The 57525-nt window shown below is 68.2% G+C and carries 51 protein-coding genes; 33 read left to right on the forward strand and 18 right to left on the reverse strand.

Annotated features, from left to right (window positions below; genetic code table 11):
- Positions 1-126: 126 nt before the first annotated feature.
- On the reverse strand, positions 127-885 hold the full coding sequence (locus tag AAFO60_RS17525) for a phosphotransferase family protein (RefSeq protein WP_347957520.1): 759 nt from the start codon (positions 883-885) through the stop codon (positions 127-129).
- Between the two features lie 106 nt (positions 886-991).
- Positions 992-2446, reverse strand: coding sequence for an aldehyde dehydrogenase (locus tag AAFO60_RS17530; protein ID WP_347957521.1), 1455 nt, complete (start codon positions 2444-2446; stop codon positions 992-994).
- Positions 2447-2708: 262 nt separating this feature from the next.
- Between AAFO60_RS17530 and AAFO60_RS17535 the strand changes: the two genes are divergently transcribed.
- The 3 genes from AAFO60_RS17535 (at position 2709) to AAFO60_RS17545 (ending at position 6227) form a co-directional block, all read left to right on the forward strand.
- The gene (locus AAFO60_RS17535) at positions 2709-4388 is read left to right on the forward strand and encodes an AMP-binding protein (RefSeq protein ID WP_347957522.1); all 1680 of its coding nucleotides are present in this window, start codon (positions 2709-2711) and stop codon (positions 4386-4388) included.
- Positions 4388-5164, forward strand: a complete 777-nt coding sequence (locus AAFO60_RS17540; protein WP_347957523.1) for a PaaI family thioesterase — start codon at positions 4388-4390, stop codon at positions 5162-5164. The genes AAFO60_RS17535 and AAFO60_RS17540 overlap by 1 nt, the downstream gene beginning before the upstream one ends.
- Positions 5165-5249: 85 nt before the next feature.
- Complete coding sequence (locus AAFO60_RS17545; RefSeq protein ID WP_347957592.1) at positions 5250-6227, forward strand: zinc-binding dehydrogenase; 978 nt, start codon at positions 5250-5252, stop codon at positions 6225-6227.
- Between the two features lie 89 nt (positions 6228-6316).
- Here the strand turns inward: AAFO60_RS17545 and AAFO60_RS17550 are convergent, their stop codons facing one another.
- Together AAFO60_RS17550 and AAFO60_RS17555 are read right to left on the reverse strand one after the other, a co-directional pair.
- Entirely contained in the window at positions 6317-6733 is a 417-nt protein-coding gene (locus AAFO60_RS17550) for a MaoC family dehydratase (protein WP_347957524.1), read from the reverse strand.
- A complete protein-coding gene (locus AAFO60_RS17555) occupies positions 6730-7194 on the reverse strand; it encodes an FAS1-like dehydratase domain-containing protein (protein ID WP_347957525.1) in 465 nt (154 codons plus the stop codon). The genes AAFO60_RS17550 and AAFO60_RS17555 overlap by 4 nt, the downstream gene beginning before the upstream one ends.
- Positions 7195-7260: 66 nt before the next feature.
- On the opposite strand from AAFO60_RS17555, the gene AAFO60_RS17560 reads away from it, so the two are divergent.
- The 10 genes from AAFO60_RS17560 (at position 7261) to AAFO60_RS17605 (ending at position 18282) form a co-directional block, all read left to right on the forward strand.
- Positions 7261-8448, forward strand: coding sequence for an acyl-CoA dehydrogenase family protein (locus tag AAFO60_RS17560; protein WP_347957526.1), 1188 nt, complete (start codon positions 7261-7263; stop codon positions 8446-8448).
- A 54-nt stretch (positions 8449-8502) separates the two neighbouring features.
- Positions 8503-8958, forward strand: a complete 456-nt coding sequence (locus AAFO60_RS17565) for a MaoC family dehydratase (RefSeq protein ID WP_347957527.1) — start codon at positions 8503-8505, stop codon at positions 8956-8958.
- Positions 8955-9824: an HpcH/HpaI aldolase/citrate lyase family protein gene (locus AAFO60_RS17570; protein WP_347957528.1), complete on the forward strand. Its 870-nt coding sequence runs from the start codon at positions 8955-8957 to the stop codon at positions 9822-9824. The genes AAFO60_RS17565 and AAFO60_RS17570 overlap by 4 nt, the downstream gene beginning before the upstream one ends.
- A gap of 87 nt (positions 9825-9911) precedes the next feature.
- Positions 9912-11879: an AMP-binding protein gene (locus AAFO60_RS17575; RefSeq protein WP_347957529.1), complete on the forward strand. Its 1968-nt coding sequence runs from the start codon at positions 9912-9914 to the stop codon at positions 11877-11879.
- A 32-nt stretch (positions 11880-11911) separates the two neighbouring features.
- Positions 11912-12976 carry an acyl-CoA dehydrogenase family protein gene (locus AAFO60_RS17580; protein ID WP_347957530.1) on the forward strand — a complete coding sequence of 355 codons (1065 nt, stop codon included), beginning with the start codon at positions 11912-11914 and terminating at the stop codon, positions 12974-12976.
- 62 nt (positions 12977-13038) lie between these two features.
- Positions 13039-14205 carry an acyl-CoA dehydrogenase family protein gene (locus tag AAFO60_RS17585; protein WP_347957531.1) on the forward strand — a complete coding sequence of 389 codons (1167 nt, stop codon included), beginning with the start codon at positions 13039-13041 and terminating at the stop codon, positions 14203-14205.
- Positions 14205-14996, forward strand: coding sequence for an SDR family NAD(P)-dependent oxidoreductase (locus AAFO60_RS17590; protein WP_347957532.1), 792 nt, complete (start codon positions 14205-14207; stop codon positions 14994-14996). The genes AAFO60_RS17585 and AAFO60_RS17590 overlap by 1 nt, the downstream gene beginning before the upstream one ends.
- A gap of 1 nt (position 14997) precedes the next feature.
- On the forward strand, positions 14998-16194 hold the full coding sequence (locus AAFO60_RS17595) for a thiolase family protein (RefSeq protein WP_347957533.1): 1197 nt from the start codon (positions 14998-15000) through the stop codon (positions 16192-16194).
- Positions 16194-17423 carry an acetyl-CoA hydrolase/transferase family protein gene (locus AAFO60_RS17600; protein ID WP_347957534.1) on the forward strand — a complete coding sequence of 410 codons (1230 nt, stop codon included), beginning with the start codon at positions 16194-16196 and terminating at the stop codon, positions 17421-17423. The genes AAFO60_RS17595 and AAFO60_RS17600 overlap by 1 nt, the downstream gene beginning before the upstream one ends.
- A 100-nt stretch (positions 17424-17523) precedes the next feature.
- A complete protein-coding gene (locus AAFO60_RS17605) occupies positions 17524-18282 on the forward strand; it encodes an SDR family NAD(P)-dependent oxidoreductase (protein WP_347957535.1) in 759 nt (252 codons plus the stop codon).
- A gap of 123 nt (positions 18283-18405) precedes the next feature.
- On the opposite strand, the gene AAFO60_RS17610 is transcribed toward AAFO60_RS17605, so the two are convergent.
- Entirely contained in the window at positions 18406-19119 is a 714-nt protein-coding gene (locus tag AAFO60_RS17610; protein ID WP_347957536.1) for a FadR/GntR family transcriptional regulator, read from the reverse strand.
- A gap of 266 nt (positions 19120-19385) precedes the next feature.
- On the opposite strand from AAFO60_RS17610, the gene AAFO60_RS17615 reads away from it, so the two are divergent.
- Positions 19386-20183, forward strand: a complete 798-nt coding sequence (locus tag AAFO60_RS17615; RefSeq protein WP_347957537.1) for an enoyl-CoA hydratase/isomerase family protein — start codon at positions 19386-19388, stop codon at positions 20181-20183.
- A gap of 81 nt (positions 20184-20264) precedes the next feature.
- Here AAFO60_RS17615 and AAFO60_RS17620 read toward each other — a convergent pair whose 3' ends face one another.
- The 4 genes from AAFO60_RS17620 to AAFO60_RS17635 form a co-directional block, all read right to left on the reverse strand.
- The gene (locus AAFO60_RS17620) at positions 20265-21059 is read right to left on the reverse strand and encodes an SDR family NAD(P)-dependent oxidoreductase (protein ID WP_347957538.1); all 795 of its coding nucleotides are present in this window, start codon (positions 21057-21059) and stop codon (positions 20265-20267) included.
- Positions 21056-22036: an acyl-CoA dehydratase activase gene (locus AAFO60_RS17625; protein WP_347957593.1), complete on the reverse strand. Its 981-nt coding sequence runs from the start codon at positions 22034-22036 to the stop codon at positions 21056-21058. The genes AAFO60_RS17620 and AAFO60_RS17625 overlap by 4 nt, the downstream gene beginning before the upstream one ends.
- Before the next feature lie 50 nt (positions 22037-22086).
- A complete protein-coding gene (locus AAFO60_RS17630) occupies positions 22087-23427 on the reverse strand; it encodes a 2-hydroxyacyl-CoA dehydratase subunit D (RefSeq protein ID WP_347957539.1) in 1341 nt (446 codons plus the stop codon).
- A 70-nt stretch (positions 23428-23497) separates the two neighbouring features.
- Positions 23498-24670, reverse strand: a complete 1173-nt coding sequence (locus AAFO60_RS17635) for a 2-hydroxyacyl-CoA dehydratase subunit D (RefSeq protein WP_347957540.1) — start codon at positions 24668-24670, stop codon at positions 23498-23500.
- 179 nt (positions 24671-24849) lie between these two features.
- On the opposite strand from AAFO60_RS17635, the gene AAFO60_RS17640 reads away from it, so the two are divergent.
- The 3 genes from AAFO60_RS17640 to AAFO60_RS17650 all read left to right on the forward strand — a co-directional run bounded on the left by AAFO60_RS17640 (position 24850) and on the right by AAFO60_RS17650 (position 27731).
- Complete coding sequence (locus AAFO60_RS17640; RefSeq protein WP_347957541.1) at positions 24850-26025, forward strand: CaiB/BaiF CoA transferase family protein; 1176 nt, start codon at positions 24850-24852, stop codon at positions 26023-26025.
- Positions 26026-26031: 6 nt separating this feature from the next.
- A complete protein-coding gene (locus AAFO60_RS17645; RefSeq protein ID WP_424306874.1) occupies positions 26032-26874 on the forward strand; it encodes a PaaX family transcriptional regulator C-terminal domain-containing protein in 843 nt (280 codons plus the stop codon).
- A 146-nt stretch (positions 26875-27020) separates the two neighbouring features.
- Positions 27021-27731 (forward strand): tyrosine-protein phosphatase, encoded by a 711-nt coding sequence (locus AAFO60_RS17650; RefSeq protein ID WP_347957543.1) that lies wholly within the window; start codon positions 27021-27023, stop codon positions 27729-27731.
- 70 nt (positions 27732-27801) lie between these two features.
- Here the strand turns inward: AAFO60_RS17650 and AAFO60_RS17655 are convergent, their stop codons facing one another.
- Genes AAFO60_RS17655 through AAFO60_RS17665 form a run of 3 tightly spaced genes read right to left on the reverse strand, consistent with a single transcriptional unit; the run spans position 27802 to position 30737 of the window.
- On the reverse strand, positions 27802-28821 hold the full coding sequence (locus AAFO60_RS17655; RefSeq protein WP_347957544.1) for a PDR/VanB family oxidoreductase: 1020 nt from the start codon (positions 28819-28821) through the stop codon (positions 27802-27804).
- 12 nt (positions 28822-28833) lie between these two features.
- On the reverse strand, positions 28834-29082 hold the full coding sequence (locus tag AAFO60_RS17660) for a ferredoxin (RefSeq protein ID WP_347957545.1): 249 nt from the start codon (positions 29080-29082) through the stop codon (positions 28834-28836).
- Positions 29079-30737 carry a PEP/pyruvate-binding domain-containing protein gene (locus tag AAFO60_RS17665; RefSeq protein WP_347957546.1) on the reverse strand — a complete coding sequence of 553 codons (1659 nt, stop codon included), beginning with the start codon at positions 30735-30737 and terminating at the stop codon, positions 29079-29081. Before AAFO60_RS17665 ends, AAFO60_RS17660 begins: the two co-directional genes overlap by 4 nt.
- Before the next feature lie 100 nt (positions 30738-30837).
- On the opposite strand from AAFO60_RS17665, the gene AAFO60_RS17670 reads away from it, so the two are divergent.
- The 10 genes from AAFO60_RS17670 (at position 30838) to AAFO60_RS17715 (ending at position 44317) form a co-directional block, all read left to right on the forward strand.
- Positions 30838-32049: a cytochrome P450 gene (locus tag AAFO60_RS17670; RefSeq protein WP_347957547.1), complete on the forward strand. Its 1212-nt coding sequence runs from the start codon at positions 30838-30840 to the stop codon at positions 32047-32049.
- A 5-nt stretch (positions 32050-32054) separates the two neighbouring features.
- Positions 32055-33545 carry an aldehyde dehydrogenase family protein gene (locus tag AAFO60_RS17675; protein ID WP_347957548.1) on the forward strand — a complete coding sequence of 497 codons (1491 nt, stop codon included), beginning with the start codon at positions 32055-32057 and terminating at the stop codon, positions 33543-33545.
- Positions 33546-34622, forward strand: coding sequence for a Zn-dependent alcohol dehydrogenase (locus tag AAFO60_RS17680; RefSeq protein ID WP_347957549.1), 1077 nt, complete (start codon positions 33546-33548; stop codon positions 34620-34622).
- Between the two features lie 63 nt (positions 34623-34685).
- On the forward strand, positions 34686-36806 hold the full coding sequence (locus AAFO60_RS17685) for an acetate--CoA ligase family protein (protein WP_347957550.1): 2121 nt from the start codon (positions 34686-34688) through the stop codon (positions 36804-36806).
- A 79-nt stretch (positions 36807-36885) separates the two neighbouring features.
- Entirely contained in the window at positions 36886-37971 is a 1086-nt protein-coding gene (locus AAFO60_RS17690) for a phosphotransferase family protein (RefSeq protein ID WP_347957551.1), read from the forward strand.
- 11 nt (positions 37972-37982) lie between these two features.
- Positions 37983-40364, forward strand: a complete 2382-nt coding sequence (locus AAFO60_RS17695) for a PEP-utilizing enzyme (RefSeq protein ID WP_347957552.1) — start codon at positions 37983-37985, stop codon at positions 40362-40364.
- The gene (locus tag AAFO60_RS17700) at positions 40354-41433 is read left to right on the forward strand and encodes a phosphotransferase family protein (RefSeq protein ID WP_347957553.1); all 1080 of its coding nucleotides are present in this window, start codon (positions 40354-40356) and stop codon (positions 41431-41433) included. The genes AAFO60_RS17695 and AAFO60_RS17700 overlap by 11 nt, the downstream gene beginning before the upstream one ends.
- Positions 41434-41445: 12 nt before the next feature.
- The gene (locus AAFO60_RS17705; protein ID WP_347957554.1) at positions 41446-42555 is read left to right on the forward strand and encodes a hypothetical protein; all 1110 of its coding nucleotides are present in this window, start codon (positions 41446-41448) and stop codon (positions 42553-42555) included.
- A gap of 8 nt (positions 42556-42563) precedes the next feature.
- Positions 42564-43433 carry an SDR family oxidoreductase gene (locus AAFO60_RS17710; RefSeq protein ID WP_347957555.1) on the forward strand — a complete coding sequence of 290 codons (870 nt, stop codon included), beginning with the start codon at positions 42564-42566 and terminating at the stop codon, positions 43431-43433.
- A 140-nt stretch (positions 43434-43573) separates the two neighbouring features.
- The gene (locus AAFO60_RS17715) at positions 43574-44317 is read left to right on the forward strand and encodes a FadR/GntR family transcriptional regulator (RefSeq protein ID WP_347957556.1); all 744 of its coding nucleotides are present in this window, start codon (positions 43574-43576) and stop codon (positions 44315-44317) included.
- A gap of 20 nt (positions 44318-44337) precedes the next feature.
- Here AAFO60_RS17715 and AAFO60_RS17720 read toward each other — a convergent pair whose 3' ends face one another.
- The 6 genes from AAFO60_RS17720 to AAFO60_RS17745 form a co-directional block, all read right to left on the reverse strand.
- Positions 44338-45084, reverse strand: coding sequence for a TetR/AcrR family transcriptional regulator (locus tag AAFO60_RS17720; protein ID WP_347957557.1), 747 nt, complete (start codon positions 45082-45084; stop codon positions 44338-44340).
- A 317-nt stretch (positions 45085-45401) separates the two neighbouring features.
- A complete protein-coding gene (locus tag AAFO60_RS17725) occupies positions 45402-46478 on the reverse strand; it encodes an alcohol dehydrogenase catalytic domain-containing protein (RefSeq protein WP_347957558.1) in 1077 nt (358 codons plus the stop codon).
- 50 nt (positions 46479-46528) lie between these two features.
- Positions 46529-47962, reverse strand: a complete 1434-nt coding sequence (locus AAFO60_RS17730) for an aldehyde dehydrogenase (RefSeq protein ID WP_347957559.1) — start codon at positions 47960-47962, stop codon at positions 46529-46531.
- 26 nt (positions 47963-47988) lie between these two features.
- Positions 47989-49212 (reverse strand): NAD(P)/FAD-dependent oxidoreductase, encoded by a 1224-nt coding sequence (locus AAFO60_RS17735; protein ID WP_347957560.1) that lies wholly within the window; start codon positions 49210-49212, stop codon positions 47989-47991.
- Positions 49209-50810 (reverse strand): pyruvate, phosphate dikinase, encoded by a 1602-nt coding sequence (locus AAFO60_RS17740; protein WP_347957561.1) that lies wholly within the window; start codon positions 50808-50810, stop codon positions 49209-49211. The genes AAFO60_RS17735 and AAFO60_RS17740 overlap by 4 nt, the downstream gene beginning before the upstream one ends.
- A gap of 156 nt (positions 50811-50966) precedes the next feature.
- A complete protein-coding gene (locus AAFO60_RS17745; protein ID WP_347957562.1) occupies positions 50967-51950 on the reverse strand; it encodes a helix-turn-helix transcriptional regulator in 984 nt (327 codons plus the stop codon).
- A 170-nt stretch (positions 51951-52120) separates the two neighbouring features.
- On the opposite strand from AAFO60_RS17745, the gene AAFO60_RS17750 reads away from it, so the two are divergent.
- From AAFO60_RS17750 to AAFO60_RS17775, 6 genes are all read left to right on the forward strand, one after another.
- The gene (locus AAFO60_RS17750) at positions 52121-52537 is read left to right on the forward strand and encodes a PEP-utilizing enzyme (protein WP_347957563.1); all 417 of its coding nucleotides are present in this window, start codon (positions 52121-52123) and stop codon (positions 52535-52537) included.
- Between the two features lie 13 nt (positions 52538-52550).
- Positions 52551-53894, forward strand: a complete 1344-nt coding sequence (locus AAFO60_RS17755; protein WP_347957564.1) for a hypothetical protein — start codon at positions 52551-52553, stop codon at positions 53892-53894.
- 7 nt (positions 53895-53901) lie between these two features.
- The gene (locus tag AAFO60_RS17760) at positions 53902-55101 is read left to right on the forward strand and encodes a cytochrome P450 (RefSeq protein ID WP_347957565.1); all 1200 of its coding nucleotides are present in this window, start codon (positions 53902-53904) and stop codon (positions 55099-55101) included.
- A 2-nt stretch (positions 55102-55103) separates the two neighbouring features.
- The gene (locus tag AAFO60_RS17765; RefSeq protein WP_347957566.1) at positions 55104-55295 is read left to right on the forward strand and encodes a ferredoxin; all 192 of its coding nucleotides are present in this window, start codon (positions 55104-55106) and stop codon (positions 55293-55295) included.
- A 6-nt stretch (positions 55296-55301) separates the two neighbouring features.
- Positions 55302-56132, forward strand: a complete 831-nt coding sequence (locus tag AAFO60_RS17770; RefSeq protein WP_347957567.1) for a tyrosine-protein phosphatase — start codon at positions 55302-55304, stop codon at positions 56130-56132.
- A 160-nt stretch (positions 56133-56292) separates the two neighbouring features.
- Positions 56293-57333: an LLM class flavin-dependent oxidoreductase gene (locus AAFO60_RS17775; protein ID WP_347957568.1), complete on the forward strand. Its 1041-nt coding sequence runs from the start codon at positions 56293-56295 to the stop codon at positions 57331-57333.
- The last annotated feature ends 192 nt before the right edge of the window (positions 57334-57525 follow it).

Genomic DNA, 57525 nt, shown 5'->3' on the forward strand with positions numbered 1-57525 from the left:
GAGGTGCGGTCATCGTGATGACTCCGTTCGAGGATTCTGTGGAAGGTTGACTCGAAGGATCACACGGTGACCGCTCTCGTACCGAGCAGCTGGTCACCGCGGTTACACCACTCTAAGGGGCACTACCTAGTCGCCGTGGACCATCGTCGGCGATTCGCACACCGGAAGATTCTGCCGCAGCCAGCGTTCGGTGACCGCAGCGATCGGACTGGCCTCGATGTGGTCGTCGCGCCAGACCCGAGCCATCCAATTGACCTGCCAGAGTGCGGTCTGGACGGTGCCCGGAGTCGGTCGGGCGAAACTGGGCAGGTCCTCGGAGCACCAGTCGACGGCGTGCGTCCGGGCGAGCAGATCAATGAACTGCGGGCCGAGCTCGGCGCGCAGTTCCCGTGGGAACGACGTGCCGAGTCCGGTGACATTGGGACCGTCGCTCTTCGTGGTCGGCTTGGTGACGCCGGGGACGAACTTCATGATGGCGGCGGGCTGCCCGAAGTGCTGTCCTTCGTCGTCGAGCCACTCGGCGTGGGGTGCGGGCAGGTGCCTGCTGTAGGCGTTCAAGACCTGGAATTCGCGTTCGGTCTCGGCTGCGGTCTGGGCGGGATCCATGCGGAGTACGTACTTCTCGTCGGCGGTGCCGGTTCGGAGCGAGAAGACGAACTGCTCCTTCGACGCTCCGCCGCCCATCCGGGACACGCCGTGCACTTCGGCGGACGGAGCGGTCGTCGCGAAGAACTGACGAAGCCGACGTTCGACGTCCGGGGTCTGCAGCGGCTGATATCGGACGTGATCGGTGATTCGAGTCGCCTTGCGGTCCAGCAGGTCGCGGACGCCGGGATCGATGTCGTCGGTCGTCGAATCGTAAGCCGTGGATGGTAGCGCAGTCATGCGAGAGTGCCTCCTGATCGTGGGGATCGATTCGCGCGGCCGGGTCGCCGGCGCGTTGGAATCGGGCTGAGTGGTGATGCCTCGAGAGCGGCGTGATCGGCGATGATCAGGCCTCCGGCGGGAGGTAGACGGTGTGCAGCTGCTGGAACGCATGCAGGCCCTCGGGGCCCATCTCCCGACCGATGCCGCTGTTCTTGATTCCGCCGAACGGGGCGACCGGATCGTTGACGTAGTGATTCACCCCGACGGTTCCGGAACGGACGCGGCCGGCCAGCGCGGTCGCCCGCTCGACGTCAGATGACCACACGGTTCCGCCGAGGCCGTACTCGCTGTCGTTGGCGATCGCGAGTGCCTCGGTTTCGTCGGAGAACGGGATGATCGACAGCACCGGTCCGAAGATCTCTTCGCGTGCGATGGTGGCGGAGTTGTCCAGGTCCGCGAACACCGTGGGCTGGACGAAATACCCGCGGTCGAGGTCGCCTGGGCGCGCGCCGCCGGTGGTGAGTCGCGCACCCTCGTCGCGTCCCTTGGCGATGTAGCCCTCGACGCGGTCGCGCTGCCGCGCCGACACCAGCGGACCGATCTTGGTCGCGGGATCGAGCGGGTCGCCGATCGTGAGCGACTCGGCGAGCGCCGTCACGGCGTCGACGACCTCTCCGTAGCGCGAGCGAGGTGCGAGCACTCGGGTGCTCAGCCAGCAGATCTGACCGTTGTTCAGCAACGTCGCTCCGAAGAGCGGCTCCATCGAGGCGCCGAGGTCGACGTCGTCGAGCAGGATCGCCGCCGACTTGCCGCCCAGCTCCAGGGTCACCGGGCGCAGCAGCCTGCCGCAGGTCTCGGCGATGCTCCGGCCGGCGAGGGTGGATCCGGTGAACGAGACCTTGTCGATGTCCGGGTGCTCCACCAGATGGGCACCGATGTCGCGGCCGCCGGGGACCACATTGAGCACACCGGGCGGCAGGCCCGCAGCGATGGCGGCCTCGGCCATCAGGAAGGCGTCGAGGACGGTCTCCTCCGCGGGTTTGAGCACAACCGTGCATCCCGACGCCAGCGCGGGAGCGAGCTTGAGGAAGGTGATCGCCTGCGGGACGTTCCAGGGGACGATGGCGCCGACCACACCGATCGGCCGACGGGTCACGCGGGCCGAGCCGCCGAGCATGCCGGGCCGGACGTCGGCGTCGGGGGCGTCGACCATCAGTCCGCTGAAGTAGCGCACGAGCACGGGAGGGAACGTGCCCTCGAACTGGTCGGCCAGCCAGATCGGCATGCCGTTCTGCCGGGACACCCGGCGGGCGGTCTCGGCGGCGCGTGACTCGAGCTCGACGGCGAAGCGTTCGAGCACCTCGGCGCGCTCCTTGGGATGCCAGGCGGACCACCCGGCCGGATCGTCGAACGCACGCCGGGCCGCAGCCACAGCGCGGTCGATATCCTGGATCGAGGCCCGCGGGACGCTGCCGATCGGCTCTTCGGTGGTCGGGGACATCACCGGAACCGATCCGGCGGTGCTGGGCTGCTGCCAGCCGCCGTCGATGTAGAACTCGCGGTAGTCGATCGATGTCATGTCGCTCCTTCGGGGTCGGCGGGCTCGAATGTGAACCGAGTCACTTCATGGTCGAGGGCCGACGTTCTCCCGACAATGGTTTCTTTGGTAATTCCAAATAACGAGGGAGGGGCATCCCTCGTTCTGGGGATCTTCGCTCGGATGGTCCCGGCGATCGGTCTGCATGTTGCTGACTGGACCGGAAAGCCCCTTGCATTAACGGTCTAACCATTCTAACGTTCAGACATAACAGTCAGTGGATCGAAAAGGACGTGCATCACTCATGGCAAGCGAACGGAACCTCGGCCGCTACACCTCTGCCGACGTCGAGGGGTACTACTCCACCGGCCAGTGGGCCGATGAGAACTTCACCGAGCTGCTGCGCGCTCGGATCGAAGACAACCCCGACAAGGTCTTCGTGACCGACGGGACGCACTCCCTGACATTCGCCGAGCTGTACCGGGACAGTCAGCGACTGGCCGTCGGTCTGCGGCGCAAGGGACTGCGGCCCGGCGACCGGGTGGCCGCCCAGCTTCCCAACTGGGCCGAGTTCGTGGTCGTGGCGGCCGCACTGACTCGGATCGGGGCCGTCATGGTGCCGATCATGCCGATCTACCGGACCGACGAGGTGACGTACACCATGTCGGACGCCGGCGTGCGGATGGCGATTGCGCCGGCCGACTTCAAGGGATTCGACTACGTCTCGATGTACGACGAGATCCGTCAGTCGGCGCCGACGCTGGAGTTCGTCGTCGCCGTCCGGGCCGGGGACGATGCATACGCCGACAAGAACATCGACGTGCTCGAGGACCTGGTCGCGGACGTCGCCGTCGAGGAGGCGGACGCCGAACTCGACTTTCGAGTCCACCCCGACGACCCCTACGTGATCGTGTACACCTCGGGCACCACGTCGCGACCCAAGGGCTGCGTGCACACCTTCAACACCTACGCGTCCGGCGCCCGGGCGCTGCGGGTCGCCTTCGGCCACACCGAGGACGACGTGCAGTTCGGGCCCTCGCCGGTCACTCACACCACAGGCCTGGTGACCAGCGTGATCCTGCCGTTGCTCAGCGGTGCCGCAACGCATTTCATGCCCGAGTGGGACCCGACCCGCGGACTCGCCGACATCCAGAAGTACGGATGCACCGGGGCGGTCACGGCCACCGTGTTCCTGCAGACCCTCATGGCCGCGGCGGACGCCGACCCCGACGCGGACCTGTCGTCGCTGCGCTTCTGGACCTGCGCGGGCTCGCCGATCCCGTCCGCCGTGATCGAGCACGCGACCGCGAAACTCCCGGGGGCGAGCATCCTGTCGCTGTACGGCCGCAGCGAGAACCTGTGCACCACCTCGTGCACGGTGGACGACGACCCGCGGCACGCCCTCACCTCCGACGGCAGCGCGCTGCCGGGCACCCACGTGGAGATCGTCGACGCCGCGGGCGAACCGGTGCCGCACGGCACCGAGGGCGACATCGCCTACCGCGGACCGTCGCACATGATCGAGTACCTCAACCGGCCCGACGCGACTGCTGAGCTCTACACCGCCGACGGATACTCGATGTCCGGCGACCTCGGCGTGATGGACGACGACGGCTTCGTCCGCGTCACCGGCCGCACCAAGGACATCATCATCCGCGGCGGCATGAACATCAGCGTCCGCGAGGTGGAGGACAAGCTGACCCACCACCCCGACGTGCTCGCCCTTGCCGTGGTCGCCATGCCCGACGAACGTCTCGGCGAGAAGGTGTGCCTGTACGTGGTCCCCAAGGAGGGCCATGCGGCGCCGACCGTCGCCGACATCCGCACCTACCTCGTCGAACGCGGAGTCGCCATCCAGAAGACGCCGGAACACGTGGAAGTGCTCGACGAACTGCCGATGACGGCGACCGGCAAGATTCAGAAGCACGTGCTGCGCAAGCAGATCGCCGACCAGATGGAGCAGTCCAAGGCAGCGACGGCCTGATGGCGGACACCGTCGAGTTCGAAGCCGGCGGCGCGGTCTCGATGCTCCGCGCACGAGCGACGGCCCTGGGCGCCGAGCGTTCCGAGTTCCGCGTCGAGACCGGTCACTGGCTGCGCGACCCGGAGATCGGCCGGGTGGCCAGTGCGCTCGCGGTGCCGCTCGACGATGCGACCGGTTACATCGTGGCCAATGCCGCGCCCACCGGCCGGTGGCCGGTGAGCCTGAGCATGAAGATCGACGTCCTCCGGCCGATCCCGCTCGACGGCACGACGATCCGGGTGGCGGGAGAACTCGCGGCCCTGACCGACGTCAACGCCCTCACCCACGGGGTGGCCTACGACGACGCCGGGCAGGTCGTGGCGACGCTGACCCATCGGTCACACCTGATCGACGCGACCGGGCCGCAGGATCGAAGCGGATTCGATCCCGTTCCGCCCGACGGTCGCGTTACCGTCCGCGAGGCGCTCGAAATCGACACGATCGCGCCGGGCGAACTGATCATGGCACCGACACCGTGGTCAGCCAACATCATGGGCGACGTGCACGGCGGTGTGCTGGTCGTCGGAGCCGAACTGGCCGCGCACTCGGCACTCGGGCCGGGTTACACGACCGTGAGCATCGACGCCACGTACCTGCGCCCGTGTGATGCCACGGCGGAGACGGGCTTTCACGCGACCGTCGTGCACACGGGACGAACGACGGCGATGGCGCGCGTGGAAGCGCGGTTGCTCAGCGGCCGCCCGTGCGTGGTCGCCACCGCCATCCTTAGACGGTGAACCGACCGGCTCCCATGAATCCGCCGGGTCCTGAATGCCCGTGGCGTATGCCGGCCCGACAACAGTCCGACAGTGAGGGATGACGATGCACGCCATCGTGATGAATCAATTCGGCGATGCCGGAGCGCTGCAGCTCCGTGAGATCGCTCCGCCGCAGACGCCGCGGGGGTGGGTCGAGGTGGAGCTGAAGGCCGCAGCACTGAACTGGCACGACGTGCTGGTGAGGGAGGGACGCTACGGCTCGCCTCTGCCGCACACGCCCGGCGCCGACGGCGCCGGCATCCGCGCCGACACCGGGGAGCCGGTGGTGATCCTGCCGTCGCTGCACTGGGGGTACCGCGAGGCCGCGCCCGGCGGAGCGTTCCAGATCCTCGGCGACCGCACACCGGGCACCTACGCCGAGCGGGTGAGTGTGCCCGCCGAATGCCTGGCCCCGATGCCGGCGGGCTACTCGTGGGCTCAGGCCGCCGCGCTGCCGCTGGTCGGCGTCACCTGCTTCCGCGCGCTCGTGTCGCGCGCACAGCTGACGGCGGGGGAGTCGCTGCTCATCGTCGGCGCCGGCGGCGGCGTCGCCACGATGGCCGCGGCTCTGGCGACCGCACTCGGCGCGCACGTCTGCGTCACCGCATCCACACCGGAGAAGCTGCGGCGCGCCGAGGCCGCCGGTGTTCGGGGCGGAGTCCTGCACACGGCGGACGACTGGCCCGAACGCGCCCGGGCCCTCGCCCCCGGAGGGGAGGGATTCGACGTCGTCCTCGACCCGGTGGGTCTGTGGTCGCATTCGCTGGGTGCCTTGCGTACGGGCGGGCGCCTGGTGGTGCTCGGCGCCAACGTCGCCGAACAGGCCACCCTCGCCGTCCGGCCGTACTTCTTCGGACAGTTCAGTCTGCTCGGCACCACTATGGGTTCGCCGAACGACTTCCGGGGGCTGCTCGACCTCGTCGAGACCGGCCGTGTGGCCCCGCCTCACATCGCCGAGGAATTCGCGCTCGCCGACGCCGCGCAGGCCCACCGCGCACTCGAATCCGGCAGGCACTATGGCAAGCTCGTGCTCCGCACGTGAGGGGAAAACCCGTGCTCCGCACGTGAGGCGGAGGTTCTGCCTCACACGTGAGGGTGACGCCCACGCGGACTGCCGCGCGGGCGTCACCGCTATTCGGCGGACGCCCGCGCGCGGACCCGCGCGTGGCCGGTGATCACCGTGCGATCGGCGACGGTGGCAACTAGGTCCAATTCGGCGACGCCTGCCGAGTCGATGGATTCGACGGTGCCGGTCAGCTCCAGCGTGTCACCGAGGAACAGCGGGGAGGCGAAGCGCACCGAGAAGCTCAGCAGATTCTCCACGTGCACGCGGTCGGACACCCACGAGGCGAGCATGCCTGCCTGCATCTGGCCCATCGCGATCACCCCCGGCAGTCCGGCGGCCCTGGCGTACTCCGCGTCGTGGTGGAGCGGATTGAAATCGCCGCCCGCGCCGGCGAACCGGACGACGTCGGTCTGCGTGACGGGGCCGATCGTCCGCGGTTCGAGGGCCGCTCCGGCCCGCAGCTGCACCGGTGTCCGGGTCATTTCGCACCTCGCTCGATCAACACTTCGCGGACCGTGACCGCGACGTCGCCGCGGTCGTCGATCCACCGGGTCTCCAAGGTGACCAACCGCATGTTTCCTCCCCGCCGACCCTCGCGGACGGTGTCGTCGACCACCCGGCGGGTGCCGGTCAACCGGTCTCCGGCCACCAGCGGCCGCTCGTACTCCCAGTCGACCGACCCGACGACGATGCGTTCGATCGCGAGCCCGAGCGCCGCGACGAATGCCTGCTGATCCCGGTGATGTCCGGCGACGACGACGTGAGTGGGTGTCGCGGCGATCGCCGCCAGCCCCGTTTCGACGGCCGCCGCTGTCCGGGTGTGGACGGGATCGGCCGCGTGTGTGGCACGCGCGAACTCGGCGATCTTCCCCTCCTCGACAGTGAATTCGACCTGGTCGAGAACCCCTCCGACGGGGACCGACCGGGCTGCGATGTCCGGCATGGATAACCTCCTGGTTTTTTGGTCTGACCTATTGTAACGTTAGGCCATAAGAGTGAGGGAGGTTCGATGGATCTGAGTGATTCGACCGAGGAGGCGCAGTTCCGCCGCCGTGTACGGGACTGGGTGACCGAGACGCTGCCCACCCTGCCGTGGCCGGAGCCGGTCCGGATGGAGGACAAGCGCGAGTTCTGGTCCCAGTGGCAGCGGAAGTTGTTCGACGCCGGATTCGCCGGCCTGTCCTGGCCGACCGAGTTCGGCGGCGCGGGCGCGGACGCCAAGATTAAGGCAATCTTCAACGAGGAGATGGACCGGGCCGGGGCCCCCGACCGGTTGAACATCATCGGCGAGGACTTCGCCGGACCGACCATCGTCGCCTTCGGAGACGATGCGCAGAAGCAGCGCTACCTGGCCCCGATCCTGCGCGGCGAAGAGATCTGGTGTCAGCTGTTCAGCGAACCCGAGTCCGGCTCGGACCTGGCCTCGCTGCGGACCAAGGCCACCAAGGTCGACGGCGGCTGGCGCATCCAGGGCCAGAAGATCTGGACGTCGCGCGCACAGATCGCCGACAACGCGATCCTGCTGGCGCGGACCGGCGGCGGCGAGCGGCATCGGGGCATCACGTACTTCCTGCTCCCGATGGATTCCGACGGAATCACCGTGCGACCCCTCGAACACATGCTGGGTGAAGCCGAGTTCAACGAGGTCTTCCTCGACGACGTCTTCGTCCCCGATTCGGCCGTGGTCGGCGTGGTCGACGGCGGTTGGCGCGTGGCGATGGGAACCCTCGCCTTCGAGCGCGTCGGAATCGCCACCGGCCGGGTGAACACCACGCGCGCGGTCCGCGATCTGATCGGCAAACTCGCCGACCTGACCGACGACGACGGAACGCCCCTGCGTTCGGATCCGCGGATCCGGCAGCGGGTCGCCGACCTGTACGGGCGCGCCCTGACTCACTACCTCATCGGCCAGCGGGTGATCACCGGCGCCGCGTCGGGCCAGCCGCCCGGGCCCGTCGCTTCCATCGGCAAGCTGTACTTCTGCCCGCTGGTGGAGGACATCGCTGACTTCGGGCTCGAGCTCAGCGACTTCGGCGGCCAGTTCGGGCTCGCCGAGTCGGACGAGGACGCCGACTCCGATCAGCAGCGCTGGCTGCGGTTGGCGTACCAGGCCCGCGGGACGGCGATCGCCGGTGGATCGACGTTCATCCAGCGCAACATCGCCGCCGAGCGGGTGCTGGGCATGCCTCGGGCCTGACGCCGGCGCCAGACAACGATTTTTCCGATAACGACTCTTCAGGAGGATCTCCCAATGGCTGGAGTGTGGTACGACGAACTGACCGTCGGCCAGCGGTTCGAGCACCCGATCCGACGGACGATCACCGAGACCGACAACGTGCTGTTCACGACGATGACGCACAACCCGGCACTGTTGCACCTCGACGAGGAGTACATGCGCGGCACCGACTACGGGCAGCGCATCGTCAACAGCGCCTTCACCCTGGGACTGATGGTCGGGATCTCCGTCGGGGACACCACGCTCGGCACCGCGGTGGCGAACCTGGGCTGGGACGAGGTCCGGTTCCCCAAGCCGCTGTTCCACGGCGACACGATCCATGTCGTCACCGAGGTGCTGGAGCTGCGCGAGTCCAAGTCCCGGCCGGGCCAGGGCATCGTCGTCTTTCTGCACCAGGCGTTCAACCAGCACGACGAGCTCGTCGCCTCCTGCAAGCGATCCGGGCTCCAGCGGAAGAAGCCCATCGAATGAAACCGTTGCGTTCGTTCCTGTTCGTGCCGGGCGACAGCACCAAGAAGCTCTCGAAGATCGCCGAGTCCCCGGCCGACGCGATCATCCTGGACCTCGAGGACTCGGTCGCTCCCGCGCGTAAGCCGATCGCCCGCGAACTGGTGGCGCAGACCCTCGCGGCCAGCCCGGGAACGGCGCAGCTGTGGGTTCGGATCAACCCGCTCGTCTCCGGGCTGGCGCTGGCCGATCTGGCGGCCGTCGTCACCGAGGGCCTCGCCGGCGTGATGATCCCGAAGGTCGACGGCCCCGCCGACGTCCTGGCGGTGAGCCACTACCTCGACGCGCTGGAGACGGCGGCGGGCATCGCCGGCGGCGCCCGGCTGCTCCCAGTCGCCACTGAGACGGCGCAAGCCCCGTTCGCGCTGGGGGAGTACCGCGGCGCCGGACTCTCCCGCCTGTACGGACTCACCTGGGGTGCCGAGGATCTCAGCGCCGACGTCGGAGCCACCACCAACCTCGCGCCAGACGGCGAGTGGACCCACACTTACCGGACGGTGCGTTCGATGACCCTGCTCGGCGCCAAGGCCGCCGGTGTCGAAGCCGTCGAGACACTCTACGTCGACATCGCGGACCGTGAAGGACTCGCCGAGTCGTGCCGGTGGGCTCGATCGGAGGGTTTCAGCGGTCGCATCGCCATCCACCCGGCGCAGGTCGAGACCATCAACGCCGCCTTCACCCCGTCGGCGGAGGAGGTCGACTACGCCCGCCGCGTGGTCGACGCGTTCGATCAGACGGCCGACGGTGCCGTCGCCCTCGACGGGAAGATGCTTGACGCACCCCATCTCAAACAGGCCGTCGCGGTCCTCGCACTCGCCGAGGACCGCTGACGCCCGAAGACATCCGAACACCGGCCGCCGCGAGCGGCCGGACCCGCCGTCGCATCAGTCCGATGCCGATCCGTGAAAGGGAATCCCGTGAGCGATTACGTGTGGAGGCCGACGCCCGAGTACGTCGACAAGGCCAACGTGACCCGTCTGGCGCGCGCCGCCGGCGCCGCCACCATCGATGAGCTCCGTCAACGCTCGACCGCCGACATCGGCTGGTACTGGAAGGCCGTGGTCGAGGACCTGGGCATTCCGTTCGCGGCGCCGTACACCTCGGTAGTCGACACGAGCGCGGGCATCGAGTTCCCCGAGTGGTTCGTCGGCGGCACGTTCAATGTGGTCTCGGCATGCGTCGAACGGTGGCTCGACACCGGAGCGGACCGGCCCGCGATCATCCACGAGTCCGAGGACGGGTCGGCGACGACGCTGACCTATGCCGAGCTGGCCGGTCAGGTGGCCGCCGCTGCCGCGGGCCTGCGCGATCTGGGCATCGGGGAGGGTGATGCCGTCGCCGTGTACCTGCCGATGATCCCCGAGTCCGTCGTCGCCTGCTACGCGATCGCCGGCATCGGCGCGGTCCTGGTCCCGCTGTTCTCCGGATTCGCCGCGCCCGCCATCGCCTCACGGCTCAACGACGCCGAGTGCGCGGCGGTCATCGTCGCCGACGGGACCGCTCGTCGCGGCCGCACGGTCCCGATGGCGACCGAGCTCGACGAAGCACTGCGTACGTGCCCGACGGTGCGATCGGTGATCAGCGTCGACAACACCGGAACCGGTTCTGCCGCTCCCGTCGGCGACGGCCCGGTCCGGACCTCGTGGAAGTCGGTCATCGACCCGGCGCGACGCCCCTTCGAGTTCACGCCCTTCCCGGCCATGCAGACGCTTATGCTCGGGTACACCTCGGGGACCACCGGAAAGCCCAAGGGCGCGGTGCACACCCATGCCGGGTTCACGGTCAAGGTCGCCAGCGAGGTGGCGTACTCGTTCGACATCGGCGAGGACGACCGCTTCTGCTGGATCACGGACATGGGCTGGATCATGGGCCCGCTCGCCGCGTTCGGCACCCACGCCAACGGCGCGACCCTGGTGCTCTACGAGGGGTCGCCCGATGTGCCGGACGTCTACCGTCTCTGGGACCTCGTCGAACGACATCGCATCACCATGCTCGGCGTCTCGCCGACCCTCATCCGAGCGCTGAAGGCGGGCGATGTGGCCGAGATCGCCACCCGCGACCTCAGCTCGGTGCACGTCCTCGGCTCGACCGGAGAACCCTGGGACTCGGATTCGTACGACTGGCTCGCTCGCGACGTGTTCGCCGAGCGAGTGCCCGTCATCAACTTCTCCGGCGGCACCGAGGTCGGTGGATCGTTCCTGGCCCCGTACCCGGTGGAGCCGATCCCCAGCTGTTCGCTCGGCGGTCCGTCGTTGGGCATGGACGTCGACGTCGTGGACGACGACGGCAACCCGCTGCGCGGCAGCATCGGCGAGCTGGTCTGCCGACAGCCGTGGCCGGCGATGACCCGCGGGGTCTGGCATGACCGGGATCGGTACCTGAAGGCCTACTGGACCACCTTCCCCGGCATGTGGTGTCACGGCGACTACGCGCTCGTCGAGGACGGCCAGTGGTTCATCATGGGCCGCTCCGACGACGTGATGAACGTGGCGGGCAAACGGCTGGCGCCGGCCGAGGTCGAGTCGGTGCTGGCGACGCACCCGGCGGTCGCCGAGGCCGCCGCCGTCGGCATCCCCGACGCCAAGAAGGGCGAGTCGGTGTGGGCCTTCTGGGTACCGCGGGACGGTGCCGACACCGAGGGCGTCTCCGAGGAGCTGCGGCAGCTGGTGGCCGGCGGCGTCGGCAAACCGTTCGCGCCGTCGAAGGTGTGGGTCGTGCAGGCCCTGCCCAAGACTCGCTCGGCCAAGATTCTGCGCCGCGCGGTCCGAGCCGCCGTGATGGGCACCGATCCCGGCGACCTCTCGGGCGCCGAGAATCCCGAAGCGGTGGACGCGATCCGAGACGTGGTGCACGAGAAGTCCGCCGACCAAGAACACGTGCGCTGAGTGCCAGCGGCGAGAAGTAAGAGGAGCAACCGATGCACTGGGAACTGTCCGACGAACAGGAACTGTTCTCCACCTCGCTGCGCGACTGGCTTGCGGCGAGGTTTCCCTCCGAAGTTGTCCGTAAGGCGATCGCCGACGGGACCGCGGACTCGTTCACCGCAGCCCTGATCGACGACGGCTGGTGGGGAGTGGGATACGACGAGGACGACGGTGGCCAGGGCGGCGGCCTGCTGGAACTGGCGCTGGCGGCCAGAGAGTTCGGCCGGGCCGCCGCCCCCGACGCGCCGTGGCTGGCGGGGGCGCTGGCGATGCCGGTGCTCACCCCGGCCGAACGTGCGGCCCAACTGTCCGGCGAATCGACTCATGTCCTGGCGTGCCGGGCCGATCGGGTGCCGAGGTGGAATGCCCTGACGGTCACCGACGGCCGGCTCACCGGCAGCGTTCCGCACGTGCTCGCAGCGCAGGCGGCCGATGTCTTCGTGGTGCCGGTGACGGGGCCGGACGGGCCGACGCTGATCCGGGTGGCCGCCGAGCACGCCCGGGTGAGCGTCGACGACCTGCTCGATCGGTCCCGCACCAGCGGCACGGTCGAGTTCACCGACGCCCCCGTGCTCGATTCGACGACTGCCGACCCCGCGCTTGTCGACCCTGCGCTTCTTGACGACGTCGCGGCCCGGGCCGCTGTCCTCGTCGCATCGGCGTCCCTCGGCGCGGCCGAGCGGATGCTCGATCTCACGGTCGAATACAGCAAACAGCGCAAGCAGTTCGGCCAGGTCATCGGGTCGTTCCAGGCCGTCAAGCACGCCGCCGCGCAGATGCTGGTCACGGTGGAGGCCGCCCATTCGTCGGCCTTGTACGCCGCGGCCGCGGTCGACGCCGGGCTCCCGGACGCGGCCGCGGCGGCCGCCGTCGCCAAGGCCCAGGTGACCGGATCGGTCGCGGATCTGGCGGAGTCGACGCTCACGGTGCACGGCGCCATCGGTTACACGTGGGAGCACGACCTGCACCTGTACTACAAGCGGGCCAAGCTCGACCGGGTGCTGTTCGGCTCGCCGGCCGCCTGGAACGAGCGGATCGCCCACACGCTGCTCGACTGACCTCTTGCATTTATGGTCAGTCCATTAATATAGTTAACGAAAGTTGTGATGGGAGAGACGACGTGGATTTCGAATTGACGGACGATCAGCTCACGATTCGTGATGCGGTCACCGAACTGGCAGCCAAATTCGACGACCAGTACTGGCAGGAGAAGGACGAGAAGCACGAGTTCCCCCGGGAGTTCTACGACGCCTTCGCCGAAGGCGGCTGGCTCGGGATCACCACGCCGGAGGAATACGGCGGCCACGGATACGGCATCACTGAGGCCTCGATCATCCTGGAGCAGGTGGCGGCCTCCGGTGCGGGCATGAACGGTGCGAGTTCGATGCATCTGTCGATCTTCGGCATGCACCCGGTGATCGTGCACGGCAGCGAGGAACTCAAGCGCCGGACGCTGCCGCGCATCGTCAGCGGCGATCTGCACGTCTGCTTCGGCGTCACCGAGCCCGGGGCCGGCCTGGACACCACGAAGATCACCACCTTCGCCAAGCGCGACGGCGACAAGTACGTCGTCAACGGACGGAAGGTGTGGATCTCCAAGGCCGTCGAGTCGGAGAAGATCCTGCTGCTGACCCGTACCGCGAAGTTCGAGGACTCGCCGCGCAAGACCGACGGGCTGACGCTGTTCCTCACCGACCTGGACCGCGACAAGGTCGACATCCGTCCCATCAAGAAGATGGGCCGCAACGCGGTGACCTCGAATGAACTGTTCATCGACGGCCTGGAGATCCCGGTCGAGGATCGGGTCGGCGAAGAGGGCCAAGGTTTCAAGTACATCCTGGACGGCTTGAACCCTGAGCGCATGCTCGTGGCCGCCGAGGCCCTGGGCATCGGGCGCGCCGCGCTCCGCGCCGGTGTGCGCTACGGCAACGAGCGCGAGGTCTTCGGCCGGCAGATCGGCAAGAACCAGGGCATCCAGTTCCCGCTGGCCGACTCCCTGGCCAGGCTCGACGCCGCCGAGCTCATGCTCCGCAAGGCCACCTGGCTCTACGACAACGGGAAACCGTGCGGCCGCGAGGCCAACACCGCCAAGTACCTGTGCGCCGACGCCGGCTTCGAGGCCGCCGATCGCGCCCTGCAGACCCACGGCGGGATGGGGTACTCGGAGGAGTACAACGTCGCCCGCTATTTCCGTGAGGCCCGCCTGACGCGGATCGCGCCGATCAGCCAGGAGATGATCCTCAACTACCTCGGCTCGCACGTCCTCAGCCTTCCCAGGAGCTACTGATGACCGACGAACACCGTCCCGCCGCCCCGGCCGGACTGCAGGCGTTCTCCCTCGCCGGACGGTCGGCGCTGATCACCGGCGCGGGCGGAGGCGTGGGTGCCGCGGTGGCCGCGGCCTTTGCCGCCGTCGGCGCCGCGGTCCTGGTGACCGACATCGACCTCGCCGCCGCGACCGCCGTGAGTGAGCGGATCGCCGCCGCCGGCGGCACCGCCGTACCCTTCGCGCTTGACGTCTGCGATGCGGAGAACGCCGCCCAGGCGACGGCGGCGGGCGCCCGCCTGGGCGGCGGAACCCTCAACATCCTGGTCAACAACGCCGGCGTCATCGCACCCGCGATGTTCCCCAAGATGGACGAGGCACGGTTCCGCAAGGTCCTCGACACCCATCTGATGGGCAGCTTCCACTGCAGTCAGGCTGCCCTCGAGTACCTTCCGGACGACGGGACCGGCCGCATCATCAACGTGACCTCGGCGGCGGGCCTCGTCGGCACCATCGGGCAGGCCAACTACGGTGCGGCCAAGGCGGCGATCATCGGGCTCACCAAGTCGCTGGCCCGGGAACTCGCCAAGCAGACGGTCACCGTGAACGCCGTCGCGCCGCTGGCGGCCACGGCCATGACCGAGAACATCCGCAGCAACGAGAAGCTCGCGGCCAAGACCCTGGCTCGCATCCCGCTGGGACGCTGGGCCTACCCGGACGAGATCGCGTCGAGTTTCGTCTTTCTCGCATCCGACGCAGCTGCATACATCACCGGCCAGATTCTGCCGGTGGACGGAGGAACGGTGATCTGACATGACCCGAGTTTCTGGACCCTTCACCAACGCCGGACGCGAGGTGGTCATCGCCGAGGCCGTGCGCACACCCATCGGGAAATCCCACCCTGAGAAGGGCTGGTTCCGCGACATCCATCCGAATGCGATGCTCGCCGCCTGCTACACCGACCTCATCGAGCGCTCCGGCCTGGCGCCGGCGGCGGTCGAGGATCTGATCATCGGCTGCACCGCTCCCTTCGGCGAGCAGTCGCGCAACATCGGTCGCAACGCGTGGCTGCAGGCCGGCTATCCGCCGGAGACCCCCGCCACGACTCTCGACCGACGGTGCGGGTCGGCGCAGACCGCCGTCAACTTCGCCGCGTCCCTGGTGGCCTCGGGGGTGCACGACGTGGTCATCGCGGGCGGTGTCGAGCACATGGGACATGTTCCGATGAACTCGCCGGCCAAGATCAGTGAACTGTACGGCGACCCGTGGCCGGCCGAACTGCGCGCCCGGTACGACTTCGTCGGGCAGGGCGAGAGCGCCGAACTCATCGCCGATCGGTGGGGCATCACCCGCACGCAGATGGACGAGTTCGCCGCCCGGTCGCATGCGCTGGCCGACGCCGCGGTCCGGGCGGGCCGCTTCGACGCCGAGATGGTCCGGATGGAGCTCGACGGGCAGGTCCGCCTGAGCGACCAGCCCATCCGCCCCGGCACCACCGTCGAGACTCTCGCCACGCTCAAGCCCGTGTTCCGCACGGAGAACGGGCGCGTCACGGCGGGCTCGTCGAGCCCGATCTGCGACAGCGCCGCAGCCGTTCTGTTGTGCACCCGCGAGGCCGCCGAGCGTCACGGACTGCGGATCCGCGCGCGGATCGCCGATCAGACGACCGTCGGCGTCGACCCGATCATCATGCTGACCGGGCCGATCCCGGCCACCCGCAAACTGCTCGAGCGCAACGGGCTCGGCGTCTCCGACATCGACCTGTTCGAGGTGAACGAGGCCTTCTCGTCGGTGGTGCTGGCCTGGCAGCAGGAACTCAAGCCCGACGAGGATCGGGTCAACGTCAACGGCGGTGCGATCGCGCTCGGACATGCCGTCGGCGCCACCGGTGCCCGGCTCATCGCGACGATCCTGGCCGAGATGGAACGCCGCGACACCGAGCTCGGTCTGGTCACCATGTGCTGCGGCGGGGGACTGGGCACCGGCACCCTCGTCGAGCGGGTCGACTGATGATCGACTTCGCGGCCCTGCTCACGCCCGGCTGCGGCGTGTGGTGGAGCCAGGCGGCCGCCGAGCCCCGTCCCTTGGTCGACGCGCTCCTGGAACAGGCGCCGAAGCTGGGCTCACTGCGGTTGTTCACCGGCCTCAGCTGGAACGACCAGTTGGCGGCCGCCATCTCCCCGGAGGCCACCATGGTCTCGTACGGGGCGCTCGGCGCACTCCGGCAGCTCAATGCGACGCACCAACTCGATGTGGTGCCGTGTCACTACTCGGCGCTGCCGCGGATGTTCGCCGAGCAGCGACTGCCGGTGGACGCAGGTCTGCTACAGGTCTCGCCGCCGGGGCCGGACGGGCGCTGCTCGCTCGGCATCGGCGTGGACTACATGGCCGACGCGCTCGCGCACACCGCGCTGCTGTTCGCCGAGATCAACGAACAGATGCCGGACGTGCCCGGCTCGCCGCGCATCCCGCTGAGCCGGTTCGCCGCGACGGTCACCACCGATCGGCCGCTGCAGGAGGAGTCGTCCCGGCCCGCGGGCGACGTCGACCGAGCCATCGCGGCGCACATCGCGGGTCTGGTGGACGACGGGGACACGATCCAGGTCGGCATCGGCTCCACCGGGGCCGCGGTCCTCGAGGCCCTGTCCGGGCACGCCGATCTCGGTGTCCACACCGGGATGATCTCCGACGGGATCATGCGCCTGATCGACAAGGGGGTGATCACCGGCGCGCGCAAGCAGATCGATGCCGGGCTGGCCGTCGCCGGCACCGCGCTCGGATCCACCGAACTGTACCGGCGGGCCGCCGGGCTGCCCGTCCGATTCCGTCCCACCAGTTACACGCATGCCCCGCAGGTGCTGTCCCAGCTGGGCTCCCTGGTCGCGGTCAACTTCGCGATCGAGGTGGACCTGACCGGTCAGGTGGGCGCCGAGGTCAGCCGGGGCACCTACCTGGGTGCGGTCGGCGGGCAGGTCGACTTCGCCCGCGCCGCCGGGCTGACCGGGAAGCTGTCGGTCATCGCGCTGCGCTCCACCATGCGGGGCCGCTCGTCGATCAAGTTCGCTCTCGACGAGGGGATCGTGACCACCGGGCGTGCCGATGTGGACTGCGTCGTCACCGAGCACGGGGTCGCGCACCTGCGGGGGCAGCCGCTGGCAGAGCGGCGGCGGCGGTTGATCGCCGTGGCCGCACCCGAGTTCCGCGAGGACCTGGAACGAACCGTCCGAGCCGCGTCCTGACCGACTCGGTCGGCGGACGCGCACATCACCGAGATACCCGGGGCGGGCAGAGCGCCCCGACCATCCGACGCCACAGAGCATCGACCCTAAGGAGCACATCATGAGTAATCGAGTCGCACTCGTCACCGGAGGCGCCGCAGGCATCGGGGAGGGGATCTCCCGCACGCTGGGAGCCAAGGGCTTCCGCGTCGCCGTCGCGGATCTGAATCTGGATGCGGCCAAGCAGGTCGCCGCGCAGATCGTCGAGGCCGGCGGCGAGGCCATCGCCGTGCCGATCGACGTCACCGACACCGCCTCGGTGAAGGCCGCGATCGACGCCGTCACCGAGCAGCTGGGCCCGGTCGAGGTAGCGGTGAACAATGCGGGGTGGGACGACTTCATGAAGTTCCTCGACACCGACGAGGACTTCTGGAACAAGATCCTCGACATCAACTTCAAGGGTTCGCTGCGCGTCAACCACACGGTGGTGCCGGGGATGATCGAGCGCGGATTCGGCCGGGTCATCAACATCGGTTCGGATGCCGGCCGGGTGGGCTCGTCGCTGGAGGCCGTGTACTCGGGCGCCAAGGGTGGCACCATCGCCTTCACCAAGACTCTGGCCCGCGAGGTCGCGACCAAAGGCGTCACCGCCAACACGGTCTGCCCCGGTCCCACCGACACTCCCGCGCTGCGCAAGTTCGCCGACAACTCCGGCCAGGACGCGGACAAGGTCCTCGGCGGAATGACGCGCGCGGTCCCGATGAAGCGGCTGGCCCAACCGTCCGACATCGCCGCCGCCGTCGCCTTCTTCGCCTCCGACGAAGCCGGTTACATCACCGGTCAGACGCTGTCGGTCAGCGGTGGACTGACGATGGCGTGAGGCCGGTCAGCACCTGACGACGAGACCGCCGGCCCGAAGCGCGAGCTTCCGGCCGGCGGCCGCGTCGTCGACATAGCCGACTCGGTGAGCGGCTCGGCCCACCTGTTCAGTCGGCCCGGTGGTTCACTCGGCCAGGTCGATCTCGGTGCGTTCCTCCACCTGGACGACGGCTTCGGCGTAGCCGTGGACGTGCTTGGTCATTCGGCGGGTGGCTGCGGCGGGATCGCCGGCGCGGATGGCGTCGGTGATCGTCTTATGCGCGCGGTAGGTGGTCTTGCGGACTTCGTCGTCGACGAAGGCTGTGTTCTCGGTGGAACTGTAGATCGCCTGCGACAACGCGGTCATGAACCCGGTCAGCAGTTCGTTGTGGCTGGCGGCAGCGACGGCCATGTGCCAGTCGACATTGGCCTTGAGGAAACTCTCCAAGGGACCCGACAGGTCGTTGATGATGACGTTCGCGGCGTCCATGGCGGCGAGGTCGTCGTCGGTCCGGTACTTGGCGGCGAGTCCGGCGCAGGCCGGCTCGATCGCCTCGCGCGTCTCCAGCAGTGCGGTCAGCCGCAACTGCTGGCCGCGGATCAGCAGGCTCACCGAGGAGGCGACCGACCCGCCGTCGGGCTGCTGAACGAAGGCGCCGCCCGAGCGGCCGGTCTTGATGACGACCAGGCCCTGGACCTCCAGGATTCGGAGCGCTTCGCGCACCGTGGTGCGGCTCATCCGCGTCTGGGTCACTAGTTCACGCTCCGGCGGCAGTGCGGTTCCGGTGGGGAAGTCGCCGCGGAGGATGCGTTCGCGCAAGTCGCTGGCGAGCACGTCCGAAGCCTTCGGTACCTGCATCGGTTCCAGTTGCACCGGTTCGCGAAGTACCTTCGTTCCAGTTCGAGCCTCAGGCATGTGGGTCCCCGTTTCGCAGTTATATGGTCATACCTAAGTTAGCATTCGCAACCTCCTTCAAGTGATGACGTGAGCGATCTAGCTGTCTGCTATATTGGTCGTACCAAACTGACCATTTAAGATCTCGTGATCTGATGGTCGCCCGCAGGCGACGACTCGGTTTCGGATCCGACCTGGCCGAGCGCCGAACTCTCAACGGAAGAGGACGCATGTCCGAGAATCTCGCAGATCAGAATCCCGCAGACGTCGTGACGTGGCGGACGGCCTCCCCGGGTGTCACCGTGGTCACGATGGCACGACCGCCCGCGAACGCCCTCGGCCCCGCCCTGCTCGACGGCCTGCACGCGGCGATGGACGCCGCCGAGAAGGTCGGCGACGTGAAGGTCATGATCATCACCTCGGCGCTCCCGGGGTTCTTCGCCGCGGGCGCCGACATCAAGCACCTCGGGACCATCGACGCCGACAGCTTCACCGCGTACGGCGACAAGATGCGGGCGGTCAACGACCGTCTCGCCGCCGCGCCGTGGATCTCCATCGCGGCGGTCGACGGCCTCGCACTCGGCGGCGGCCTGGAGCTGGCGATGGCCGCGACCCTCCGGGTCGGCGGTGCCGGGGGCAAGTTCGGCCTCCCCGAGGTCAAGATCGGCCTGATCCCCGGAGCGGGCGGCACGCAGCGCCTTCCGCGGCTGGTGGGACGCGGCCGCGCGTTGGACATCATGCTCACCGCGCGGCAGGTGCCCGCCGAGGAAGCCCACCGGATCGGACTGGTCGATCGGCTCGCCGACGGCGACGTGCTGGAGGCCGCCCTCGACTTCGCCGTCCAGATGCAGGGCGCCTCCCTACCCGCGCAATTAGCCGTCGTCCGGACGGTGGACGCTGCCTTCGATCAAACCCTGGCAGACGGCGCCGCCTACGAGGTCGCGCAGGAGCAGTCGTTGTTCGAGGCCGGCGAGGCGGCCGAGGGGATCGCCGCGTTCGTCGAGAAACGCAAGCCGCGGTTCGCCTGACTGGCGCCGAGAATGAGGGCCGGATGCGCAAGGCGCGCATCCGGCCCTCATTCGTGGAGCTGAGTGTTCGTCATCCTCCCGTCAGGCGGAGATGCCGCCGTTCGGGCTCACCACCTGGCCGGTGATGCGCCGCGCCTGCGGGCTGGCCAGGAACAGGATGAGGTCAGCGAGGTCCTCGGGTTCGGCCACGCCCAGGGCCGCCTGCGCGGTCGCCTTCTCGAACAGCCTGGAGCTGAAGGGGTCGTCCATGACGCGGTCGAATGAGCCGGTGTTGGCGATCAGTGACGGGGTGACGGTGTTGACGCGGACGCCGTCGCGCTTGGCCTCCATCGCGAGCGTCCGGGAGAACATGACGATTGCCGCCATGGCGGCGCCGATCACGGTCTCACCGGGGGTGGGGTACTTGGCGGCGTCGGAGGCCACATTGACGATGACCCCGCCGCGCCGTGCGCGCATGCCGGGCAGCACGGCGCGGCTCATGTTCATCGGACCCAGCGCCTGCTGCATGAGGATCGACGGAACGTCCGCCGGATCGATGTCGTGCAGCAGCCGCGGGGTGTAGGACGCCGCGGTGCTGTTGATCAGGATGTCGATGTCGCCCAACGAGGTGGTCACCTCGCCGGCGACCCGACCGGCCTCGGCTGGGTCGTTGGCGTCGCCGGCGATGAACATGGCCCACACGCCGGGCGCCAGTCCGCGGATCTCCTCGGCGGCGTGCTCGCCGCGCTCGGCGTTGCGGCCGATCAAGGCGATCCGCTGCGTGCCCGCGGCGACGAGTTGGCGTGCCACCTGGAGCCCGACACCGCTGGTTCCGCCGGTGATGCAGACGGTGGCGTCGGTGAGCGTGGGCACGCGGATTTCGGTCGGCGGGGTCATCGAATGCTCCTTTGCAGGGGGAGATCGACCGGTCCGCGGGCGCCGCCGTGGTGGTCTTGTCCGTGATGGTCGTGTTCGTGCTCGTGATCGAGGCGTCCGTCGCAGTCGGTGCAGTGGGGCACGCCTGCGCTCTTGTGGCGGTCGAAGTCGGCCGACGCCGACTCGTCGGCGGTCACGGGAAGATCTCGGCTGCCCGCCCAGTCGTCACGGGCCAGCAGGCCGGCGCCGTAGGCGCCCGCGATCTGTGGCGTGTCGAGTTGCTCGACGGGATTGCGGAGCACGGCGGCGATTGCCGCGCACGCCGCGGGGTTCTTCGCGACGCCGCCGGTGATCACGGTCGGGGTGGCGCGGCCGACCTGCGCCACCAGGCCGAGGGTGCGCGCCGCGACCGCCTTGTGCACCGAGGCGGCGATGTCGGCCTTGTCCTGCCCCTGCGCGAGCATCGAGATCACCTCGGTCTCGGCGAAGGTGGCGCACATGCTGCTGACCTCGAGATGATTGGATCCGGCGAGCGCCAGCTCGCCCACCTCGGCGATGTCGACCTCGAGGGCGCGGGCCAGGACGTCGAAGAACCGGCCGGTGCCGCTGGCACAGCGGTCGTTCATCGCGAACCGCTCCACCAGGCCCTCGTCGTCGACGATGATCGCCTTGCTGTCCTGACCGCCGATGTCGATCACGAGTCGCACTCCCGGGTGCAGAGCGGCCGCCCCGCGCGCGTGGCACGTGATCTCGGTGAAGCTCCGGTCGGCGCCGGGCACGAGTTTGCGCCCGTATCCGGTGCTGATCGTCCGCTTGATGTCCGACCGGGCGATGCCCGCGGCTGCGAGGGCCTCGTCGATCGCGCGGGTCACGGCCTCGCGGCTGACCGCCCCCATCTGGACGACGGACGACGCGCGCAGCGTGCCGGCCGAGTCGACGACGGCCGCCTTGGCGGTCGTCGACCCCAGATCGACACCCAGCACGAACCACTCGTCCATCGTGGTGCCCTTCGCTTTCGACCCCGGTCGGGCGGGGTCGCGTGGGACGTTCATCCCCGCGCCTTCATGCGCTGAACGTCGATGGCCTCCAACATCGCCTCCAAGCGGCTGTCGAACAGTTCGTCGTTATAGAACGACGCGTCGGCGACGTCGCCCTCGAAGAAGAACGACTTCACGCCGCGCTGCTCCTCGGCGGTCCGGGCGAGCATGGTCTGCGGGTTGGTCATGGCGCGGCAGGTGCGGGTGGAATGGAAGGCGATGCCGTCGATCGCGTACTCGTCGAGGCGACGCAGCAGCAGTTCCTGCAGGTTCTTCAGCCCGTGGTTCAGCGGGCACAGCAGGTAGTGCTGGGCCATGCCGAGCAGCGGGTTGTCGACGTCGATGAGCTGCGGCTCCTGCCAGAACGACTCATGGGTGTATCGGCCGGCTACCACCGCGACGTCGTACTCGGCGAACTTGCGGGTCAGGAAGCCCAGCTTGTTCCAGTTCATGATGCCGTCGAAGTAGACGCGGTACCGCTCGTTGTCGAGCGCGCTGACCCCGTCGTCGACTCGCTGCTGGATCTCGGCCTTGACCCCGGCGAAGTAGTCGACCAGATCCTGGTTGCCCGGGAGGAAGTTGATCGGGGCGATGCTGGCGACCCAGTCCCAGTAGGTGGCCGGCGTCGGGGCCTGCCTGCACAGCTCCATGCCCTCGAGGCGGAGCTCGGAGGCCTTCTTGATGTACGACATGCTCTCGCTGAGCTTGTCCCAGTCGAAGGGCCGTCCCGTCTGCTGCTCGAGGAACGAGATGAGTTCGCGCAGCTGGCCCTCGACGTACTTGCTGACCTCGACCCACTCCTCTCCGCGCATGTAACCGGCGTCGGGCTTGTTGCCCCACAGCATCGGCATCGACACGTTGAACAGCGGCAGCTTGCGGTCGAAGACGCGGTAGGTCATGGCGTCCCACTGCTGGCCGGTGCTGCAGCCGGCGTATCCGTTGACGAAGAAGTCGGGGGCGGGCAGCTTGCTGGCGAGCTCCTGCTGATCGTGCAGGCCGACGACGCCGGTCTCCTTCTGGCTGGCTGACTGGTGGGTCAGGACGGCACAGCCGAGGTGGGTGCGGGCGTAGGAGCACAGCTCGCCGATGTAGCCGTACTCGGCACCGGCGGCCTGCGCGGGCTCCTCCAGGTGCTGGGCGGCGAGGCGGGCGGCGAAGGCCTCGCCGTGGCACCATTCCAGCCCCGCGGCCTGGAAGATCGGGTTGAGGGCGGCGCCGTTGTACCAGACGACGTGCTTGCCGCGTTCCCTCGCGGTGAAGATGTTCTCCCAGTAGTCGGCGACGAGCTTGCCGCCGACTTTGGTGCTGGAGAGGCGGTTGGCCTTGCCTTTGGCGGGCGATGCGGTGGTCATGGGGAAGTCCTTTGCGCTGGTCTGTGTCGGTGTGGTGGCTGTCGAGGGGCGGCGGACGCGCCGTGGCCGGTCAGGACGCGATGGTCGCGGGCTGTCGGCGGATTCGCTCGACGAACGTCTCGATCCGGGTCCGCAAGGTCTCGACGGGATTGCCCTCATGCTCGGTTTCGATGAGCAGCAGCGGAATGCCGCGCGGCTCGAGCGCCTTGCGCAGTTCGGGGTAGTAGAGCATGTGCGGTTCACAGAACTTCGCCATCAAGACCACGACGCCCTGGGCGCGGCTGGCTCGCAGCGAGTCGATCAGGTAGGTGTCCCAGTCCACCTGGACGGTCACGCGCGTCGGGCACGGGGCGGAGACGTTGCGGTCGAGATACCACTCGGCGAGGTCGTCGAACGGGTCGTCGGACTCGGGGACGTCGGTGGAGATGTACCGGAATCCGGTGAACAGGTCGTCGTCGACGACCAACGCGCCAGCCTCTTCGATCACGTCGAGGATCTCCGGCTTCGGCGCATGACAGAAGTGGCCGGACAGGTGCAGCCGCACCACGTCCTCGGCCGCTTCGTCGGAGGGGCTCAGCTCTGCCAAGATCTGCTTCAGCGCGGCGGTGTGCTCGTCGATGTCCATCACCATCGACGACTTCACCAGGGTCTGGACCTGAGTCGGGGTGATCCGCACCCGGCCGCTGCGTCGGAGCTCGTAAAGGTCGCGCAGCAATCGTCGGTTCTCGTTGAACGCCGCGATGCTCGCCGACACGGCCTCGGAGGTGATGGCGGTGCCCGTCGTGTGCTCGATGTCCTTGACCAGCTCATCGATCCGACTGTGCACGCGGGGCTTGGTCCACGGATCATCCATGGAACTGGTGAACTGCGCGAAGTGGACGGGAGCCTGCGGTCGGGCCCAGCGAATCACGTCGACCGCGCCCAGCAGCTGCACGCAGTGATCCGCGGTGACGAAGGCGTCGAAGACGTCGAGTTCGCCGAGCGCCGCTTGGTCGGCGACGCTGCGGGTGTAGCCGCAGTAGAACTCGGCCAGCAGGCTGCGTCCCTCGGAGATCGGCGTGGAACTCTCCTGCACGATCACCGGCAGGGCACCGGACGCGTGGACCAGTTCGGATGGGAAGTTCATCGGGAACGAGGCGATGGCCGGGCGGTGGTGCTCGGCCTTCCACCGTGCGGCGTAGGCGGCCGGGTCGTCGGCGGCCGCCTGCAGGGTCGCCATCACGTGGGGATTCAGCTCGGTCATGGGGCTCCTCGGTTCTGCTCGGTCGCGGGTTCTGCTCAGGCGCATCGTCTGGGGGACTCGGGTGCGGTTCGGTTCGCTGCGGGATCGGTGTCGAGCGGTGCCTCGCGTTCCCTTCTGATACTACAAGATATGACAGGAAGTTGCTATAACTGTCAAATATCAACGAAAGGGTGATTCGAATGGCAGTGCAGCGAACCGACGGGGTCCTCGACGGGTTGCGAGTGGTCGAACTCGCAGGCATCGGCCCCGCTCCGCATGCGGCGATGATGCTGTCCGACCTGGGAGCCGAGGTGGTCCGGGTGGAGAGGCCCGGGGGTGTCAATCAGCTCGTTCCGGTGGAGTCGGACGCGGGATTGCGCAATCGTTGTTCGGTGGCCGCCGACCTCAAGGATCCGGCCGGGTTGGAGTCGGTGCTGGCGTTGATCGATCGGGCCGACGTCCTCCTCGAGGGCTATCGGCCGGGCGTCGCGGAACGCATGGGCGTGGGGCCGGACGTGTGCTGCGAGCGCAACCCGCGTCTGGTGTATGCGCGCATCACCGGATGGGGACAGACCGGCCCGATGGCGGCCCAGGCCGGCCATGACATCAACTATCTGGCGCTGACCGGTGCGCTCGACGCGATCGGCCGTGCCGGCGAACGGCCGCTGGCGCCGCTGAATCTGGTCGCCGACCTCGGCGGCGGGTCGATGTTCGCGATCTCGGGGATCCTGTCCGCGCTCTACGCGCGGGAACGCACCGGGCGGGGGCGCATCGTCGACGCCGCGATGATCGACGGTGTCAGCACGTTGATGACGATGTTCTGGACGCTGACCGAGAACGGCCGCTGGGCACCCGAGCGCGGCACGAACGTCATCGACGGAGCCGCACCCTTCTACGACACGTACGAATGCGCGGACGGCGGCCACGTCGCGGTCGGCGCCATCGAGCCGCCCTTCTACGCGCAGTTGCTCGACGGTCTGGGATTGACGGACGCGGAACTGCCCGCCCAGTACGACGAGTCGTGCTGGCCGCTGCTACGCGCCCGCTTCGCCGAGGTCTTCGCAACCCGGTCCCGGGACGAGTGGGCCGACGTGTTCGCCCGGCGCGACGCATGCGTGACACCGGTCCTCGCGCTCACCGAGGTGGCCGACCACCCGCACATCAGGGAACGCGGCACCATCGTCTCCGAGTTCGGACAGCGTCAGCCCGCGCCCGCGCCGCGGTTCGCGACCGTCGGAGCCGACGTCGCTGGCGGAGCCGAATGCGCCGTGGCCCGCGGGTACACCCGGCCGAGGGTGCCGGGGGAGGACACCGCTCAGGTCTACGCCGACTGGGGCGTCACCGTGCCGGGAGCTGGCGGCGGTGCGGGTCGATAGGTGACGATGGTGGCCATGACTGACTCGACCAGCGGCGCCACTCGGCAGGCGTCCGGATCCGCACGGTCGGTTCTGATCACCGTGCTCGGTGAACTCGTCGAACCGCTCGGCGACCGGCCGGTCCGGACCGCGGCCCTCGTGTACGTTCTCAAGGGCCTCGGATTCTCCGAGCACGCCGCCCGGCAGGCGATCGCCCGCACCGGCTCGGCGGATTTCATCACCCCGATCCGCGACGGCCGCGAGACGCTGTGGGAGCTCACCGACAAAGCGCACCGGCTGTTCACCGAAGGTGACATCCGGGTGTTCTCGTTGGATCTCGACGTGACGCAGTGGGACGGACGCTGGCTGGTGGTGAGCGTGTCGATCCCCGAATCGCATCGATCGGCTCGCAAGCGGCTCTACGCGGCGTTGCAGTGGGCCGGTCTGGGGAACCCCGCTCCGGGCGTCTGGGTCACGCCGCACACCGGAAGAGCGTCCGAGGTCGCACGCAGCATCGACGAATTGGGCCTGACGCCCAACACCGTCTCCGTGGCGGGCGAGCTGGCGGTCGCCGGAGTCTCCGAAGCCGAGCTCGTCGAGCGATCGTGGGATCTCGTGGCGGCTGAGGAGGCCTACGATGACCTGCTCGACCGCTTCGACGGCCGGCATTTCGAATCCGGCGACGAGCAGCTGTTCGCGCACCTCGAACTCGCCGACGCCCTGCGCCGCATGGCCTACATGGATCCCCGGCTGCCGGAGGTGTTGTTGCCCGAGTGGCCCGGCCTGCCCGCGGCCAAACGGCTGCGAGACCTCCGCACCGCGTGGAGCCCGGCCGCGCATGCGCGATGGTGGGAGATCGCCGGGCGGTAGGCGTCGGTTGTGACACACGAGACATTTAAGGTCCAACCATTTTGGTGGGCGTGGTTTCATGTTCTCATGAGTAATGTGTCGACGCCGGTCGGGGAATCGCCGGGCGGTCGGTTCGACGCATCCGATCGGATCGAAAGGTGGCATCGATGACTCTCGCCGGCGAGGCCTACGAGCTCCGGAGTGTCGTGAACCTGCGAGATCTCGGCGGACTGCCGACCCGGACCGGGCGGACGGCCTCGGGAATCCTGCTTCGCAGCGATGCCCCGTACCGCGGCGATGCCATGCCGAACATCGCCGACTGGCCGCCCGCGACGGTCGTCGACTTGCGTGATCGGGCCGAGGGATCCGGGGACGCCTACGTGTGGCCCGACGAGGTCGAGGTGATCAGCCACCCGGTCTTCACCGGTGCGCGGATCGATCGTTCGGCGGAGCGGCCGCTCATCGACGTCTACCGGACGGTGTTGGACACCGCCGCGCACCGCGTGGTGGAGGCGATCGGCAACTACAGCGAGTCGGGTGCGACGGTCGTTCACTGCGCGGCGGGGAAAGATCGGACGGGCATCGTGGTCGCGGTGTCGCTGATGGTCGCCGGCGTCGATCCGGATGCGATCGTGGCCGATTATCAACGCACCGAGGACGCGATCGGCGATGTGTACCGTCGGATGCGAGAGCGCCGCAAGCTCTTCGCGGACGTCCAGCCCGACGATCAGATACTCCGCACCCCGCGTGCCGCGATCGACTTGGTGCTGGAGACGGTCGACGGCGCCGCAGGCGGGGCGCGTGGTTGGTTCGAGAACCACGGCGGGGACCTGGGCCGGCTGGAGCGTTGGCTCGATCGATTCACCGCAGCACCTTGATCCACCCAGCACCTTGATCCGCCCAGCACCTTGATCCGCCCGCTGATCCGAGCCGACGAATCCGCCCGGGTCAGAGCTCGAGGACCAACTTGCCGCCTCGGCATCGGGAGACGCAGATCATCATCGACTCGTTGGCCTCCTGCTCGTCGGGCGTGAGGACGACGTCGCGGTGGTCGACGTCCCCGGAGATCACCAACGTCTCGCAGGAGCCGCAGGTCCCCTCGGCGCATGAGTTGGGAACCAGCACGCCGACGTCGTTGGTGACGACGTCCAAGATCGACCGATCAGGCGGGACCTCGACTGTCACACCGGTTTCGGTCAACTCGACCTCGAACGAGGCATTCGTCGACTCGTCGATGTCCGCCGCAGAGAAGTGCTCCATCTGAACCGACCCGTCGGGCCACGAGTCACACCGCGTCTGGACGGCGTCCAGCAGGGCTTCGGGTCCGCAGCAGTAGACGAGGGTGTCCTCGGCCGGCGTATCGAGCAGTCCGGGCAGATCGATACGCCCGGACTCGTCCTCGGGCCAAAAAGTCACCCGATCGCCCCAGGCCGCCAGTTCGTCCCGATAGCTCATCGACGTCAACGACCGTCCGCCGTACACCAGTCGCCACGGGGTCCCGGCGTCATCGGCGGCCCGGATCATCGGAATCAGCGGGGTGACGCCGATGCCGCCCGCGATGAAAAGGTAGCGGTCCGACGAATGGAGCGGGAAGTGGTTGCGCGGCCCCTGGACCGACACGTGGTCGCCGACTCGGAGTTCTTCGTGGATCCGGCGCGAGCCGCCGCGTCCCTCCGCTTCGCGCAGCACCGCGATGCGGTAGGTTCGCCGCTGCCTTGGGTCACCGCACAACGAATACTGTCGGACGAGCCCGTCGGCGAGGACGATGTCGATGTGTGCGCCCGGCGCCCACTCCGGGAGATCGGCACCGCTGTCAGATGCGAGGGTGAGTTCGACGACGTCGTCGGCGACTGTGCGGCGATCAGTGATCTGCAGGGTCAGTGCGGATGTGCCGTCGTCGTCGGGTGTGGGAGTTTCGCCGGCCGGCGAGATGTCGGTGGTTCGAGGGAGTTCGATGGTGTTCGTCATTTGTTCCTGCAATCAGTTCTGGTGCTCGCCGGGGGTCTCACGCGTGCTCGACTCGGCGTCGTCGGGGCCGTCGTCGATCAGCGACAGTGCGGCGTTGGGGCAGCCGCTCACCGCGCGCCTCACGTCCCGGAGGTCGTCGTCGCCGACGGTGTCGCGGAGGATCTGCATCTCGCCCTCGTCGTTGACCTCGAAGTACGCCGGCGCTATGGCCTCGCAGTTGCCCAGGGCGGTGCATTTGGTCCGATCGACGGTGACTCTCATCGGTTCTCTCCATTCTCAGCGGCGGCGGTCCACTGGTCGATGATCAGTAATTCGGGAAGCACGGTCTCGATCGCGTCGGCCGCGTCGGCTGCCGATGGTGTGACATCGCCGAGCCAGACGCACCCGGTGGTGCCGTCGATGGTGATGGTGTCGCCCGGGTGGATGGTGGTCCCGGTGGAGCTGATCAGGCGATCTCGGCTGAAGTCCAGGTCATGGGCGCCGACGACGGCGGCGATGCCCCAGCCGCGTGCGACCACTGCCGCGTGGCTGACGAGCCCGCCCCGGGTGGTCAGCAGCCCCACGGAGGCGGCCATGCCCGCGACGTCCTCCGGGCAGGTCTCGGGTCGCACGAGGATGACGTCGTCCTCGGCTTCGATGGCGTCGGCACTGGTGAAGACCGCTCGGCCGACCACCCGGCCCGGGGAGGCACCGAGTGCCCGGGTGATCACGGTCGGGGCGACGGACTCGTCGTCGGCCTGCGCCAAGGCCTCGGCGCGCGCTCGGTCTCGGGTCTCGACAGGCACCCGACGCAGAACCTCGCCGGGGGTCAGCCGAATCGACGGGTCGGCGGCCAGGTCGACGGCGATGCGGACCGCCGCGGTGGCGCCGCGTTTGCCGACGCGCGTCTGCAGGAGCCACAGCTTGCCGTCCTCGACGGTGAACTCGACATCGCACATGTCGCGGAAGTGGTGTTCGAGGCGTTCGAGGGTCTCCGTCAATTCTCGGTAGACCGAGGGCTGCAGATCGGCAAGTTCGGCGACGGCCAGTGTCTTGGCCGAGCCGGAGACCACGTCCTCGCCTTGGGCCATCGGCAGGTAGTCGCCGTAGATCTCGTCGGCGCCGGTCGACGGGTTGCGTGTGAAGACCACCCCGGTGCCCGAGGTGGTGCCGCGGTTGCCGAAGACCATCGCTTGCACGGTGACCGCCGTACCGAGGTCGGGATCGATGTTCTCCCGCTCCCGGTAGGTCTGAGCGCGAGGGGTGTGCCACGACCGGAAGACTGCCTCGACTGCTTCGGTGAGTTGCACCATCGGATCGGCGGGCACGGGGACTCCGGCCAACGAGGTGATCGCCGTCTGCAGATCGCGCACATGTCTTCGCAGGCCGCTGCCCCGCGGTGGGGTGGCGCTGCGCAGCGAGTCGCCGTCGACGCCCATCACCGTCACCGCGTACATGGTGAGGAACCGCCGATAACTGTCCCAGGCGAACTCGTCATTGCCCGCCGTCTCCGCGAGGCCCTCGACGGTCTCGTCGTTGAGGCCGAGGTTGAGGACCGTGTCGAGCATCCCCGGCATCGAGACCGGTGCGCCGCTGCGGACCGCGACGAGCAACGGGTCGTGCGGGTCCCCGAGTCGGCGCCCCATCTGCTCGCCGAGCTCATCGGCGAAGTGGGCGAGGGTCTGCTCCAGCGTGTCCGGCCGGCCCCGAGTGAGGTACTCCCGGCAGACCGGCACCGACACGGTGAATCCCGGTGGGACGCACAGTCCCAGCTCCGTGGTCATCTCGGCGAGACCTGCGCCCTTGCCTCCCAGGAGCTGGGTCAGTTCGTAGTGCGGAAGGTTGTGGCGGTGATTGAAATGAAAGACCGCGTCACGCAGATCGCCGGCTTCGGGACGGGTCTCGGTGGCGACGGGATCTGTCAGGGGGATGGTCATATGACCTCCTTGGTCGTACCTTTCTAAATGGTTGACAGAAACGTACCACGGTCGTAGCGTGATGAGAAGTACCTCATATCTAGGACTGGAAGTGATCAACGTGACAACTGCCGAAGCCGCTCGCACGGTCGACCTGATGGACCTCTCGATCTTCCGGGAAGACCGTGACCTGCCGGTCCTCGACGAACTGCGTGCGAATGACCCGGTGCACTGGAACGCCCCGTCGGAGCGCGGTCCCGGATTCTGGGCGCTGACTCGGCACGCGGACGTGAAGGCCGCCGCGTCTGACAACGCGCGCCTCTCGTCGGCGTCCGGGACCCAGATCGTCGACCGCAAGGTGGAGGGAAAACTCGCCAGCCTCCATAACATGGACGACCCGGAGCACGCGGCAATGCGCAAGATCACCCTGCCGCACCTGCGTGCGATCAAGATCAAGCAATGGCAGGAGGCCATCGACGAGTCCGTCGCCACGCTGCTCGACGGAGCCGCGCAGATCGGCGGCGAGTTCGACATGGTTCACGAGGTCTCGGCGCGGCTTCCGATGCTGGTGCTCTCCCGCGTCATGGGGGTGCCGGCCGCGGATGGTCCCAAGATGGTCGACTGGACTAACCGTTTGACCAGTTCGGACCCGGACGACGCGGTCGATGCGAGCCAGCTCGCCGTTGCTCGCGACGAGGTCATGGCGTACTTCGAGAAGCTGACCGAACAGCGCAGGCGCGAGCCGACCAATGACCTCATCAGCGTTCTGGCCAATGGGGAGGTCGACGGTCGACCACTGACCTGGGAAGAACTCGCGGCCTATTACATCCTGCTGGTCGCGGCAGGCAACGAGACGGTCCGGCACGCGACGTCGGGTGGCACGCTGCTGTTCCACCGACACCCGGAGGTCTGGCGCGAGTTGCAGCAGGACCCCACTCAGCTCAACGGCGCGGTCGAGGAAGTCGTTCGCTGGGTCAGCCCGGTCGCCGCTTTGAGCCGCACCGCGGTCGAGCCGCTGACGATCGGCGACAAGGAGATCGCCGCAGGCGACAAGGTGGTCCTGTGGTTCGCCGGTGCCAATCACGATCCGGACGCCTTCGAGGATCCGCACGAGTTCCGGATCGGCCGCTCGTCCAACGATTCCATGGCGTTCGGCTGGGGCGTCCATTTCTGTCTGGGGGTGCACTTGGCCCGCGCCGAACTGCGGACCTTCTTCGGCCAGGCAATCAAGCGAGGTGTCAGCTTCGAAGTCACCGGTGATCCGGTCCGGGTGAATCACAACATCTTCCGAGGCTGGACCCAGATCCCGGTCCACCTGCGCCAGGCCCGGTGATCGAGATGGTCACCTCGATCGACCAACCGTCGCCGCCGTCGGTCGCCGACCACGCGGTCCGGATGGACTCGCTCTACGTCAACGGCGAATGGGTGGCGCCGACCGGCCGGGACCGGATCCCGGTCGTCAACCCGGCCACCGAGCAGATCATCGGCTCGATCGTCGACGCCGACGAGACTGACGTTGCGGCGGCATTCGCCGCCGCCCGAGAGGCGTTGTCGGCGTGGAGCGCGCGGCCCGTCGACGAACGGGCGGATTACCTGGATGCGCTCGCCGATGCGCTGCACGACCGCGGCGAGGAACTCGCGGCGCTGGCCACCGCGGAGATCGGGATGCCGCTCGCCGAGTCTCGCGGTGTGCAGGCGGCCCTGCCCGAGCAGGTGCTCCGCAGCACCGCCGACGCGGCGCGCCGGCTGGACTGGGAGTACCGGGACGCCTCTGGCAGCACGGTCCTTCGCGAGCCCGTGGGCGTGGTGCTCGGTATCACGCCGTGGAACTTCCCGGTGCACCAGCTGGTCGCCAAGCTCGCCCCGGCGCTGGCCGCCGGCTGCACGATCGTCCTCAAGCCCGCCGAACTGACCCCGCTCAACGCGCTGTTCCTCGCCGGACTCTGCGAGGCCGTCTCGCTGCCGCCCGGCGTGGTCAACCTGGTCACCGGCCGCGGCGCCACCACCGGCGAGCTTCTGGTCCAGTCGCAGGCCTACGACATGGTGTCCTTCACCGGGTCGCTGCGGATCGGGCGGCACATCGGAGCGGTCGCCGGCGACCGGATCGTCCGGGCGACCCTGGAGCTCGGCGGCAAATCACCGGCCGTCGTCATGGATGACGCCGACCTCGAGGAGGCGGTGCGGACGACGGTGAAGAACTGCTTCACCAACGCCGGCCAAAAATGCAACGCGCCCACGCGCCTCATCGTGCCCGAAGCCCGTCGCGCGCAGGCGATGACGATCGCGACCGAGGCGGCGGCCGCCTACCGACTCGGCGACCCGCTCGACGCCGAGACCACCATGGGGCCGCTCGCCTCCGAAGTGCAGCGCGACAAGGTGCTCTCGTATGTCGAGGGGGCGCGGTCCCGGGGCGCCCGCGTGACCGGTGGTCGGCCTGCCGACCGCGATCGCGGCTACTTCGTCGAACCGGCCGTGATTACGGATGTCGCGCACACCGATCCGGTGGTGCGGGAAGAGATCTTCGGACCGGTCCTGGTCCTGCTCGGCCATGACGGCGAGGAGGACGCGATCCGGATCGCCAACGACACCCCCTATGGCCTGTCGGCCGAAGTGTGGTCGGCCGACGCGGCGCAAGCCGATCGTCTGGCCCGGGCGATTCGTGCCGGACAGGTTCGGATCAACGGCGTCAGATCGCCGAATCCGCCGATCGCGCCCTTCGGCGGATACAAGGCCTCCGGACTCGGTCGCGAACTCGGCCGGTTCGGAATCGATGAGTACCTCGAAGTCAAAGCAGTCCTGGGCTCACCCAGCCGAGTGAAGGAGAATTGAGTGCGCGCCGCAGTGATCTGGGAGGCCGACGGTCCCTTCGAAGTACGCGCCGACGCCACCCGCGCCCCGGCCGGGACCGGACAGGTCGCAGTGCGCATCCGCGCCGCAGGCGTCTGCCAGACGGACATGTCCCTGGCCGCCGGCGCCTTTGGTCAGCCGATGCCGGTCGTCCTCGGGCATGAAGGGGCGGGCGAGGTCGTCGAAGTGGGGGCCGAGGTGACCGGGGTGTCGGTCGGCGACCGAGTGCTCATCACCTGGGTGCCGCCGTGCGGGCACTGCTACCACTGCATCCGCCACGAACCCTACATCTGCGCGAACCGGAAACGGTCCAGCGAACAGGCGAATCAGTCCGGCCTCGCGGTCACCGGCACCCAGGTGCACGTCGGCCTGGGAACCGGCACGTTCGCCGAGGAGACCGTGGTCCCGGTCACCGGAGTGATTCCGCTGCCCGCCGACATCCCGTTCGAGCTCGCGGCGCTACTCGGCTGCGCAGTGCCCACCGGCTTCGGTGCCGCCGTGAACTCGGCGCGGGTGGAGCCGGGGGACTCAGTATTGGTGATCGGTTGTGGTGCAGTGGGATTGAGCGCGATCCAAGGTGCCCGGATCGCCGGTGCCGCAGAACTCGTCGCGGTCGACCCGCAGGCAGACAGGCAGACCCGCGCCATGAGCTTCGGTGCGACCCACGCGCTGGGAACCGATGCAGATCCGCGGGAGGCGCTCACCGACGCGCCGGGCTTCGACGTGGTGATCGACGCCGTCGCCAACGCGAAGACCATCACGGCCGCGTGGCGGGCGGCCCGCCGGGGCGGCCGCATCGTCGTCGTCGGGGCCGGACGTCCCGAGGAACGAGTGGAGCTGACGGCACAGGAGCTCTTCCACGACGAGAAGAAGCTCATCGGTTCGTACTACGGATCGTCGGACATGCGCCGCGAGGTGCCGCGTCTGATCGCGCTGTGGCGAGCCGGACGTCTCGACCTGGCCGGCATGGTCGACGCGGTCGTCGACCTCGAGCACATCAACGACGTCGCCGCCGATCAACGGGCCGGCCGCTCGCTGCGAACCATGCTCAGCCTCTGACCATCACGACACCTGACAAGCACGACCACCTGACAAGCACGACCACCTGATAAGGGAATGCTCATGAACCACCGCACCGCCCGGGATCGGCCGACGAGGCCGGCGCTGGACAGCCTGCTGCGACCCCGGCGCATCGCCTTGGTCGGCGCCAGTGACAACAACCTGTTCTCCCGCCGGACCTTCGCCCAGCACAGCCGGCTCACCGGGGCGCGGGAGATCACGCTGGTCAACCCTCGCTCGCCGATCGTCCATGGTGTGTCGACCGTCGGCTCGTGCACCGACATCGACGGCGGCATCGACTGCGCATTCCTGCTCACCCCGCAGCAGGCGACACCCGATGCTCTCCGCGATGCGGCGGCGGGCGGCGCCCGGGCCGCCGCCGTGCTCAGCCAGGGCTGGGGAGAGGACGGCCCCGACGGTCGCGCTCGCCAGGACGAACTCGTGGCGCTCGCCCGCGAACTCGGCGTCACCCTCCTGGGCCCCAACCACCTGGGCTTCGCGAACCTGTGGGACCGGATCGCGATGTGCGCGCTGGGCCTCGACATGCCGATCGAACCGGGCCCGTTCGCCCTGATCACCCAGAGCGGCGCCGTGGGATCGTCGCTGGTCGGTTACGCGGCGCGCAACGACGCCCGGTTCAGCTTCGTGGTCACCACCGGCAACGAGTCGATGGTGACCGTCGCCGATGTCGTCGACTACGTCGTCGACGATCCGCACACCAAGTCGATCGGGGTGTTCGCCGAGACCATCCGCGACCCGGAACTGTTCCGCCGGGCGGCCGGTCGCGCCGCCGACGCCGGTAAGGCGATCGTCATGCTCAAGGTCGGCTCCTCCGAACTCGCCGCGCAGACCGCGAAGGCCCACACCGGAGCGCTGGTCGGCGATGACGCGGTCATCGACGCGGTCCTCCGGCAGGACGGCGTCATCCGGGTCAGTTCGGTCGAGGACCTCATCGGGACGGGCATGCTGTGCGCCCAAACCGGGCCGCTCGCCAGTCCAGGCATCGCGGTCATGTCCGTCTCCGGCGGCGCATGCGACCTCATCGCCGACCAAGGCGAGGCCGCCGGACTGCCTCTGCCGCCGCTCTCGGCGGCAACCGCGGCCCGGCTCACCGCCGTGTTGCCGTCATCGGCTCATCCGCAGAACCCGCTGGACGTCACCGGCGCGGCGGCCACCCGGCCCGAGGTCTGGGAGGGGAGCTTCGCCGCGCTCGCCGCCGAACCGGGCATCGGTCTCATCGGCGCGGTCACGTCCCTGCCCACCGACGGCGAACCGCAGCGGGTGGACACCTTCCGCGCGGTCGCGACGGCGATCCGGTCGTCCGGCACTCCCGGGGTGATCATGCCCCAGATCGATCAACCGCAGTCCGCGGTGGTCCGGCAGGTCAAGCAGGACACCGGGATCGAGATCGTCATGCCCGGCGTGGAGCGATTCGTGCGAGCCGCCGCCGGACTGTCCCGGTGGTCGGCGTGGTTGCAGACCAGGTCGGCCGCCGCCGCGGTCCGACAGTCGGCCGTCGACGTCGAGCTTCCCGAGTCGGGTCCGCTCAGCGAACAGGCGGCGCGAACGGTGCTCGCCGCGGCCGGAATCGACGTGGTGCCCGCCGAGCTGGTCCGATCCCGGGCCGAGGCGCTCGAGGCCGCCGACCGGCACGACGGTGCCGTCGTCCTCAAGCTGTCGTCCCCGGAGGTCGCGCACAAGACGGAGATCGGCGGAGTCGAGCTCGATCTGACCGGCGCGGAGGCGGTCGGTGCCGCGTACGACCGGCTCGTCGCACGAGCCGACGCCGCCGGCGTCCCGCTCGACGGCGTGCTGGTCAGCCCGATGCGCAGCGGCGGCGTGGAACTGCTCGTCGGCGTCACCCGCGACCCGGACTGGGGCCGGGTGCTGGCCATCGCGATGGGCGGCGCCCTGGTGGAACTGCTCGACGACACGGCGCTGCGCGTCCTGCCGGCCTCGCGCGACGACATCGCCGCCGCGCTCGCCGAACTGCGGGGCTACCGGCTGCTCACCGGCTTCCGCGGCAGCAAGCCCGTCGACCTCGACCGCCTCATCGACACCGTTGCGCGACTGGTCGCCGTCGCGGAAGGGCTCGGTGACACCGTCGACGCCGTCGAGATCAATCCGTTGTCGGTGGACGGTGACCGGGTGGAGGCGCTCGATGCGCTCATCACCCGCGCCTGAACCGCTCGGGGCGGACACGGCCTCCCCGCACCGATCGGCACCCGCACCGACCGGCCGCCGCCCGACTGGAGGAAACGACATGACGACCGTTCGGAGTGACCCCGCGCTCCTGGCGCAGATCACTGCGGCGTTGCGCGCCGCGGGCACGGTCCGGCCCGATGCCGAGATCGCCGGCGCCGACCTCACCGGAGTCGGTGCCGGGGCGATGGCCGACACCTTTCGGGTCGAGCTGGACTGGGCTTCGCCCGGTGCCGGTCCGAACAGCCTCGTCCTCAAACGACCTGCGCTCGACACCGCGGCCGCCACCACCGCCGCCTCCCTCGGTGCCTATGAGCGGGAGGCCAGATTCTATCTGGACCTCGCTCCGAGAACGCGAGTGCGAGCACCACGCCTCCTCGGCGTCATCGACCACGCCGGGGCGGGAGACCCGGACACCGTCCTGCTGGAGGATCTCACTCGGGTCCACCGGCCCGGCGATCAGTTCCGGGAGGTTCCGATCGAGCAGTTCAACCGGGCGCGGCACCAGCTGGCGCTGCTTCAGGCGCCGTTCTGGGACGACGAGACGACCGCGCGCCTACCGTGGCTCCATCGCCGGCTGGGGGTACCGATTCCGGGCATCCTCGATCGGATGCAGCGGTCCTGGCATGCCGCCGCAGACACCATCGCCGCGGACCTGCCGCCGGAGGAACGCGAGTGCATCGACCGGTTCGTCGCTGCGGCGCAGGACTGGGCTCAGCTGAATCCGGGCCCGCAATCGCTGGTGCACCACGACTTCCGGGTCGACAATCTGTTGTTCGGCGACGACGAGGTCGTCGCCATCGACTGGCAGACCATCGGCTGGGGCTCGGTGATGTTCGACTTCGCCTACCTGCTCGGCACCTCGCTGGAGTCCGCGACCCGTCGGCGTCTGGAGGGCGAACTGCTCGCCCGGCACCTCGAGGATCTGCAGAGTCTCGGCGTCACCTGGGACGAATCTCAAGCCCAGGAGACCTATCGGTGGGCCTGCGGTGCCGTCCTGCTGATGCTGGTGCCGCCGATCAGCTCGGTGAAATCCAACGCACGCATGGCCGCGATGTTTCGCCGCCTGCTCTCACTCGGCGCGCGTCAAGCGCTCGACAACGACTCGCTAGAACTCGTGACTTCCCAAGTGCCACCCACTCGATGAGGAGAACCGCCATGACACCCCAACAACCCGCCGTCGCCGACCAGACCGTCACCTTCGAAACCGTCGGTCAGGGCCTCACGGTCTACGAGAGCGACGAAGCAGTGGTCGGCCGCGCCAAGTGGCTGGAAACCCCGGACGACGTCATCGCCTTCGTCGGCCAGGACGACGTCAGCGATGTGGTCGTCATCGCCCGCGGCGGCACCACCACCTTCCTCGCCATGGCCCTCAACGCCGGCGTCCGGGGGATCATCACCCTGCAGGGCGCTCCCGAGAGTCACCTGGGCATCCTCAGCCGCGAGTACGGCATTCCCTGCATCATGTCGGTGGCCTTCGAACGCGGGGTCCGAACCACGCGCGGTGAGACGATCCCGGCCGACGGGACGCTGGTCAAGCTCGACATCTCGTCTCGGCCCCACGGCGTGGTGAGCATCGAAACCGGCGCGCCGGTGGACGATTCACCGGAGTCGACGGACGCACCAGCCGCCATGAGCCCCGAACAACTCGCGCAGATCCAGGCCCTGCTCGCCAATTTCCAGGGCGATGTGCCGCCGGGCCTGGAGGGCGACGCGATCATGCGCCGGCGGCTAGGGTCCAACGTGCTCGATCTGGACGACCCCGCGTTCGACCGCGAGCTCAGCATCGACGAGACCAACGACATCCTGACGTATCTGGCCTGGAACGAATGGGATGCGCTGGCCGCGCGCGCCACCGAAGGCGAGTCCGGTCTCATTCCGCGCCAGGAATACGAGGCGCTGGGCATCATGGACAGCTGGTTCCATCATCCGGTGTGGCTCAAGGCGATCCAGGACCGAGTGGGTCCGGCCGGCATGACCGGCATCGCGGCCCGCGCACAACAGGAGATCGGCACCAAGATCAATCTCCTGCACATCTGGGCGTGTGCCAGCGCACCGAGCTTCGGTCGCGGCATCGCGATGGAGCTGAAACTGCATGACTTCGATTACCGGACTGCGGAGATCACCGAGGCGATGTCGAGCGTGCGGCGGATGTATCGGGGCATCTGGGGGAGCGGTCCGATGTTCACCTCGATGCGCGACTACCGGGCCCCGATCCTCGACGACTCCTGGATCGAGCGGTTCGGCCGGGATCGGATCGCGATCACCGGCGACGACGAGCGGTCGATCTTCCAGCGCTTCAACGGCGCTCTGGAGCTCCTGGGCTTCCTCGTTCACTTCGACAACCGGCTCGGACTCGGCGACAGCGGGCCGTACCCGACCGACGGCGGCGGCTTCGTCATGGTCCGCGATCTGTTCATCAACGAGCCGGCCTACGAGTGGTCGTCGACCACCGAGGGGCTGCCGTACGCGGTCACCATCGCAATGTTCTTCGACGGCGACTCCGGCCTCACCACCCGGGTGCAGGATCTGTCGACCATGTTCAGCGACCCGGCGAACTATCTGCCCTATGTCAAAGGCGTCGCGGTCTACGCCCGCGAGAAGTGGGACACGCCGATGAGCGAGCTGACGGTGCTGTCGCTGACCGACATGGACGAGCTCCGTGCTCGCGGCGAGGCCAGTTCAGAGGCGTTGTACAAGCACATCGCGTCGATGAGCCAGGAAGAGAAGGTCATGGCCGGCGCGGTGGTCTACGCCTCGGGCTTCGTGCTTCCCTTCGCCCGGGCCGCCGGCATGGTCGACGAGCTCGTCGCCGACCACGGGTTCATGACGGTGCACCCCGTCCCGACAGCGAGCTACGAGACGATCGTCAGCGGGGTCGCGACCGAAATGATCCCGCGGTTGTTCCTCACCGGGACCTGGGCCAACGCCGTCCCGCCGCACAGCGGTGACGCAGTCGCCAGCGCCGACGGCGAGTTCGAGGTCTTGCATGCCACTCGGGTCCGGGGTTTCGCAACCGCAGAGCAGATCGCCGCAAGCACGGGTCTGGCCCTGCCTCTCGTCGAGCAGCGGCTCGCCGAGGCCGCCGAGAGCGGTTTCGTCAAGCAGCTCACCGGCCGGGTGTCCGGTGCACGACTCACGCCGGTCGGTCGGGCCCGGCTCCTGCTCCTCGCCGACAAGGGCATCGACGAACGACAGCACCGCGACTTGGTGGCCGCCTACGATGCCTTCCTGGTCCCCAACCGGGAATTCAAGGCACTGACGAGCCAGTGGCAGACGGACCGGGACCTCGATGCGACGATCGCCGGTCTGGATCGGATCCACGCGGAGGTCGGCCGCGTCCTGGGCGATTCGGCGTCGGCGGTCGCGCGCTTCGGGATCTACCGGGGCCGCTTCGACCAAGCCCTCGAGCGATTCCGCGGCGGCGATGAATCCGCGCTGGCCCAGCCGATGTCGGAGTCGTATCACGATGTCTGGATGGAGCTGCACGAGGACCTGTTGGTCACCCTCGGCCGGCAGCGCGGTGCGCATGACGAGTAGTTCCAGCGGATCCGATGCCACCGATCCGAGAGTCGGCGGCGTCGGACTGGTGGCGGCCCTTCGCGACCTGCATCCGATCACGGCGGGGGTCGCGGGGGTATCGGCCACCCCGTGCGGAGCCGGGCAACTGGCCGACAGCTACCGCCTCGAGCTGGAGTACCGGCGCGGCGCGCAGGGCCCGCGAAGCGTCTTCCTCAAACTGCCGCCGTCTGATGAGTCCTCGGCGACGACCGCACGGCGGATCAACGCCTTCGCCCGGGAGAGTTTCTTCTATTCTCGCCTCCTCCCGCAGCTCGACGTGAGAACCCCCGGTTTCCTCGGCCTCATCGACCTTCCCGGCCCGACGACGGGAATCGTCCTGGCGGATCTCTCGGACACGACCCGACCGCTGGACCAACTCAGCGACGGCACACCGACTCAGGCGACCTCGGTCATCGACCAACTCGCCGGGCTGCAGGCACCGTTCTGGGACGACGTCGACGCGGCTGGCGGCGACGGCAGGTTCTACAACCGGACGCTCGACCACATGGACGGTCTGGCCGAGCGTTACCAACAGTCGTGGCACCGGCACGGCGAGACGGTCGGCGCCGGGCTCGACCCGGCACAGCGTGAACTCATCACCCGGTTCGGCGACGACTGCCGAGCGTGGGCGACGACGATCACCGGCCCGCGCACGCTGGTTCATCAGGACCTGCGCCTGGACAATCTGCTGTGGAACCCCGGGTCCGGTGCCGTGCTGATCGACTGGCAGACGCTCGCCTTCACCTCGCCCGCGTGGGACCCTGCGTTCTTCCTCGGCACCGCACTGCCGCCGGAGAGTCGCCGTTCGGTGGAGCGCGACCTGATCAGCAGACACGTCGATGCGCTCGCCGCGCGCGGCGTGAGCGGGTGGGGCGGCGAACTCGCCTGGACCGAACACCGGCGGTTGTCCGGATCGGTCCTGCTCGCGATGATCGCGGCCCTGGCCTTCGTAGTACCCACCGACCGCGGCTTCGCCATGTTCGCCTCCCTCATCGATCGTGGCGCGAGGCAGGCACTGGACCTGGACCTTCTGGAATTCCTCGACTGACGAGAGGCACACATGCTCAGCAAATGGGACGACTACCCGATTCACCAGGCGCCGCTCCCGGTGACGACCCCCGTCGGCAGCGACCCCGGCCGCTACAACCGGCACTGGATGGCGATGCACGACACCGCGCTGACCACCCAGGTCGGCTTCGGCTTGAGCGTCCACCCCAATCGGGGCATCGTCGACGCCTCGTTCAGCGTGTCCCGCGGCGGACGGCAACACTCGGTGTTCGGCTCCGCGCCGCTGACCATCGACTACGACATGGATGCCGGACCGCTGCACCTGGACGTCGTCGAACCGGGCCGGATTCTGCGGGTGGTCGTCGATGCGCACGACGGGATCGCGGCCGACGTCACCTTCACCGCGGTCACGAAACACATCGAAGACAGCCGGATGCGCCGAGACTCCGGCCACACGTTGGTCTCCGAGCGGCTGCGCACCGTCCAGTTCGGGGAATGGTCGGGCTGGTTCGAGGTCGAGGGCGATCGAGTCGAATGCACCCGCGACGAGTGGTGGGGTTTTCGGGACCGCTCCTGGGGCACTCGCAGCACCGGTACGGTGAGCGAGGGCCGGGACTCCGCGCACAAGAGCGCCATCTACTTCGCCTGGACGCTTCTGCGCTTCGACGACGAATGTCTCCTCGTCGCCGTCAACGAGAACGCCGCCGGAATCAGCGAAGCGCGTGTCGCCGCGGCCCTGCCGTTCCTCGCGGACGGCGAGCCGACGTACGGCGACGAGGACGGCGTCGTCCGGAGCGACCGCTTCGACTTCGACATCACGTATGTCCCAGGCACGAGGAGGGCCGCAAAGGTCGGTCTGGCGATAGGGCCGCGAGGCGCCATCGCACGGGAGATGAGCATGGAGCCGAAGAACGAGTTCCTCATGCAGGGACTGGGCTATTACCACCCGAAATGGAAACACGGCACCGATCACGGCGGATTGGCGGTCGGCTCCGACTCGTGGAATGTGGCGGATGCAGATCCGACGCGGATCGAGAACGTCCACGCACAGATGATCTGCCGCGCTGTGCGGTCGGACGGGGCGGTCGGGCTCGGCCTGTTCGAGCACGTCGCCATCGGTCCGCACCTGCCGACCGGTCTCGGCGACGGAACCGCGAGCTAGGTATCGGTATGCCGTACGAGAGCATCTACAAGCCCCGACTCTTCCAGGGCCAGACGATCATCGTCACCGGCGGCGGCAGCGGAATCGGCCGATGCACCGCTCACGAACTCGCCTCTCTGGGTGCGAATGTGGTGATCATCGGGCGCAGCGACGAACGACTGGGCGGTGTCGCCGCCGAGATCGCCGAGGACGGCGGCATCGTCAGATCCCAGGTCTGCGACATCCGAGAAGAGGAGCGGGTCCGGGAGGTGGTGGCGGCCACCGTCGACGAGTTCGGTGGGATCGACGGACTGGTCAACAATGCGGGCGGTCAGTACAAGGCGCCGCTCGAGGAGATCTCCACCAAGGGCTTCGAAGCGGTGGTTCGCAACAACCTCACCGGAGGCTTCATCGTCATGCGGGAGGTGTTCACCGCCCATATGAAGGAGCACGGTGGGTCGATCGTCAACATCATCGCCGACATCTGGGGAGGCTGGCCGGGCTTCGCGCATTCCGGTGCCGCCCGCGGTGGCATGCTGACCCTCTCGGAATCCGCGGCCGGCGAATGGGCGGAGTTCGGAGTTCGGGTGAACTCACTGGCTCCGGGATCGATCGCCTCGAGCGGACTGGACACGTATCCGGCCCATCAGCGCAGTTACATTCGGAACTCGGTGATTCTCCGGCAACCGCTGCGGAGGTTCGGGTCGGAGTCCGAGGTGTCCGCAGGCATTGTGTTCCTGTTGTCGCCGGCGGCGGCGTTCATCACGGGGTCGTGTCTGCGGGTTGACGGCGCGGCGCCCAACGGCCGCCGGTGGACGCTGGCCGGGTCGAATAACAACGCGGTCTACAACGGCTTTCACCGGGCGCAATCACCGAAGATCCTCGAGGGCGAGGACTGAACGGGCGGATGAGGACTCCGCGCTCCGGCGGGTCTGAGGGGCTTGCCGCGGGGGAGGCGGCTTAGAGTTATGGTCAGTCAGCGGCAATTGTGACGGAGAATCATCGCCGGGCCGGGCGGAGCGACTAGACGGGACGTGGGGTGTCGGAGCCGACGGAATCGATCGTTCTGGGGGAAGTCTCTGTACCGCGGCCGGCCGACGTCTTCGCGGAGACCCTGCGGCGCCAGATCCTGGACGGCGATCTGCCGGTGGGTGCGATGCTGCCCGCCGAGCGACAGCTGGTCGAAGACAGCGGTCTGACCCGGTCTGCGGTGCGTGAGGCACTGGCCCAGTTGCAGCGGGAGGGTCTCATCGTCGTCAAGACCGGTCGCCGGGGCGGTTCGGTGGTCACCCGCCCCACCGCATCAGAGGTGCTGCGCTCGGTGCGGCTCAATCTGGAAGGGTGGGCGCCGGATTCGGAGATGCTTCTCGAGTCGCGGGTGGCGATCGAACCCTGGTGCGCTTACTTCGCTGCCGAACGACGCACCGAGCAGGACCTCGCGGAACTGAAGCAGATCAATGAGCAGACGGCACGGGCACTCGACGGCCACGGCGACTTCGTCGCGTGCAAGGTCGCCTGGCACAGCGCCGTCTCGCGGGCCGCTCGCAACGAGGTGCTGTTCACCCTCATCGAAGCGGTGTCGCGGGCGGCGTACCGGCAATTCGATCAAGCCACCCTGCGCGGTGAGGACGAGCACACCCGTCGGCACTCGCTCGATCTGCACGTGGCGGTGACCGACGCCATCACCGAGCGACGGCCGGGGCGGGCCTTCCAGTTGATGGCCGATCATCTGAACGCGCCGGCGATCATCGACGAACTCCGCGAGAGCGGCACCGACTGCTGAGCGCGGTCGCGGTAGACCAACTATTCCCGGGACTCGGGCGCTGCACCGATTCCGTTGCGGATCAGCGTCTGGGCAGTCGTCACCAGATACTCGAAGGAACCTCGCTCCGGCCTCCACCACTCAGCCGTCCAGTCGAGCGCGCCCAGGACGAGCATCCGGGCCATACCCAGATCGATGTTCGGATTGAGTTCGCCGGCCTCGGCTGCGGCCGCCAGGAGTTCGCGCCAGACGTTGCCGTAGGACTGCCGTTCGGATTCGTAGCGGACCCTCAGATGCTCAGGCATCTGGCCGCCGTTGCGCGTCGCGGCCGTCGTGTACGCCGACGCACCCAGGACCTGCTGCAGATGTGCCTCGGCCGCGATGAGGACGCGGTCCATGGGCCGGGCCTCCTCCGAAGTCGCAGCCAGTGCGCCGATCACGTGATCGTGCATGCATCGGACGCCGGAGACGACTACTTCCTCGATGAGCTCCTCGCGTGACTTGAAGTAGTAGTAGACAGCGGGAGCTTGCAGGTCGGCGTGCTCGGCGATGTCACTGAGTCTGGTACCGGCAAAACCCTTGCGACTCAGCACGACTGCGGTCGAGCCAAGGATTCCTTTCTCGAGTACTGCCGACGCTGGACGAGGCCGTCGATGGTTTCTTCGATGAGACGAATACCGGCCGGGCCGGCCGATTGGGCGACGCGGGTTGAGTCGCCCGTTGATTACCAGCCCGATGGGGCGCAGCGGAGTCGGAGTCAAAATCACCTGATATGTATTGACGCCCATGGGTTTTCAGGCCGATAGAGCGGTGGTTTCATCCGACCTCCGCTGCGCTGCGATCGGCTCAACTCAACCAGCGGGTGGCGCCAATTCTGCAACAGTCACCGAAATCGCCTGGCGGTTCTTGGCGGATCGATGCTATCGAACTCTTGTACGATTGCAATGCGCAAAGTGACATGTACCACATCAAGTGGCGCAATAGTACCCTGACCCTGACCCTGACCCTCGCCCCCGACGCCGCAGCCTGAGGTGCATCTCCCAAGTCGACTGCGTGGGATCGGCGGATCAGATGGGCGTCCGACGACAACGCGGCCGAGCGTCTGTCACGGCTGGGGCGACAGCACGATCCGGAGGGCTCGGCCGCTCTGCTGGGCAGCGACCACGTCGTTGATCGAATCCAGATCGGCGGTCCCGGCGATGAGCTGCTCGACCGGCAGCCTTCCGGACCGCCACAGACCCACCAGCATCGGCAGATCCCGATGCATGCTGATTCCGCCATGGAAGCTGCCGGTGATCTTCTTGTCGTCGTGGAACAGCTCGTAGGCGTTGATCTCCACGGACTGGTCGGGTCGGCCCGCGCCCACGACCGTCACGGTGCCGCCCCGGCGCACCGCCCGCCACGCGCTGGTGACCGTCGCGGGAGCTCCGACGGCGTCGATGACCACGTCCAGGTCACGGAGTTCGTCGATTCGGTCGGGGTCGAGTCCCTCGGTGGCGCCGACCGTCGTGGCGAGCGTCCGTCGTTCGGGCATCGGATCGACGGCGACGACCCGAGCCGCCCCGGCGACCACGGAACCCATCACTGCGTTCAGTCCCACTGCGCCGCAGCCGATCACGGCGACGTCGTCGCCGGGCCGCACCCGTGCGCTGCGGATCGCCGCGCCGACGCCGGTCGGCACCGCGCACCCCATCATGGCTGCCACCGGGAACGGCACGTCGTCGTCGATGCGGACGACCGCGTTCTCCGGCACCACCGTCTGCTGGGCGAAGGTTGAGGTCGCCATTCCCTGGTGGATGGAGGTGCCATCGACGCTCAGCGGTGACGCGCCCCGGCCTCGGCCGGCACGCAGATCGGCCGAGGACTTGCGGTTGGCACACAAGTAGTCGTCTCCGCGGCGGCAGGGCGCGCACCTGCCGCACGGCGGCACCCATACCAGGACGACGTGATCGCCCGGCGCGACCGAGTCGACGCCGTCACCAGTCGCGGTGACGACGCCGGCACCCTCGTGACCGAGGACGACCGGAGTCGGCTGCCCGAACGATGTGGTCAGTGACAAGTCGGAGGCGCAGACTCCGCAACTGTGCAACTCCACCGACACCTGTCCGGGGCCGGGCGGGGCGATGTCGATCTCCTGGACCTGGAAGGGCTCGCCAGGGCGCCACATGACTGCTGCTCGCATCGGATGTCTCTCTGTCGGAACGGGATAGTGGGTCAGAACGGGATAGTGGGTCAGACGGGATAGTGGATGGAGGTGTACTGCAGGTAGGCCTCGAGGCCCTCGGTGCCGAATTCGGTGCCGAGTCCGCTGTTCTTGTGGCCGCCGAACGGGGCGGCGGCATTCGATCCGTAGTGGTTGATGCCCACGTTCCCGATCTGCAGCCGCTTCGCGACGGCCGTCGCTCGGTCGGCGTCAGCACTGAAGACCGTCGCCGCCAAGCCGAATTCGGAATCGTTGGCGATCGCTATCGCGTCGTCGACATCGCGGTAGGCGATCACCGACAGCACCGGCCCGAAGATCTCCTCGCGGGCGATTCTCATTCCTGGCGACACCTGCGAGAACACCGTCGGCTCGACGTAGAAGCCGCGGGGGAATCGGGTGTCGACGGCCCCGCCGGTGAGCGCCTTCGCTCCCTCGGCCCGGCCGGCGTCGAGGTACCCCGCCACCCGGCTGCGCTGACGCGCCGAGACCAATGGCCCGAAGAAGACGTTCGGGTCGGTGGGGTCTCCGATCGGTGCGGCGGCGACGACGTCGGCCGCCAGCGAAGCGATTTCGTCGTGCCGATGAGCCGGCACCAGGAGCCGGGTGCAGGCTTTGCAGGTCTGGCCCGTGTTGCGCATCGACACTTTTAGCAGGTTGCGCGCCAGAATATCGGGGTCGAAGTCGTCGAGCACGATCGCCGGCGACTTGCCGCCGAGTTCCAGCGTGACCGGGCGCAGCCGTTCCCCGCAGCTACGGCCGATCATCCGGCCGACAGCGGTGGAGCCGGTGAAGGAGATCTTGTCGACGTCCGGATGGTTCACCAGAGCATCGCCGGCGCGGGTGCCGCCCGTCACCAGATTCACGACGCCGTCGGGGATTCCGGCGGCGGAGACGGCGTCCATCAGTGCGCGGGTGGCCATCGGTGTCTCCGGGGCCGGCTTGACGACCACGGTGCACCCGGCGAGCAAGGCCGGCCCGAGTTTGATGATGACCAGCCCGAGCGGGAAGTTCCAGGGAGTGATGAGTCCGGCCACCCCGACCGGGCCGCGCCGTACCAGCGTGTGACCGGACGCCATCGGGTTCGGTCGGTCGTCGACGCGCGTCAGCGTGTCGACGAGGCCCGCGGTCAGCCGCAGGTGGGAGGCACTGTGCCCGGGTGCTCCGGAGCTCTCGGCGACCGGGGTTCCGTTCTCGGCGGTGATGATCCGCGTGATCTCCGCGGCGCGTCTGTCGATTTCGTCGGCGAGTCCGACCAAGAGTTCGGCGCGTCGGTTCGGATCGTCGGCGGCCCAGGCGGGGAACGCTGTTCGTGCCGCGGCGACGGCCCGGTCGATGTCTCGTTCGTTGCCGTCGGGAACCGCCGCCCACACCTCCTCGGTCGCCGGGTTGACCACGGGAGTCCGGTCGGGGGAGTCGGAGGCGGTCCATCGCCCGCCGATGAAGATGTCGTCGTGATGCTGCACGGGTAGGTCCTTCTCTGATTCGGCGCTCACGCCGGGGCCGCGGCGCTGCGCTTGGCGGCGAATGCCAGTGCGTCGTCCCAGGTGCCACCGCGCGCGATCTGGGCGCGATACTTCATGATGTCGCCTCGTCGATTGACCGCGAGCGCACCGATCACACGGTCGGCCTCGCGGTACAACGCGACCAGGTCGTCGGAGTCCCAGCCGCCGCCGACCACCTCGGGCTCTCCGACGGGAAGCCCGGCGAACTGGATTCGCCGGCCGTACCAGTCCGACCAGAAATACGGGACGTGCCGGTATGGGGTGGCTTTGTCGGGAGCGAGCAGGTTCTCCATGGCATGAATGGCCTGCTCGCCCGCATTGGTCCAGTGCTCGAGTCTCATCGGACGATCGAACAGTGGATTCGTCCAGCGGGCGACATCTCCTGCGGCCCAGACGTTCTCGGCAGCCCGCAGCGTTTGATCGCACACCACGCCGTTGTCGAGTGTCAGTCTGGACCCGGCCAGCCAACCGGTGGCGGGGTCGGCGCCGATGCCGGCGACGACGAGGTCGGCGGGGATCTCGGTGCCGTCGGCGAGCCGGATCGCTTCGACCCGCCCGTCGCCCACTACTTCCGACACCGCCACGCCGCACCGCAGATCGACTCCGTTGCGTGCGTGCAGCCGGCTCAGCCCGCGGCCACCGGTCTCCCCGACGGCCCGCACCAGCGGGGTCGGCGCGGCTTCGACGAGAACGGGTTCCAGGCCGCGCTTGACCGCTGCGGAGGCGACCTCCGCGCCGACGAATCCGGCGCCGATGATCACCACGCGGGCCCCGCGGTCGAAGGCATCGCGAATCGCCCAGGCGTCGTCGAGGCGACGCAGAACGTGCACGCCGGACAGACCGTCGGTGCCGGGCAGCGTTCGGGCGCGAACTCCGGTGGCGATCAACAGCGCGTCGTAGTCCACCTCGCCGTCGGAGGTGGTGATGCGTCGACGGTCGGTGTCCAGGCTCCGGGCGTGGACGCCGAGGCGGAGGTCGATGTCGAGGTCCCCGGCGAGGTTCTCGACGCCGGGCAGCCGATGGGTATCGGGCGGTGGTCCGCTGCCGAGGTATTCCTTGGAGAGCGGTGGACGGTCGTAGGGTAGATGGATCTCGTCGCCGATGAGGGTGATGCGGCCGCCGAAGCCGTTGTCGCGGGCGGTCTGCACGGCGCGGAGCCCGGCCAGTGAGGCGCCGACCACGACGACGTGATCGAGTGATCGGGCGGTCATGCCGGGGTCGCCTTCGCCCGGCTGGCCCATTCCTCGATGCGCAAGAGGTGGGGGAGTCGGTGCGCCACCGCATCATCGGCCTCCAGATCGGTGCCGGCCACTTCGCCGACCCAGACACAGCCGCTGGACCCGTCGATGGTGATGATGTCGCCGGCCCGGACCCGGACGCCGTCGTCGGCGTGGATCTCGTCCCCGGTGATCGTGAGGGCCTCGGCACCGACGACGGCTGGGAGGCCCCAGCCGCGCGCCACCACCGCGGCGTGGCTCACCAGTCCGCCGCGAGTGGTGAGGATGCCGATCGACGCCGACATGCCGGCGACGTCTTCGGGGCTGGTGCTGGACCGGACCAGGATGACGTCGTCGTCGGCGCACATCGCGTCGTCGGCGGTGAGCACCACGCGCCCGGTGACGCGGCCCGGAGACGCGCCGAGACCGGTGCCGAGGAGGGTGGCGCCGGCGCCCGGGCCGTGAGCCTCGGCAGCGATCTCCGCACGCGCCCGGGTTCGCAACGTTTCGGGGACCCGGATCAGCACCTCCTCGGGGGTCAGCGCTATCTCCGGATCGTCGGCCAGGTCGGCCGCGATCCGCACTGCCGCGACGGCACTTCGCTTGCCGATGCGGGTCTGCAACAGCCAGAGCTTCCCGCTCTCCACCGTGAACTCGACGTCGCAGACATCCCGATAGTGCAGTTCGAGCCGACGCAGCGCGTCGAGCAGATCGCGATAGGCCGCCGGCTGATGCTCTCCCAGGTAGGAGAGGGGGTGGGTGTTCATGGTGCCGGCGACGACGTCCTCGCCCTGCGCGCACGGCAGGTAGTCGCCGAAGGGTACGGCCTCACCGGTCGACGGATTGCGCGTGAAGACGACGCCGGTACCGGAGTCGTCCCCCCGGTTGCCGAAGACCATCGCCTGCACATTGCACGCCGTTCCGAGGTCCTCGTCGATTCCCTCATGTCTGCGGTAGGCGCGGGCGCGGTCCGAACCCCACGAGCGGAAGACCGCTTCGATCGATTCGCGAAGCTGCTCGTACGGCGCATGCGGCACGTGCCGGCCGGTGATCCGGACGATTTGAGCGTGCAGATCGGCGACGTGGGCGCGCAGCTCGGAGGTCGTTGCGCCCGATGCGTCGAGGGTCGGCAGCGATTCCTCGTGCACTCCCATGACGGTGGTGGCGTACATGCCGAGGAAACGCCGGTAGCTGTCCCAGGCGAAGTGCTCGTCGCCGGAGATGCGCGCGAGCCCCCGGACGGTGTCGTCGTTGAGGCCGAGATTGAGGACGGTGTCGAGCATCCCCGGCATCGATACCGGGGCGCCGCTGCGGACCGCCACCAGGAGCGGGTCGTTCGGGTCGCCCTGGGTGCGGCCCATGCGATCGGCGAGCACCTTGATGTGCGCGCGGATCTGGTCGTCGAGCCCGTCGGGCCAGCCTGTTTCGAGGTATTCGCGGCAGACCGGAACCGAGATGGTGAACCCGGGCGGGACGTCGAATCCCAGCTCGGTCGTCATCTCCGCGAGGCCGGCACCCTTTCCGCCGAGCAAGTGGCCCAGATCGCGCGCGGGAACGCCATGATCGTGGTCGAAAGAGTAGACGCCGGTCATCGATGCCTCCAGAACGTAATTGGTTAGACCGTTTGAGTTCAACCTAGCCTGAGAGGTGAATCACTGGAAGATCGTGAGGTGCGTCAGTTCATACTTCACCCTTATGGGGGAGGCGGCTCATCGGCGGATCGGAACACCTGCTCGCATCCGCGCAGTTCACATCATGGTGTGATACATCGCCCCGGCCTGGGATCGGTTGTTGACGCCCATCTTCCGCATCAGTCGCTTGACGTGCGACTTCGTCGTCTCCGGGCTGACGTAGAGCCGTGCACTGATGTCCGCATTGGTGAGGCCTTCGGCGAGCAGCCGAAGTACCTCGCGTTCGCGCTCTGTCAGCGCGTCCCACCAGTCGCTGTCGACCGGGCTCGCCGCTGAATCCGCGCTGTCGGCGCTCGCCAGCAATCGATCGAGGGTCGCCCCGATGCTTTCGCAGAACAGGCTCAGCAGGTCCCGGTCGAATTCGTCGTTCAGTCCGGTGTCGAGGTTGCGATCGATGTGAATCATGCCGGTGACCCGTCCGCGGGCGACGATCGGTGCTGCGGCATAGGTGATCGATCGGGTCACCGGATGGATCGTCGGATGGACGCGGGGATCGCCGATCGCGCCGAGGACGAGGATGGGCTTACGCTCACGAACCACGTGCACCTCATGGAGATAGCGGATCTCGTGATACGGCGGACCGCCCGCAGACACCATCGCCTTGGCCGCGGACGGTCCCTCGAACGTGTGGGCGGACCGGGGTACCCAGCGCTCGTTGTCCACCCACGAGAACAGCGCCCGCTCATAGCCCAGTCGCGTGGTCTCCACCGGGATGGAGTCGGCGAGGTCTTCGATGCTGCGGACCGATCGGATCCGGGCGATCTGCCGGGTCACGTCGGCGAGCTTGGACCGTTGCCGAGCCAACTCGCCCGCCAGCAGTTCGGCACGGCCGGCCCGCAGGTCCCGGGCCGCCTCACGCAGCTCCGGGGTGCTGTGCAGTCGGCCGATGACGACCTCGATCGACGAGATCATCTCGACTGCGGTCTCGGTGTCGACGACGCCGTGGGTCGCCGATCGTGCCGATGCGCCGAGCTGTCCCGCGACCTCGCCCAGCGTGTGAATCGCTGCGAGCAGGGCTTGCTCGGACAAGTCGTCGGTCACGGGCTCGTCTCGCCTCCGGAATCTGCGGGGTGGGTACCTGTCTCCCCCGAAAGAGTGAAACCCGGTTGCGCCACTCGAATCGGGTTGACGCCATTGTGACATCCAGCACATCATCAATGCAATTGGTCCAACAGTTGGCGAAGAGCCACGGTAACCAGGAGGAACCTGCAATGACCAGCAATGAAACCATCGCCGGCAAGCTCATCGGGACCGGCGTCAAAGCGTTCACGTCCGTGAACGGGGCCACCGGGACGATCCGGTTTCTCGATTCGCCTGACGAGGTCCTCGACTTCATCGACGGCCCCGACGTCGCGACGACCGTCGTGATCTCCCGCGGCGGCACCACCACGTTCATGTCACCGGCGTTGATGGCCGGCGTGGCGGGACTCATCACCCTGCAGGGCGCGCCCGAGAGTCACCTCGGCATCCTGTCGCGCGAGTTCGGCATCCCTTGCGTGATGTCCACCGAATTCACCGAGGGGATCCAGACCTCCCGCGACGAGACGATTCCCGCCGACGGCACCGCCGTGCGGCTGGACACCTCCGGAGACGTCGGTCAGGTGTACCTCGTCGACGGCAACGCGTAAGGAGCACCAGACCATGTCGACCACAGATCAGCACACCGAGAGCGCCGTCGCCGAGGCGGAGTTCGACCCCACCCCCTTCCTGCAGGCCTTCCAGGGCGAGGTGCCCCAGGGGATCGACGGCGACGGACAGATGCGCGAGCGCGTCCAACTGCCGTTCATGGACACCGACTCCCGCGACGTCCGCCTCGAGAGCCTCGAAGACGCCCAGGTGAACAGCTGGCTCGACTACGCGGCGTGGAATCTCTGGGACTTCATCCTGGGTCGCGCGTCCGAGGGCGAGTCCGGCCTCATTCCGCGCCAGGAGTACGAGACCATCTCGTTCGTCCAGCAGTGGAACACCTATCCCAAGTTCATTCGGATGCTCACCGACGAGATCGGCGTCGATGGAATTCTGGATCTCGCGAAGACGTCGAGCCGTGAGGTCGGCACCAAGATCAACGTCACCCGCAACTGGGCCGCGTCGGTCTGCCCGATCCTGGGACGGGGAATCGGTGTCGAGCTCGGGCAGGACACCGTCGACTCGCGGCGCGAGGACCTCGACACGCTGATCCAGTTCGGTCGACGGCTCCAACACGGCACCTGGGGTGACGGTCCGGGGTTCGTCTCGGGCCGTCAGTTCCAGATCCCGGTGCTCGACGACGACGTGCTGCAACCGCTCCTCGACCAGGTGAAGACGTTCGACGATCCGGCCGATCTCGACGCCTTCCGGCAGTTCAACGCCCGCACCGAGCTGTTCGGCTTCATGCTGCATTACGACTGCCGCGCCGGCATGGGCGACACCGGTCCGTACCCGCTGCCGGGCAACAGATTCGCCATCGTGCGCGATCACTTCCTCAACGAGACCGCGTACCCCTGGTCCGGTGTCGCCGACGGCCTGCCCTACTGCGTGACCCAGGTGATGGTGTTCTCGGCGGAGAAGGTCGACGCCAAGATCACCGAGATCATGACCACGTTCACCGAGCCGTCCAACTACCTCGACTACCTCGAGGGAGCGGCGGTCTTCGCGCGCGACACGATGACCACGCCGATGAGTCAGCTCCGCGTCCTCGATGACCAGGAGATGGCCGAGATCTCCCGCAAGTGCCAGTCCGGGACGATGGCGATGTATCGGACCCTGTCGAAGAAGTCGACCGAGGAGAAGATCCGCGACGGCGTCATGGTCTACACCCGCGAGTTTCTGCTGTCGCACGCCTCGCGGGTCGGCCTGTGGGACAAGTGGGTCGCCGACGGCTTCGACACTCTGCATCCCAACGCCGAGGCGGCGTGGCCGACCCTGACCAGCTCCCGCGCCGCGGAGATTTTGACGCCCGTGCTGCTCTTCGGCAAGGGCTTTCCTCACGTCTCCACGGGTGAATGAGGCAGTCATGACTGTGAGAGCAGAGGCCATCGACCTGATGGATCTGGCGCCGTTCATCGCAGGCGCCGAGAACCCGTTGTTCGCCGAGCTCCGCGAACGCGAACCCCTGCACTGGAACGACGAGGCCGACGGACCGGGCTTCTGGTCGGTGACCCGCTACGACGACCTGATCAAGGTCGTCATGGACCCGGAGACCTTCATCAACGGTGAGGGCACCCAGATCCTCAGCCGCAAGGTGGAGGGCGACACCAGTACCGTGCACAACACCGACCCGCCGCGGCACGGCAAGCTGCGCAAACTCGCGGCACCGCATCTGCGTGCGGTCAAGATCAAGGCCTGGCAGGAGATGATCGACCGCGCCGTCGCGACGATCCTCGACGACATCGAGGAACGTGGCGAGGTCGAGTTCGTGAAGTCGGCCGCCGCGCTGCTGCCGATCCAGGTTCTCGGGCAGGTGCTCGGCGTGCCGCTCAGCGACTGCGGACTCTTGCTCGACTGGACGAATCGGGTGGTCTCCGACGATCCGGAGTACATGGTGCGGCCCGACGAGAAGGAACGTGCCCGAAGCGAGATGTTCGCCCATTTCAAGGAATTGAGCGAACAACGGCGGGCAGAACCGCGCAACGACATGGTCTCCAAGCTCGTCGTCGCCGAGCTGGACGGAGAACCGCTGGGATGGCATGACCTCGCGGCCTACTACTTCGTGCTGGTGGGTGCCGGAAATGAGACGACGCGCAATCTGCTCACCGGCATGGTGCTGGCGTTCGCGGAGTTTCCCGACGAGTGGGCGAAGCTGAAGGCCGACCGGACGCTGCTCAAGCCGGCCATCGAGGAGATGCTGCGCTACATCACCCCGATCCGCGCGATGCGGCGCACCGCCACCCGGGACGTGGAGTGCGGCGGGCGCACGATCCGGGCGGGCGACAAGGTGGTCTGCTGGTTCCAGGCGGCTAACCGCGATCCGGCGGTCTTCAGCGACCCGGATGTCGTCAAGATCGATCGGGAGGACAACGAGCACGTCGGGTTCGGCTGGGGCATCCACGCCTGTATGGGTTCGCATCTGGCGCGGGCCGAGGCCACCGCCTTCCTCACCCAGCTGCTCGATCGGGACCTGACCATCACCCCGCTGGGTGAACCGGATCGGCTGCACACCAATCAGTTCCACGCGTTCAAACGACTGCGGGTCCGCGTGGAGAAGGGAGCATGACGATGAGAGTGGTAGTGGACTGGGACCTCTGCGAGGGGCACGGTCAATGCGAGTACGCCGCCCCCGACGTCTTCACCATCAACGATGACGGCAACCTGGAGGTGCTCGACTACACACCCGACGAGAGTCAACGTAAGCCCGTCGAGCAGGCGGTCCGCCGGTGCCCCGTCCGGGCGCTGTCGATCGAAGACTGAGCGATCATGGCGGGTACCGCCGGCCGACCGGCGGGGGATCGCACCGACCGCCGAGTGCCGATCCCCGGTACGGCGAATCTTCGGGATGTCGGCGGCTATCTCACCGCGGGCGGTGAGATGGTCGCGCACCGGCGCCTGTATCGCTCGGAGGCCATCGTCGACCGTGGCGGACCGTCCTCCTATTCGTTCTACGACCCGACCAACGAGGTCGACTACCGGCGGCTCGCGCTGCGGACCGTGATCGATCTTCGAGCGGCGCAGGAGGTGTCGGCTGCGCCGACCGCCTGGGCTCGGGCGTGTGGCGCCCGGCTCTATGAGTTCCCGATCGCAGAGGGCGGCGAGGGGGCCGACACCAACTATCTCAAGATGCTTCTGACGGGGGAACTCGACCGATTCGACGCGGTGGCGATGGGCCGGTTCTACATCGATCTGCTCGAACGGAGGGCCGATCGATGGGGAGCGGCCTATCGGCTGCTCGCGGAGGCAGGAAACCTCCCGGCGCTGGTTCACTGCGCGGCGGGCAAAGACCGCACAGGTGTCTTCATCGCTCTCGTCCTGTCGTCGCTTGGGGTGCCCGACGACGACGTGACGAAGGATTATGCGCTCACCGATGTCTACCGTCCCGATCGAATCGACGCATACGCGGACCGCTTTCGGGCGGTCGGCCGGGACCCGGAGATCGGACGGGCGCTCTTCGAGTCGCCCCGCGAGGCGATGACCACGATGCTCGATCGCCTCAAGGCCGTCTACGGTGGGGCGGTCGGCTATCTGGTGTCACGCGCGGGCGTCGATGCCGAGACGGTGACCCGGCTGCGGCACGCGCTGCTCGAGGCCTGACGGCAAGAGACGATCGTGACGACGCGCTTTACGTAATCGGTCTGACCATTATATCCTTCAGGTTGAACAGTAGGCCGCTCGAAGGTGGGGTATCGCGCGTTCGGCACAACGCGGCCTCCCCGGTCGGGTTGCCGGGCACGCTCGATCGAGAGGAATGATTGTGACGACCTTCGGAGTCAACGCGTTCGGCGTCGGTACCGGCCGGCGGCGTTTCGAGACGATGACCGAACTGGCCCGCGAGGCTGAGGCGGCCGGATGCACCGCGGTATGGACCAGCGAACTCTACAGCCGGTCGGCGACCGTTCCCATGGCGGCGCTCGCGGCCGGGACCAGCACCGTTCAGATCGGCACCAACATCGCCTACGGGGTCGGACGGTCGCCGCTGGTGTGGGCGGCTGAGGCCCGCGACCTCGACGAACTGTCGGATGGCCGGATCATTCTCGGGCTCGGCAACGGGACGCCGAAGATGATGGAGGCCTGGCACGGCGTCAGCGGCGAAGCGCCGGCGGCGCGGATGGCGGACCTGCTCACCGTGCTTAAGAAACTGTGGCATCTGCACGAGGGGCCGGTCGATCACGACGGTCGCTTCTACTCGGTTCACATCGCACCCACCGCCGACGTGCCGGAGCCGGTCCGGCCGGAGATCCCGTTGTGGATCGCCGGCGTCAACAAGTACATGCTGCGGGTCGCCGGGGAGCGCGCCGACGGGCTGATCGGCCATCCGATGTTCACCGTCGACTACGTCAGCGGTCCCGTCGCCGACGAGATCGCCGTGGGTGCGGCTCGCGTTGACCGGGACCCCGCCGATGTCGCCATCATGGGGATCAAGATGTGTGCGATCCACGATGATCTGGAGGTCGCGCGCAGGCAGGCGGCCTTCGCGATCGGCCAGTATGCAGCGTCGCGCGTCTACGATCGACTCTTCGAACTGCACGGCTGGAGTGCTGCACAACAGGAGATCAGGCAGGCGGCCCGAGACCGGGATACCGAGGCTCTGGTGCGTGCGGTCAGTGACGACATGATCGATGCCATCGCGATCGCCTGCCGACCCGGTGATTTCGCCGGTGAACTCGCCAGGTTGCCCGGAGGATTCGATCACCTCGACCTGATCGCACCGCCGTGGGGTCTGACCGACGAGGAGACCAGGGCCATCAACGCCGCTATCCTCATCGGGCTGCGGGAACATCTGGGGCGGGGCTGACCGCGACGGCGATGCACGGTTGCAGCGACGTATTGGTTATTTGGACGTACCAAAATAATGGTTGACTCAAATGGGACGTTTGGTTACTGTCGAGACAGGGAATCACTCGCCGCCCACCACCGGACGAACACCGGGCCGACCGCGAACCGTTCAGCCGAGTTGACCGTCATCAGGCATCCGGCCCTCGGAGAA

The organism is Gordonia aichiensis (genome assembly GCF_039946255.1).
In the GTDB taxonomy this organism is placed as follows: Bacteria; Actinomycetota; Actinomycetes; order Mycobacteriales; family Mycobacteriaceae; genus Gordonia; species Gordonia aichiensis_A.

What these genes read in the sequence shown, in the direction of transcription:
- AAFO60_RS17525 (WP_347957520.1), bottom strand. Translation starts at nt 885, where the DNA reads ATGACTGCGCTACCATCCACGGCTTACGATTCGACGACCGACGACATC.
- AAFO60_RS17530 (WP_347957521.1), bottom strand. Translation starts at nt 2,446, where the DNA reads ATGACATCGATCGACTACCGCGAGTTCTACATCGACGGCGGCTGGCAG.
- AAFO60_RS17535 (WP_347957522.1), top strand. Translation starts at nt 2,709, where the DNA reads ATGGCAAGCGAACGGAACCTCGGCCGCTACACCTCTGCCGACGTCGAG.
- AAFO60_RS17540 (WP_347957523.1), top strand. Translation starts at nt 4,388, where the DNA reads ATGGCGGACACCGTCGAGTTCGAAGCCGGCGGCGCGGTCTCGATGCTC.
- AAFO60_RS17545 (WP_347957592.1), top strand. Translation starts at nt 5,250, where the DNA reads ATGCACGCCATCGTGATGAATCAATTCGGCGATGCCGGAGCGCTGCAG.
- AAFO60_RS17550 (WP_347957524.1), bottom strand. Translation starts at nt 6,733, where the DNA reads ATGACCCGGACACCGGTGCAGCTGCGGGCCGGAGCGGCCCTCGAACCG.
- AAFO60_RS17555 (WP_347957525.1), bottom strand. Translation starts at nt 7,194, where the DNA reads ATGCCGGACATCGCAGCCCGGTCGGTCCCCGTCGGAGGGGTTCTCGAC.
- AAFO60_RS17560 (WP_347957526.1), top strand. Translation starts at nt 7,261, where the DNA reads ATGGATCTGAGTGATTCGACCGAGGAGGCGCAGTTCCGCCGCCGTGTA.
- AAFO60_RS17565 (WP_347957527.1), top strand. Translation starts at nt 8,503, where the DNA reads ATGGCTGGAGTGTGGTACGACGAACTGACCGTCGGCCAGCGGTTCGAG.
- AAFO60_RS17570 (WP_347957528.1), top strand. Translation starts at nt 8,955, where the DNA reads ATGAAACCGTTGCGTTCGTTCCTGTTCGTGCCGGGCGACAGCACCAAG.
- AAFO60_RS17580 (WP_347957530.1), top strand. Translation starts at nt 11,912, where the DNA reads ATGCACTGGGAACTGTCCGACGAACAGGAACTGTTCTCCACCTCGCTG.
- AAFO60_RS17590 (WP_347957532.1), top strand. Translation starts at nt 14,205, where the DNA reads ATGACCGACGAACACCGTCCCGCCGCCCCGGCCGGACTGCAGGCGTTC.
- AAFO60_RS17595 (WP_347957533.1), top strand. Translation starts at nt 14,998, where the DNA reads ATGACCCGAGTTTCTGGACCCTTCACCAACGCCGGACGCGAGGTGGTC.
- AAFO60_RS17600 (WP_347957534.1), top strand. Translation starts at nt 16,194, where the DNA reads ATGATCGACTTCGCGGCCCTGCTCACGCCCGGCTGCGGCGTGTGGTGG.
- AAFO60_RS17605 (WP_347957535.1), top strand. Translation starts at nt 17,524, where the DNA reads ATGAGTAATCGAGTCGCACTCGTCACCGGAGGCGCCGCAGGCATCGGG.
- AAFO60_RS17610 (WP_347957536.1), bottom strand. Translation starts at nt 19,119, where the DNA reads ATGCAGGTACCGAAGGCTTCGGACGTGCTCGCCAGCGACTTGCGCGAA.
- AAFO60_RS17615 (WP_347957537.1), top strand. Translation starts at nt 19,386, where the DNA reads ATGTCCGAGAATCTCGCAGATCAGAATCCCGCAGACGTCGTGACGTGG.
- AAFO60_RS17620 (WP_347957538.1), bottom strand. Translation starts at nt 21,059, where the DNA reads ATGACCCCGCCGACCGAAATCCGCGTGCCCACGCTCACCGACGCCACC.
- AAFO60_RS17625 (WP_347957593.1), bottom strand. Translation starts at nt 22,036, where the DNA reads ATGGACGAGTGGTTCGTGCTGGGTGTCGATCTGGGGTCGACGACCGCC.
- AAFO60_RS17630 (WP_347957539.1), bottom strand. Translation starts at nt 23,427, where the DNA reads ATGACCACCGCATCGCCCGCCAAAGGCAAGGCCAACCGCCTCTCCAGC.
- AAFO60_RS17635 (WP_347957540.1), bottom strand. Translation starts at nt 24,670, where the DNA reads ATGACCGAGCTGAATCCCCACGTGATGGCGACCCTGCAGGCGGCCGCC.
- AAFO60_RS17640 (WP_347957541.1), top strand. Translation starts at nt 24,850, where the DNA reads ATGGCAGTGCAGCGAACCGACGGGGTCCTCGACGGGTTGCGAGTGGTC.
- AAFO60_RS17645 (WP_424306874.1), top strand. Translation starts at nt 26,032, where the DNA reads ATGGTGGCCATGACTGACTCGACCAGCGGCGCCACTCGGCAGGCGTCC.
- AAFO60_RS17650 (WP_347957543.1), top strand. Translation starts at nt 27,021, where the DNA reads ATGACTCTCGCCGGCGAGGCCTACGAGCTCCGGAGTGTCGTGAACCTG.
- AAFO60_RS17655 (WP_347957544.1), bottom strand. Translation starts at nt 28,821, where the DNA reads ATGACGAACACCATCGAACTCCCTCGAACCACCGACATCTCGCCGGCC.
- AAFO60_RS17660 (WP_347957545.1), bottom strand. Translation starts at nt 29,082, where the DNA reads ATGAGAGTCACCGTCGATCGGACCAAATGCACCGCCCTGGGCAACTGC.
- AAFO60_RS17665 (WP_347957546.1), bottom strand. Translation starts at nt 30,737, where the DNA reads ATGACCATCCCCCTGACAGATCCCGTCGCCACCGAGACCCGTCCCGAA.
- AAFO60_RS17675 (WP_347957548.1), top strand. Translation starts at nt 32,055, where the DNA reads ATGGTCACCTCGATCGACCAACCGTCGCCGCCGTCGGTCGCCGACCAC.
- AAFO60_RS17685 (WP_347957550.1), top strand. Translation starts at nt 34,686, where the DNA reads ATGAACCACCGCACCGCCCGGGATCGGCCGACGAGGCCGGCGCTGGAC.
- AAFO60_RS17690 (WP_347957551.1), top strand. Translation starts at nt 36,886, where the DNA reads ATGACGACCGTTCGGAGTGACCCCGCGCTCCTGGCGCAGATCACTGCG.
- AAFO60_RS17695 (WP_347957552.1), top strand. Translation starts at nt 37,983, where the DNA reads ATGACACCCCAACAACCCGCCGTCGCCGACCAGACCGTCACCTTCGAA.
- AAFO60_RS17700 (WP_347957553.1), top strand. Translation starts at nt 40,354, where the DNA reads ATGACGAGTAGTTCCAGCGGATCCGATGCCACCGATCCGAGAGTCGGC.
- AAFO60_RS17705 (WP_347957554.1), top strand. Translation starts at nt 41,446, where the DNA reads ATGCTCAGCAAATGGGACGACTACCCGATTCACCAGGCGCCGCTCCCG.
- AAFO60_RS17710 (WP_347957555.1), top strand. Translation starts at nt 42,564, where the DNA reads ATGCCGTACGAGAGCATCTACAAGCCCCGACTCTTCCAGGGCCAGACG.
- AAFO60_RS17720 (WP_347957557.1), bottom strand. Translation starts at nt 45,084, where the DNA reads ATGGGCGTCAATACATATCAGGTGATTTTGACTCCGACTCCGCTGCGC.
- AAFO60_RS17725 (WP_347957558.1), bottom strand. Translation starts at nt 46,478, where the DNA reads ATGCGAGCAGCAGTCATGTGGCGCCCTGGCGAGCCCTTCCAGGTCCAG.
- AAFO60_RS17735 (WP_347957560.1), bottom strand. Translation starts at nt 49,212, where the DNA reads ATGACCGCCCGATCACTCGATCACGTCGTCGTGGTCGGCGCCTCACTG.
- AAFO60_RS17740 (WP_347957561.1), bottom strand. Translation starts at nt 50,810, where the DNA reads ATGACCGGCGTCTACTCTTTCGACCACGATCATGGCGTTCCCGCGCGC.
- AAFO60_RS17750 (WP_347957563.1), top strand. Translation starts at nt 52,121, where the DNA reads ATGACCAGCAATGAAACCATCGCCGGCAAGCTCATCGGGACCGGCGTC.
- AAFO60_RS17755 (WP_347957564.1), top strand. Translation starts at nt 52,551, where the DNA reads ATGTCGACCACAGATCAGCACACCGAGAGCGCCGTCGCCGAGGCGGAG.
- AAFO60_RS17760 (WP_347957565.1), top strand. Translation starts at nt 53,902, where the DNA reads ATGACTGTGAGAGCAGAGGCCATCGACCTGATGGATCTGGCGCCGTTC.
- AAFO60_RS17765 (WP_347957566.1), top strand. Translation starts at nt 55,104, where the DNA reads ATGAGAGTGGTAGTGGACTGGGACCTCTGCGAGGGGCACGGTCAATGC.
- AAFO60_RS17770 (WP_347957567.1), top strand. Translation starts at nt 55,302, where the DNA reads ATGGCGGGTACCGCCGGCCGACCGGCGGGGGATCGCACCGACCGCCGA.